Consider the following 57,671-nt stretch of genomic DNA (forward strand, 5'->3'; position numbering starts at 1 on the left):
GGAATTTACCGTCGGCAAGGGGATGGCCATCGGCGGGCTGGTGCTGGACGGCCACGATCAGGGGATACAGGCAGCCAGCCTCATCAACACCATACTGGCGGGCACCCTGCCCCGTACCATCTCCCCCCGCGCAGCCCTGCGCGGCGAATATGTCTTCAGCAAGAGCGAGCTGGCCCGCTGGCAGCTCACCGTGCCCGACAAATGGCGCCACAAGATCCTCTGGCGTGAGTAACCGCCGAAACAAAAAAGAGAACCCGGCCATGCCGGGTTCTCTTTTATCGGGTGCTGCGGTTAGCAGGCTTGGTGAGGGCTATCAGCCCTGCAACGCCTGTTGCAGCTCCTCTTCGGTCCAGATGGTGATACCGAGCTCTTGTGCTTTGGTCAGCTTGGAACCGGCCGCTTCCCCCGCGACCAGCACATCGGTCTTGGCAGATACCGAACCCGCCACCTTGGCCCCAAGCGCCTGCAGCGCCGCCTTGGCGTCGTTGCGCGACAAGGTGGTCAGGGTGCCGGTCAGCACGAAGGTCTTACCGGCAAAGGGTTGCTCCGCGGCCTCTTTCTTCTCGATGGCCGGCCAGTGGATGCCGGCAGCCAGCAAGGCCTCCAACACCTCCACGTTGTGGGGCTGACGCAGGAAGTAGTAGACATGCTTGGCCACCACATCGCCCACATCGGCCACGTCGAGCAGTTGCTCCACCGAGGCTGCGCGCAGGGCATCCAGGGTGAGGAAGTGGTTGGCAAGGTTGAGCGCAGTCGCCTCCCCCACTTCGCGGATCCCCAGGGCAAACAGGAAGCGCGGCAGGGTGGTACTGCGCGCCGCATCGATGGCGGCTACCAGATTGAGGGCCGATTTTTGCCCCATCCGCTCAAGACCGGCCAGCTGGATAGCATTGAGGCTGAAGAGATCGGCGGGGGTCTTCACCAGTCCCTTGTCCACCAACTGCTCGACTATCTTGTCGCCAAGGCCATCCACATCCATGGCACGACGGGCAGCGAAGTGCTTGATCGCCTCCTTGCGCTGCGCCTCGCAGAACAGGCCACCGGAGCAGCGGGCAACCGCTTCCCCTTCCAACCGCTCCACTGCCGAACCACACACAGGGCACTCGGTCGGGAAGAGAATTTCACGCGCATCAACAGGGCGCTGTGCCTCTACCACGGCCACGATCTGCGGGATCACGTCCCCTGCCCGGCGCACGATCACGGTATCGCCAATCATCACGCCGAGGCGCTCGATCTCGTCGGCGTTGTGCAAAGTGGCGTTGGAGACGGTCACGCCGCCGACAAACACAGGTTTAAGCTTGGCGACCGGGGTCACGGCGCCGGTGCGGCCGACCTGAAACTCGACGTTCTCAAGCTCTGTCATCTCTTCCTGCGCCGGGAACTTGTGGGCGGTCGCCCAGCGCGGGGCGCGGGCCACAAAGCCCAGCTCCTCTTGCAGGGGGATGGCATCCACTTTGTAGACCACGCCGTCGATCTCGTAAGGGAGCTCGCCACGGCGGGCCAGAATGTCGTCGTGGAACGCCTGACAACCGGCGGCCCCCTCTTTGAGCTTCACCTCGGGACTAAGCGGCAGCCCCCACTCCTTGAGCTGATTGAGGCGACCAAAGTGAGAGTCACCGAGCAGCTCGCCGCCAACACCGACACCGTAAGCGTAAAAGCTCAGGGGGCGGCTGGCGGTGATGCGTGAATCGAGTTGACGCAGGCTGCCGGCGGCGGCGTTGCGCGGGTTGACGAACACCTTCTCGCCCGCTGCCAGCGCCTTGGCGTTCATCGCCTCGAAACCGGCCTTGGGCATAAAGACTTCGCCACGCACCTCGAGCCGCTCTGGCCAGCCAGTGCCACGCAGCGCGAGCGGAATGGCCTTGATGGTGCGCACGTTCTCGGTGATCTCCTCACCGGTGGCGCCATCGCCCCGGGTGGCCGCCTGCACCAGCTGACCATTTACATAGAGCAGGCTCACAGCCAGACCATCGAGCTTGGGCTCGCAGCAGAAGGTGAAACGCACGTCACGCTTGAGGCGATCGCTCATCCGTTGTTCGAACGCCTGCAACTCTTCGCTGCTAAAGACGTTGTCCAGACTCAGCATGGGGATCTCGTGGCGCACCTGTTTGAAGGCCGTCAGCGGCTGACCGCCGACCCGCACGCTGGGTGACGCCGGTGTTTTCAGCTCGGGATGCTCGGCCTCCAGCGCAATCAGTTCGCGCATCAGGCGATCGTATTCGGCATCCGGCACTGTGGGGTTATCCAGCACATAGTACTGATGACCATATTCGGTAAGCAGTTCACACAATTGACGGTGGCGGGAGAGGGTGTCGCTCATGAAAAAGTCTCGAAGTGTGATTGAACATACGGCCGGGGTAGAAACAAAAATGCGGTACCTGGGTACCGCACTTTTTCTTCACTCGACCCGCATGGCGTATTAGTCGCGACTGGCCTCGTAGGCAGCCAGCTCGTGACGGTAACGGGCAATGGTCTCGTCGCTCAGCGGGCTGCGATCCATATCGGTCAGCATGGCATCGAGATCGCTGGCCAGCTGATCGGCAGCCTGCAGCATATCCTCGAAGGCAAACGCGGCATTGCTGCGCAGCGGCAGTTGCATGAACAGGGAGACACCCGGCGTGGTGAACTGCTCCATCCGGTACGGGTTGAAGGTACCCGGCTTGACCATGTTGATCATGGAGAAGAGCACTTCACCCTTGCCGTTGGGATCTTCGTGACGGTGGAAAATATCCATCTCGCCAAACTTGAAGCCCAGCGCCATCAGGGATGAGAGCAGGGTCGCACCTTGCAAGTCGTGACCCGGACGGCCCATCAGGTTGATGACATAGACATCCTGCCAGATCTTCTCGACCGGCTGGGGCGCCATGCGCGGCTCTTCCACCACAGGTGCAGGCGCCACATAGGCTGGCTCTTCATAAACAGGCTCGGGAGCCACATGACGGGGCTGCGGCTGATATTCCGGCTCGGGAGCACGCACCGGTTCGGCACGAACGGTGTCAGCGGTACGGACTGTCTCTGCACGGGCACCAAAAGTCGGGGCGGTCGCGTAAGCGGGCTCGACCAGCGGCTCGTCGTCCAGCGACTGCATCATGGGCTCGCGCTGGGGACGGGAACGGTAGACCGGGGTACGACGATTGACCTGAGCAGGTTTGCGCACCGGCGCGGCGGGCGCCTCGTCGATCTCCTCGGGCAGCGGTTCGTCGAACGCTTCCTCCTCTTCATAGACAGGAGGCGGCGGAACCGGGCGGGCAGCAGGCTTGCGCACTACGGGCGGCGGCAGATCGTCCTCGTCATCTTCATCATCAAAGGCGGGGACGGCAGGGCGACGACCGAGTTCCGGCTGGCGGCTCTCTTCACTGCGCAGCTTGGGCTCGGCACGACGGCCACCACTGACCACGCGTACCTGGCCGATGCCATCGCTGTCGAAGGCGTCATTATCACGATCCCGCGACTTGGAGTCCATCCGTCCAATCGGTTTCTCTTTGATCGGTGCCTGACGATTCTTTTTGTTGCTCCACAACCCGTGAATGAGCAATGCCGCAATAGCAATACCGCCCAGGGCAACCAAGATGTAACGCAATTCCTGCATTAGCTGCTTCTCTTTCTAGTTTTGCTCAGCCAAAGCGACGGCTTCACCGATATCGACCGACACAATGCGAGAAACCCCGGGCTCTTGCATCGTGACGCCAACCAGCTGCTCAGCCATCTCCATGGAGACCTTATTATGACTGATGTAAACGAACTGTACTGTGCTCGACATCTCTTTGACAAGAGAACAGAAGCGACCGACGTTCACTTCATCGAGCGGTGCATCCACCTCATCCAGCAGACAAAAAGGTGCTGGGTTGAGTCTGAAGATGGCAAAAACCAGCGCAAGCGCGGTTAACGCCTTCTCCCCCCCGGAAAGCAGGGCAATGGTAGCATTCTTCTTACCCGGAGGTCTCGCCATGATGCTCACTCCGGCCTCCAAAAGATCATCGGAGGTGAGCTCAAGCCAGGCACTGCCCCCACCGAACACTTTTGGAAACAGGGATTTTAAATCTTCGTTGACCTTATCGAAAGTGTCCCGGAACCGTATTTGTGTCTCTTTATCAATTCTTTTAATGGCTTGGCTCAAGGTTTCCAGTGCTTGCTCGAGATCCTGACACTGATTTTCGAGATAGGTTGCCCGGGTTTTCGCCTCTTCATACTCCTCCAGCGCCGCCAGGTTGATGGCGCCAAGCGCTTCCACTTGCGCCTCCAGGGTCTGGATCTCCTGCCGCAGCTTGCCGCGATCTGCGGCGATCAGCACCGCCTGATCGAGATCCACCAGCCTCACCCCAAGCTCTTCGAACTGCTCATGCAGCCCCTGTCGACGGGTGAGGTTGCGTTCGCGCTCAAGGCGCAGAGTTGCCAGCTTCTCCTGCAACGTCACCAGCTGCTTGTGATCGGCACTTCTGGCCTGCTCCAGCTCACCGAGCTGGCGCTCCAGCTCCGCAAGCCGTTGATGGCAGGCGAGCTGCTGCGCCTCCAGATTACGCTGCTCGGCCAGCAGGGGCGCCAGATCCGGCACTGCCTCGCTATCCGGCCCTTTCAGCCCGGCCAGCTCCAGCCCGAGCCTCGCCAACTCCTCTTCGCCCAGGGTAATGAGTTGGCGCAGATTGCCCAACTCCAGTTGCAAACGCTGGCAGGCCGCTTGTTGCTGCTCGCGGCGCACACGGGCCTCGTCGACCGCCCGCTCGCAGCGGGTCAGCAGCTCCTGAGCGAGCTGCAACCCTTGTGTCAGCGGCTCCCCCAGCTCCTGCAACTCGGCAAGGCGCGCCTCATCGAGTTCCAGTTGTTCACGGGCGCTGGCCAGTCGCTCTGCCTCTTCGGCCTGCTCCTGATCGAGCCGGATCAGCTCTTCGCCGAGCTGACCGAGCCGCTGCAACCGCTCCTGCCGCTGACCCTGTTGCAGGCTCCAGGCTTCGCGCAGTTGTTGCCATTTCTGCTCTTGTTCGCGCAAGGTTCGCTGCGACAACTCCTGCGCGCTGGCAAGCTGGGCGCGCCGGGCATCGGCAGCCACAAGTTGCTCACTCAGCTGTGCCAACCCCTCGGCAACCCTCTCCTGCTCGGTATGCAACCGCTCACGCTCACCGAGCAGCGCCATGGTGCCGAGCGCCGCGCCCTGCCCCAGATCTGCCCAGTTTGGCCCCAGCCAGTCGCCAGCAGGAGTCAGTACCGACTCACCGGCCGCTAGGCTTGGCTGGCGGGCCAATGCGGCCTCCCGGCTCTCCACCAACCAGATGGCGTTGAGGAAGGCAGGAATATGCTCACCACCCAGTTGCGCCGCCAGCGTACCGGCAACCGCCGGTTGCGCCGGGCCAATCCAGAGCCCCTCTTGCGCCAGATTGCACTCGTCCGCCGGCGTTGCGGTGAGCCAGCGCCCCAGCACCTTGTCGAGTGCCGGTGCCCACTCGGGGGCAACCAGCAACCGGTCGGCCAGGGTTGCACCCTCCATCTGCTCGCCGAGGATCTGATCCAGGGTCGCCAGCCGCGCCTCCAGCTCCCGCTGCAGGCTCAACTGCTGGCCATGCTGCTGCTTGAGTTGTTCATGGGCGTCGACCGCCTGCACCAGCTGCTCGGTCAGCTCACCATTGGCCGCCCTCGTCAGCTCCAGCTCACCACTCAGGGCATCGAGGGCCGGTTGCAGATCGTCGGCCTCTGTACCGAGAGGGCCTGCGCGTTCATCTTCCAGTTTGAGGCGGGCCAGCCGGGTCTTGGCTTGCAACTCCTGCAAACCACCCAACCGGGTACGGGTCTGGTTGAGCTGCCCCTGCAACCCGGCCAACTGTTGCTGCCACTGCTGCTGGCGCAAGCGAGCCTGTTCCAGCTGCTCGCTGGCCTGCTGGCGACCCTCCTGCTGCTCGGTGAGCAACTGCTCACACTGCTCCAGCCGGGCGCTCTCCTGCTCGGCGCGCAATACCCCTTCGGTCAGTTGATCCTGCTGGCTGGCCAGCTGCGCCTTGCGAGTGGCGATCCGCTCGCCCAGCGCCTCTGCACGGGCTTGCCAATCGCGCCCCAGTTCACTCTGGTGCAGTTGCTGTTGCTCGAGACGGGCGATAGCCTGCCCGCCGAGAAAAATCTGTTGTTGACGGCTCGCCTGCTCGGCTTGCGCCTCTTGTCTGGCGACCGACAGGGTGACGTGGCGCCCCTCATCGACGGTGCGCTTGGCATCGAGCGCCGCCAGCGCCTGCTCGGCCTGCGCCAGTTCGGTTTTGGCCTCGCCAAGGCGCGTCTCCAGCGCCCACAACTCGGAGCCAATCAACTCGGCACGAGCAGCGCGCGAACGACTCTTGAGCTGTTTGTAGCGCTCGGCTGTCTCAGCCTGGGCTTTGAGGTGCTCAAGGCGCGAACCCAGCTCGCCGCGAATATCGCCGAGGCGCTCCAGGTTCTCCTGAGTGTGGCGAATGCGCTGCTCGGTCTCGCGGCGCCGCTCCTTGTAGCGGGAAACCCCGGCGGCCTCTTCCATAAAGAGCTTGAGATCGGCCGGACGCGACTCCACCAGTCGGCTGACGGTGCCCTGCTCGATGATGGCGTAACTGCGGGGGCCAAGACCGGTGCCGAGGAAGAGGTCGGTCACATCCTTTCGGCGGCACTTCTGGCCGTTGATCTGATAGTGGTTGGAGCCGTCGCGCAGCACTTCGCGGCGCACCGAGATCTCGGTAAAGCGGCCAAACTCGCCGGGCACCCGGTTGTGGGGATTGTCGAACACCAGCTCGACCGAGGCGCGCCCGTGCGCACTGCGATTGATAGAGCCGTTGAAGATGACATCGGTCATGTTCTCGCCGCGCAGATGACGGGCGGAGCTCTCCCCCAGCACCCAGCGCACCGCGTCGATGACGTTGGATTTGCCACAGCCGTTAGGGCCCACCACGGCGGTCATGTCTGCCGACAGTTCGATGCGGGTCGGCTCGACGAACGACTTGAAGCCGGCGAGTTTGATCAGTTTCAGACGCATGGCGACCTGTATCAGTGGCTAAATAAAGAGGATGCGGGCAGGTGACTTTACCAAATCCAGACCCGGCTTTGTTTGTAATATGCAGGCATCATCCCCATTCATGCCCGATTTTTGGTCGCCACGGCACGAAATAAGGAATAGTCGGCGACTTTACCAAATCAAAGGCTTGTTTGTAATATGCTGGCAGTTCTCCCATGCATAGATGGAGCTCACATGAGCCAATCACCCCATATGGTCAAAGATTCAATCAGCGGTGCAGACTACTTTCTGCGCGGTTTTTCCCTCATTCGCCAACCGGGCATCCGCACCTTTGTGCTGATCCCCCTGCTGGTCAACTTCGTGCTGTTTGCCGGGGCCTTCTATGCCCTGCTGCTGCAACTGGACGGCCTGTTCGCCTGGCTCCATCAGCAGATCCCCGCCTGGCTCGACTGGCTGGACTATCTGCTGTGGCCCATCGCCCTCATCACCATACTGGTGGTCTTCTCCTTTATCTTCAGCTCGGTTGCCAACTGGGTAGCCGCCCCCTTTAACGGCCTGCTGGCGGAGAAGGTGGAGCAGATCCTCACCGGCCAGCACGCCAATGACAGCGGCATGCTGGATATCGTCAAGGATGTGCCACGCACCTTCGGCCGCGAATGGACCAAGCTGAAGTATTACCTGCCCAAGGCCATTGGCTGCCTGATCCTGTTTCTGATCCCTGTGGTGGGCCAGACCCTGGCGCCTGTGCTCTGGTTCCTGTTCAGCGCCTGGATGATGGCGATCCAGTATGTGGATTATCCGTTCGACAACCACAAGATCGACTTCATCACCATGCGTGACGCCTTGAAGCAACGCCGTGGCAAGTGTCTGAGCTTCGGCGCTCTGGTGACCCTCTTCTCCGCCATTCCGGTGGTAAACCTCTTCGTGATGCCGGTCGCCATCTGTGGTGCCACCGCCATGTGGGTCGATCACTACCGGCAAGAGCAGTTGGGGCGCTAACCCTTGAACATTGATCAGAAAAAGGCACCCGAAACGGTGCCTTGTTCGTATTTAGCATGAATTAAATTAATGCATGCATTCGATAGCTTGTCCCATATGACACGAGTTGGTAGGATTCTGGCCTTTCTCGTTCCCTGGGATATCTCATGTTACATGCACTCTTCTTGGTGGGCCTGGTGGCCGAAGGGATGACCGGCGCGCTGGCCGCGGGTCGGCGACGGATGGATCTGTTTGGTGTGGTGATCATCGCCTCGGCGACGGCCATCGGTGGTGGCACCATCCGCGATGTGCTGCTCGGCCACTATCCGCTGCTCTGGATTGAACATCCGGAATATGTGCTGCTGGTTGCGGCAGCTGCGATGGCGGGTGTGGTCTCCGCCCCCCTGATGCGCTACCTCGGCAAGCTGTTCATGGCCCTCGATGCCCTGGGACTGGTGGTCTTCTCCATCTTCGGTGCGGCCCGAGCGCTGGATATGGGCCACGGCGCCGGTATTGCCTGCATCATGGCGGTAGTGACCGGGGTCTTTGGCGGGGTGCTGCGGGATCTGCTCTGCCAGCGCATTCCACTGGTATTTCGTCGCGAGCTCTATGCAGCCATTTCGCTGATCACCGCAGCCCTCTACTGTCTGGCGCTGGATCAGGGCTTGCCGACCAACTGGGCCGCGTTCGGTTCCATCGGGATCGGCTTTGTACTGCGGCTGCTGGCGGTTCGCTTCAAGTGGGGTCTGCCCACCTTCAACTACCAGTACGCGACCCACTGAGTACGCCAGCTTCTGGCGAGGCGGGTTGGATTGCGAGCAACAAAAAAGCGCCCGAGCGGCGCTTTTTTCATGGACGGTCTGCGACTCAGTTAATCCCTTCCGAGCTGAAGAAGGTCGCCTTGTCGGCGATAAAGCGGATCTTGATATTCTTCCCTTCCCCGCCCCAGAGGCAGCTGGTGGTGCCTAAGGCGTCATCACAACGCTCCGCCTTGCCCAGAATGGTGCTGGCCTCGGAGTAACTCATCCCCATCTTCAACTGGTCGTAATTCTCACGGTTGAGCTTGCTGCAACCGGTCAACAACAGGGCGATCAGGCCGCCAATCACTATCTTTTTCATCGCTATCTCCTCTCTGGTGGGAAGAGCTTGGCAGCTTGCCATCCCCTTTACCAGCTGCGCACCGGGCCGGTATCGAGGTGAACGAAGTTATCACGAGGATAGTAACCAACCCCACCCACCTTGAGCTGGAGCGCCGCCTTGCGCAGATGGGCCAGCTGTACGCCGGGGATCCGCACATCCACCGCCTGTCCCAGGGTGTGGTAGCTGTGCTTGGCCACGCCACGGCTCTTGTGGCGCTTTTGGCGATTGGTGGCCGGGGCGCGATAGCCGGAGATCAGCTGGATTTCACTGCGCCGACCCAGCTTGTGCTGCAACAGAAACAGCTGATCAAACAACTTCTTGTCGATGTTGAACACTTCGTTGCGCCGGTAATCGCGGAAGATGTGGTTGAGCTCGGCCAACCCGTCGCTCAGATAGTGGCCGTTCTCCCAATAGCTGGCGCGCACCCGCTCGCCGGTATTGAGATTGAAGAAACTGAGTTCACGCCCGGTGGTACTGCGGCTGGCCAGTGCAGGGAAGGAGATCAGCGAGCTGCCCAGCAGGCAACCGGCTCCCAACAACAGGCGACGTCGACTTATCTCTTGTTCCAGCATAAGGGGTTCGTCCATCGCAGATTCAAGCGAAAATAGTTGAATAAGATCACTGATTGAATGTGATACAGGCGCTTGAAACTACCCTCCGGCGGGGGGCCCTGTCAAACCTCAATCGCCCATAGAAAAGCCCGGCACAGGCCGGGCTTTTCACTCTGTGGCAGGGATCACAGCAGGCGGCTCTGGAAGCTGACCCGATCAAATCCGTAGATATCGTTGCGCAGTTGCTGGCGACCATTTTCGTCGATCCAGCTGCTCCAGTAGACGGTAAAGACCGGGATCGGCGTGGTGAGCGGCAACCATTTGGTCTGGCTCTCCTTGAGGATATTGGCCACCTTGTCCGGCTGATAGCGGGAGTCCGCCAGCAACAGCTCGGCCAGATCGTCGGCATGCTCCACCCGGATGCAGCCCGAACTGAAGGCGCGCGCCCCCTGTTCGAACAGCGCCTTGCGCGGGGTGGAGTGCAGATAGATGGCGTCATTGTTGGGCAGGTAGAATTTGTAGCGCCCCAGGGCATTGTGATCCCCCGGCTTTTGCCGCAGGCGATAGGGGAAACCGGCGGCCAGCGCCTGATGCCACCCCTCTTCGGTGAACTGGACCGGATTGCCCTCGCTGTCGATCACCTCGAACTGCTCGCGACTCAGGTACGCGGGATCCCGACCCAGCTTGGGCAGGATGTCCTTGCTCAGGATGGAGCGCGGCACATGCCAGGAGGGATTGAGCACGATGGAGCGAATTTCGCTGGCGAGGATGGGCGTGGCTCGCTGCTCCTTGCCGACGATGACCCGGCTGGTGAATACCTCGTTGCCGGACTCCACCACGCTCAGACGGTAGTCGGGAATATTGACCAGCACGTAGCGGCCACCGGCGAGCTGATCCACCAGATCGCGACGCCACAGGTTACGCAGCAGCAGGCTGGCGCGCACTTGCGGGCCGGTATTGAGCCAGGAGCGGGTCTGACGGCCGATGATGCCGTCCGCGGTGAGACCGTGACGACGCTGGAACTGTTTGATGGCCTGCTCGGTATCACCATCGTAAATCTGATCACCATGGCTCGGGGCGCTGTCGCCCAGCTCGTTGAGCATGGCGCGGATTTGGCCGAGTTCGGCGGAGCTCTCTCCGGCACGCAGGGTCGGCATATCGAGGGTTGGCCACTTGCTGGCCATCGGCATCGCCAGCAGTTTGTGCACTTTGGCCCGCACCGCCTCGTATTCCGCCACCTGGGGGCGCAGGGATTTCACCTGGGTTAGCAGGTCATCATCGCTGGGTTGGGTCACCACAGGGCGGTTCAAATCGAGCTTGAGGGTCTTCATCTGCTCGCGCGAGACCAGATCCATCCCCCGCCAGGCGTGCTGGAAACGGCTCAGCTTGGTAAAAATGTCGTCATAGATGGCACCACGCTTGTCTGCAGGGGTGGCCTGCAGACGCTTCCACAGCGTGAAAAAATCGGGATGCAGCTGGGCAAGCACAGCCTCTTGCAACTGCTGCTCCAGCTCGACACGGGCCTGTTCGGCCTGACTGCCCTGATACCAGTCGTGTCCGGTTTCACTGGCCGCCACCACAACTTGTGCTTCGGTCGCATGTACCGCGCCAGCGGGCAAACATCCCAGCCACACCAGATTGGCAAGGGCCAGCCAATACTTCATCCCCATGGGTACCTCAAAACGGTTTGTTCACTCTGTCGGGCCTGACAAGCAGACCCGATGCTCAGGCCGCTCATGATGCGTGAACGGCCAATACTTTGCTAGCGCCCGGGGGCATAACGCTGCCAGATAATGTCATACGCATCTGTCTCCTTGAACCGCGCCAACGCCTGATTGAATTGTTGCAAGAACTGCGGCGAAAAGCTGCGCTTGCCCAACATAAAGAAGCTCGGCGATTCAGATACCACCATGGGGTGACTGGTGAACAGACCGCTCATCCCCTCCTTGTTAAGGGCGCTGGGGGTAGCCAGCATGTCACCAAGGAAACCGTCGATCCGCCCGCGGGCCAGCTTCTCATAATTTTGCTGGTCGCTCACCGCACTCACCTGTTTGGCATAGCGAGCGAGCAGCGACATCACTTCCTCACCATAGAAGTACTCTTTGGTGACGCCGAGGGAGTAACCACTGGCCAGCCAGCTCGCCAGATCCCGCTCGGGGTAGTGGCTGCCCTTGCGGATCCACAGCAAGGTGCGCCCCGGGTTATAGGAGTCGGAAAACCAGGCATAACGGGCGCGCTCATCATTGATATTCGCCTCCATCGCCATGTCTATCTCACCATATTCCATTTCGTGCAGTACCCGCTTCCAGGGCAGCTCCACATAGTTGACCTTGCAGTGCATGGAAGTGAGCACAGCCGTCAGCACCTCGGCGGCATAACCGCGCACCTCTTGCGGTGAGTCGGCTTCGTAATAATGGTAGGGGGGCCAGTTATCGTAACCGACCTCAATGGGCTCGGGACACAGGGCCCTGGCCAATGCCATTGGCGCCCATAATCCAAGCAACAGACAGCAAGAGATCCACTTCATATGTCATCCTTGACGAATAAGTGACTCATCATAAATCGCCCCCTGCAAAATGGCGATAGAGGCCAGATGACTATCGCATCCGCTAGAAAATGACGCAGCAAAGCACGTCTATTTGCCAAATACCTTGCCGGAGCGCCACTGGCAACCGGCGCCCCGCCAGACCTGTTTAACCGGGAAACAGCAACGTTTGGAACAGGGGTAAAAAGGGGTTAATATGTGACCAAATATTTTTTTGTGATCCACTATGCTTTTTTTGCAATTGGATTAGCATATGCGCGACATCGGCCTACCCATTCTGTCAGGCATAGAGAGTGATATGACGTACAAAAAGTTCGGTTTTTTGACTGCCATTCTGGCGTTAAGCGGTTTTTATCTTTACACCCTCTATCTGGCTGCTCACCCCAACGTGAGCTTGGCCTACAAACTCTATTATCTGGAAGGCAAGACCCGCTTCTGGGAACACAACTCCAGCATGACCTATCAGCCGGGTAACGAGCTCAATCTGACCAAACCGAGCCGCTTCCTCTCCAGCGAAGGCTGGGCCAAGAAGCCGAGCGACGAAGGTACCTTGCTCAGCGGTCAGGGCGGTCTCTACTTTGTGCTGCCCAAGCAGGCGGCCAATCCTGATCAGCTTACCGTGCAGGCCCGCATCAACAGCCCGGAAGCCGGCGCCCTGTTGAAAGTAGCGCTGGGTCACGACTTCACCACCACGGTGAAACTGGCCAAAGCGGGCATCAACGAAATCCGCCTCAGTCTGCCCGGTGACTCGCTCACGGCAGATCCCAAGCGCCCCAATTTTCTGGCGCTCTCGGCACCAACTCCCATCAATGTGCAGTCGGTACGTTTGACCGTAGCCCAGTGATCCTTGCCCCGAATACCATTTTATAAAAACAACTATCCCAAATAAGGACGTTCTTATGTCGCATCCAGATTTTCGACTCTCTCTGGTTGTTCCCGTTTACAACGAGGAAGAGAGCATCGATGCCTTCATCAACGCGATAGACAACGAACTGGCCCCGCTGAAAGACCAGCTTGAAATTGTATTCGTCAACGATGGCAGCCGTGACCGCACCCGTGAAGTGGTCGAGCAGGCCATCGCCCGCGATCCGCGCCTAACCTTGGTCAACCTGGCACGCAACTTCGGTAAAGAAGCGGCCCTGACCGCAGGTCTGCATCAGGCCAAAGGGGATGCCATCGTGCCAATGGACGTGGATCTGCAAGACCCGCCCGCCCTGATCCTGGAGTTCGTCAAACTGTGGCAGACCGGTGACTATGACACCGTCTACGGCATCCGCGTCGATCGCAGTGCCGATACCCCGATGAAGCGCCTGACTGCCGGTGGCTTCTACCGCTTCTTCAATGCGCTCTCCACCAGCACCAAGCTACCGGAAAACGCCGGTGACTTCCGCCTGATCGACCGTCGCGTGGTCGAGGCGATCAAGCTGCTGCCGGAGCGTAACCGCTTCATGAAGGGTCTGTTTGCCTGGGCCGGTTTCCGTGCCGTTGGCGTCCCCTACGAGCGCCCGGCCCGTCACGCCGGTGAAACCAAGTTCAACTACTGGAAACTGTGGAATTTCGCCCTCGACGGTCTGCTCAGCTTCTCCAGCTGGCCGCTGCGGGTCTGGAGCTATGTGGGTGTCAGCGTCTCGCTGGTGGCCTTCCTCTATATCCTGAAAATCATCACCCAGGTGATTTTCTTCGGCATCGACGTACCCGGCTATGCCTCACTGATGTCCGTAGTGCTGTTCCTCGGCGGTATCCAGCTGCTGTCGCTCGGCATCATCGGCGAATACATCGGCCGCATGTTTGTGGAAGTGAAACAGCGCCCGGTCTACCTCATTGAAGGGGTCTATGGCCAGTATGCCAAGCAGGATGCACGCAAACCGCAGAGCGCTGACAGCAACCCGCAAGAGCAGCAGGAGCAGGCGCCTCAATGATCTCCCGCGAGGAATTCTGGCGGCTGGTACGTTTCGGTTTTGTCGGCGGGGGGGCTACCCTCGTCGACCTTGGCACCTCCATCGCACTGTTTCATACCTGGCCCACCATCTCGGAGCACCTGGTTACCACGCTGGCTTTTGCCATAGCGTTCTGGTTCTCCTTCTTTGGTCACCGCTACATCACCTTCCAGAAGCAGGGAGCCGCCAGCAAGTTTCTGCTGGTCGCCCTCTTCTCGCTGGCGGTGCGTAACCTGATCCTGAGCGGCCTGCTGTTTGCGGGGCTCTCCGGTCTGCTGCCGGTGGTCATCGCCACCCTGACCGTTACCGTCCTCACTTACGTTCTCTCTCGCGTCTGGGTTTTTGCCTGATGAATGATATGACCAATACTGCCCCGCTAACCGGGGCTGCACTCCCCTATCGCCCGTCACTGCGCATCAGCGGCCGTGACTGGCTGATGATCATCGCCGCCTTCATGCTGAGCCGGGTGGCGCTGTATGGCATGGGCTACTTCGGTGTCCAGCTCTATGGTTCCCCCGACATCGGCCCGCTGCAGGCCTATTGCCAGTTCGACTGCGTCTGGTTCCAGCGCATTATCGAAAACGGCTACGACCTCTACCCGCGCTGGCTGAGCAAGGGCAATGCGGCCAACTGGGCCTTTATGCCGCTCTATCCGATGGTCTCCGGTGCCATCTCCAACCTGTTCAATGTCGAGAGCCTGATCGGCCTCATTATTGTTACCAATATCTCTTTCTTCGCCAGCCTGCCGCTGATGCTGCTGGTGTTGCGTCAGCTCAAGCTGGGGGACGATACCGCCCGCTTCGGCGTCTGGCTGCTCGCCTTCTCCCCCTTCTCAGCCTACTTCGTCTCCGGTTATACCGAGTCGACCTTTATGGCGCTGATGCTGGGGATGTTCCTGTTCGCCTATCGGGAGCAGTGGCTGATGGTGGCCGTGCTGGGGGTCTGTATCTCCGCCACCCGCAACCTGGGGGTGATGATGGTCTTCCCGGTGCTGATCCTGGCGCTGCAGGCCTACGGCTGGCGGGAATTTTTCCGCTTTACCGAGCGCGCCTTCAAGGTGGTCTTCACCCTCTGGATGATCCCGTTTGGCCTGTTTGCCTACATGGTCTACCTCTATCACCTGACCGGCGATGCCTTCGCCTTCAAGCACATTCAGGTGGCCTGGGGTCGCTACATGGACAGCCCGCTGGACTGGTGGCTGAGCGGTTTCGAGCTGGGCGGCCGCAAGGCTTACCTCTCCATCATGGTGATCTTCGGCTGGTGCCTGAACGGTTACCTGTTCAGCCAGAAGCGCTGGGCGGAAGCGACCCTGATGTTCATCTGCTGCACCATTCCGCTGATGACCGGCCTCAACGCCATGCCACGCTACATGTTCGGGCTCTACCCGACCCTGCTGGCCATCATTCTGCTGACCCATCGCTGGCCCGCCATCCGCCCGGCGGTGCTCTGCATCAGCGGCATGGTGGCCTCCTTCATCGCGGTGGCCTTCGTCAACTTCAAGTTCTTCACCGTCTGATGTGACGACGATGCCTGATACACCAAATGCCGGTCACCTGACCGGCATTTTTTTATGGCCGCTATTTTGATCGACAGAGCCTCCCATCTCCTCTCCGTCACACTTTCCTCGGCTTGAAAACGTAACCATTTGAACTGAAGTCACAAATCGGCATTTTGCCGATCCAAGGCGCGCTTTGCTGCTCCTAGAATGGGCCCTTGTCCGAACTGCCCTGCTCAAGGAATGGCTTATGCGTCGTGCTCATCACTTATCCCCTCTCTGGCTTGCCCTGCTGGCCGCCCCTCTGTTCATCCAACAGGCGATGGCCGCCCCCGAGGTTCGCCTCTATGTGGATGGTCAACCGGTAGCGGCCCCGATCGCGCTGGATAAGGGCATGGTGGAGCTGACCCATCCCCTTGCCAAGGGGAGCCACCAGATCCGCATCAGCGACGCGGGCAACAGTTGCGGTACCAGCTTTGGCCCGAGCGAGAGCAAGCCGCTCCCCTTCGGCACCGCCCAGCCCATGGACAAATGCAGCAAGGATCAGAGCTTTACCCTGCGGGTGATGCTGGCCGGGGAGTATCAGTTCACCTTCAACCCGGATACCCCCAGCCTCAAGGTGCTGCGGGCGACCAAGAAGAGCGAGTTCAAGCGCCAGCCACCAGAAGAGCCCTGCATCAGCTGGGATGGCGGCCCGGTCACTGTATCCCTGAAAGGGGTCTGGCCCGACGGCACCCGACTGAGGGATGCCTACTCAAAACAGGAGGCGGTGGTCAAACAGGGCAAGCTGACCCTGACCCCGAGCAAAGAGAGCGGTGGCCTGCTGCTGCTCGAACCGGTCAAGGCGGCCAAGCCAGCACCGTTCAGCTGGGATCAGGCGAGCGTCTATTTCCTGCTGACCGATCGCTTCCACAACGGCGACCCCGCCAACGACCACAGCTTCGGCCGCCAGAAGGATGGTCAGGATGAGGTAGCCACCTGGCACGGCGGTGACTTCAAGGGGCTGACCGAGAAGCTCGACTACATCAAGAGCCTCGGTATGAACGCCATCTGGATCACCCCCATGGTGGAGCAGGTGCACGGCTTTATCGGCGGTGGCGAGCAGGGCAACTTCCCCTTCTACGCCTACCACGGCTACTGGGCGCTCGATTTCACCAAGATTGACCCCAACTACGGCAATGAAGAGAGCCTGAAAACCCTGGTGGACGAGGCCCACAAGCGCGGCATGCGGATCATCCTCGACGTGGTGATGAACCACGCTGGTTACGCCACCCTCGCCGACTTGCAAGATCTGGGGCTCACCGAGCTAACTCAGAACAGCAGCAAACTGCCGACCGTCTGGAACCAGTGGCGCCCGAGCGGTGGCCTCAACTGGCATGGTTACAACCAGTTCATCGACTATCAATCACCCGCGTGGAACAAGTGGTGGAGTGGTGACTGGGTGCGCGCCGGTCTGCCCGGCTACCCGCAGCCAGGCACCGACGATGTCACCGGCTCGGTGGCGGGGCTGCCCGACTTTCTGACCGAATCGACCAAACCGGTAGGGCTGCCGCCGTTGCTGGCCGCGAAAAAGGATACCCTCGCCAAGGCGCTGCCCGACGCTACCGTGAGCGACTACCTGATCGCCTGGCACACCGACTGGGTGCGCCGCTTTGGCATCGACGGCTTCCGCGCCGACACCGTCAAGCATCTGGAGCCCGAGGTGTGGGCCAAGCTCAAGCAGGCGGGCACCGCTGCGCTCAAGGAGTGGAAGACTGCGAACCCGGGCAAGGCCCTCGACGATCTGCCCTTCTATATGGTGGGAGAGGTGTGGGATCACGGGGTCGCCAAGGATTTCTGGTATCAGAACGGTTTCGATTCCCTGATCAACTTCGACTATCAGCGCGAGTTCGCACTGTCACAGGCCCAGTGCATGGCCAGCGCCGAGCCCACCTATGCCAGCTACGCCAGCCGCATCAATCAGGATCTCGAGTTCAACGTGTTGAGCTACATCAGCTCCCACGACACCAAGCTGTTCTTTGGCGACTATCAGGATGTGCCGCTACAGCGCCGGGTCGCCAACAGCTTTATGCTGCTACCGGGCGGCATCCAGCTCTACTACGGCGACGAGTCCGGCCGCGGGCTGGCCAAGGATGGCGGGGTGTTCGATCAGGCGCTGCGCTCGGACATGAACTGGCAGGAGCTTGCCAGCGGCGACAAGGCTGAGCTGGTCAAGCACTGGCAGCAACTGGGCCAGTTCCGCGCCGCCCATCCGGCCATTGCGGCAGGCAGCCACCAGAAACTCTCGGATGCTCCCTACGCCTTCGTGCGGGAGAAGGGGGATGACAAGGTGGTGGTGGTCTTTGCCGGTCGGCAGAAGTAGCTCTTGAGCCACATTCACCAGCAACAGAGAGGGGAGCCACTGGATCCCCTCTTTCGTTTATCTATCTGCCACGGTTCACTGTGACTGGCGCGCTGCCACCGGCCACTGCAGGCGAGCTTTGACCAACATCTCTTGCCACAGGGGCCAGGCCAGCAGCGCCTGCTGATAGGCTCCGGCCTGACCGGGCAACAGGATGCCGTAGCTGGCCAGTCGATAGGCCATCACGGCATAGAAGGCATCGACAATGCCCGCCTCGCCAAAGTAGAAGGGGCCCCGCGCCTGCGACCAGATCTCCTGCAAACGGGCCAGCTCACCGACCGTCTCCACCGGGGGATCGATACGGGTTGGCGCCCCAAGAAAGAAGGGGAGCAGAGAACGGACCTGCCGAAATCCCGCGTGCAACTCGGCGCAGAGACTGCGAGCCAGTGCCCGCTCGGCCAGCGAAACCGGATAGAGCTGGCGGTCAGGACAGAGCTCGTGAACATATTCGGCGATGGCCAGCGAGTCGTGAACCCGCACGCCATCGTGTTCGAGCCAGGGCACCAGACCGGCCGGTGCCAGCCGCTTGAGCCGGGCCAGCGACTTGGCATCCTCCAGATCAAACACCTGCTCCTGCCACGTCAGCCCGCTCATGGCGAGCACCAGTGCCGCCCGCATCGCCCAGGTGGAGCCGGTGCCCACCGCCAATACCAAGGATCCCATCTGTTGCCTCCTGCATGAGTTGCCTGCGACCGGCCGATCTGCCCTGATGACAAAACATCCGATGGTCGCTTCACATTTGCGCACCGGCGGGTTTGACCCTCTTGGTGAGCGATGCTAGTTTGATTTTTCAAAACAATCAGTTAGCAACAATGTGAGCCATTAACCGAAATATGGACAGCCAATTTACCATCGTCATCGCAGATGACCACCCCCTGTTTCGGGGCGCCCTTTACCAAGCGGTGCATATGGCCATCAACGACGCTCAATTGCTGGAAGCGGACTCCATCGACAGCCTGACCAACCTGCTCGGCGAGCACCCCGAAGTTGACCTGTTGCTGCTCGATCTCAAGATGCCGGGCGCCAACGGCTTCGAGGGGCTGGCCCACCTGCGCGGCCAGTATCCCGACCTTCCCATCGTGGTGGTCTCCGCCTCGGAAGATGCGGCCATCATCCAGCAGGTGCTGCGGCTCGGAGCGCTCGGCTTTATTCCCAAGTCGGTGCCGATGAAGGAGCTGGTCAACGCCCTCAATACGGTGATCGGGGGGGATAACTGGGTGCCGGAAGGCATCTCGCTCCATCCCGAATCGGAAGATGGCCCTGATTTCGCCAGCAAGCTGGCCAGCCTCACCCCCCAGCAGTACAAGGTGCTGATCATGCTGCGTGACGGCAGCCTCAACAAACAGATCGCCTGGGAGCTCAACGTCTCCGAGGCCACCATCAAGGCCCATATCACCGCCATCTTCAGAAAACTGGGGGTCAAAAACCGCACTCAGGCGGTTATCGCTCTGCAACAGCTCGATATCAAGGAGAGCTGAACCCCGCGCGCAGTGACACGCGGGAGACGACATAGCCAGCCATGCTGGCTATTTGTTGCTCGACAATTAGCACGATCGTACTTTATGCTGCCAGCGCCAACGAGGAGAGAGTGATGAGCAAGGGGCGCCTGACCCGGGAAACCATTTTGCAGACTGCCTTTGAGCAGGCGAGCCAGCAAGGGCTGGAGAGCCTGACCATCGGCTCGCTGGCCAGCGCCTGCGAGATGTCGAAAAGCGGCCTGTTTGCCCACTTTCAATCCCGCGACAATCTGCAGATCGCCGTGCTGGAGTACGCCGCCGAGGTGTTCCGGCTGCGGGTGATCCAGCCGGTACGCCAGCAGGAGCACCAGAGCCAGCATGACAAGCTGATCGCCCTGCTGCGGGCCTGGCAGGCGTGGAACCACTGCTTCGCCGGACGCTGCATGTTCCTCGACGCCTGGACCTCGGCGCAGGATGGCCATGAGCAAAAGAGCCTGGTGCAGCAAGCTGCCCGGCAACTGGTGCGCTTCTGGCTCGACTATCTGGCCCGTCAGGTGGTGCAGGGTCAGGCCGCAGGCGAGTGGCGACAGGAGATGGATCCCTGGCGCGCCGTTTACCGTCTCTATGGCCTCTATCTGGCGGATCAGGTGTTCAACGATCTCGAACTGTGTCAGGATCCGGCCCGCCACTTCTGGCCCGAGGTGGACGCTCTGCTGAGCAGCTGGCGCTGATGTTTTGGCATCCGTTCAACACTAATTTTTAAAAACCGACAAAAAGCACGACCGTTCGCACACAAAAACCACAGGATGACCATGAGCAGCAAGATCTACTTCAACACCCGCCGCTTCAGCCCGAGCAAATGGCTGCTGGGGATCGGCACCCGGTTGCACCACAGACTCGCCCCCACCCATGCCAAGCGCACCGCCAGCAAGTTACTGCTCACCCCTCAGCGCAATCAGCGGGATGGCCACGAACCTGTCGGTCTGGTGAAGCAGGCCGTCCATACCAGCGAAGGGGTATTGATGAGCTATCGGCTCGGTCAGGGACCACTGTGGCTGCTGATGCACGGCTGGTCCGGCAGCGCCAGCCAGTTCTATCCGCTGATGAGCCATATCGCCGCGCAGGGTTTCACCGCCATTGCCTACGATCATCCGGCCCACGGCCAGAGCGCAGGCAACACAGGCCACCTGCCCCGCTTCGTACGCGCTTTCGACGAGCTGGCCAGCGAAGTAGGCCCACTGCACGGGGTCATCGCCCACAGCATGGGAGGCGCCGTCACCCTCTCCAGCCGTCAGGCGGGTATCGATACCCTGCCGCTGCTGTTGATTTCGCCGGTGCTCGACTACGTGCCCCAGCTCTACGGCATGGTGGCGCGCTCCGGCTACTCCATCCGGTTGTTCGATGCGGTGGTCAAGGAGATTGAGCAGGAGTACCAGCACCCCTTGAGCACGGTCGATCCGCTGGGACGCCTCGCCAGTCGCAGCGGCGCGGCGATGATAGTGCACGACGAGGAGGACAGATTTGCCCCCCACGGCGATTCCTTGCGGGCCAGTCAGGATGGTCATACCCGGCTGGTGAGCACCCGGGGTCTGGGCCACGGTCGCATCCTCGCCAGCGCCCCGGTATTCGCCGCCTTCGATCAGCTGGCGCGGCCGGAAAATCCTCACCGCGCCCTTTGACACGGGGCCATGAAAAAAACGGGCGAGCGCCCGTTTTTATATTTGATACAGCGCCTTATAGTTAACTTGTCAGTGGGAACATTCTTGTCAGAACACGATAAGGCGCCAGCATATGGCCAGACCCAATACAGCGTTGTTGCTCACCGGTGGCGGTGCTCGCGCCGCCTATCAGGTCGGCGCCCTCAAGGCGATTGCGGAGCTCTACCCGCGCAATCTCGGCATCCCTTTTCCCATCCTGTGTGGCACCTCGGCGGGGGCTATCAATGTCACTGCGCTCGCCTGCTACGCCTCCTGCTTCCATCTGGGGGTGCGCAAGCTGGAGTGGGTCTGGCGCCGTTTCGAGACTCACCACATCTTCGATTTTCACCCGGGGCGCCTGCTGTGGCGGTTGATGTACGAAGGGTCGGCAGGGCTGATCAATCCCCACACCAACCACGCCTTTCACCTCTTTGACAACGCGCCGCTGCACCGCCTGCTGGATCAACTCATCGACTATCACCGCATCGATGACAACATCCTCTACGGCAGTCTGGAGGCGCTGGCCATCACGGCATCGGATTACGATGACGGCCTCTCCACCACCTTCTTTCAGGGGCGGGCCGACCACCATCCTTGGGAGCGGGCTAGACGGCGCGGGGTACGCACCGTGCTTACATCTGAGCATCTGCTCGCCTCCTCGGCGTTGCCCTTCGTCTTTCCGGCCACCCGGATCGGCGAGAAGTTCTACGGCGACGGTTCCATCCACCAGTTGAGCCCGCTCAGCCCCGCCATCCATCTGGGGGCGGAGCGGATCCTGCTGATCACCCTGGATCCGCCAGCCCACTCGGCACCGACCCATCATCACGGCCATCTCACCAGCTCCAATATTGCCAGCCATCTGCTCGATACGGTCTTTACCGACACCCTCAACTCCGATCTGGAGCGGCTGTGGCGCATCAACCAGACTCTGGATCTTATCCCTGAGCGGGAGCGCAATCGCCTCAAGCTGAAGCGGGTGGAAACCTGCGTGCTGAAACCGAGTCAGGATCTCGATACCATCGCACTGGCCTACCTGCGCAAACTGCCGCTAAAGTTGCGCCGCCTGTTGCGGGTGCTGGGTGTGAAGGGGGATGAGACCAGCAGTCTGGCCAGCTTTTTGATGTTCTATCCGGGTTATTGTCAGCAGCTGATCAAGCTGGGCTATCAGGACACCCTGAGGGAGCGGGAGCGGGTCGTCGCCTTCCTCGATATCGAAGGGCTACCAAAAGAGCGGGAATAAAGGGCGCGGCCGATGAGAGCAAGGGGACTCAGCGCCCCTCGAGCAGACGCTGCTCCGCCTGCTCCATCGCCACCACGGTACCAAACAGGATCAGCCGATCCCCAGCCGCCAGCACCAGCTCGGGTCTGGGCTCCAGACTCTGATCCCCGCGCTGTACCTCCTTGATCCGCACCTCATCAAGCGGCAGCTCGCGCACTTCATGGCCCACCGCCCACGCCTGATCGTGCAGCAACAGCGGATGGAGGCGTTCGAGCAGCTGATCCGCTTCCAGATTGCTGGCACTCTGATCCCCCCAGTAGAAGCCGTGCAGGAAGCGATACTGACTGCTGCGCTCCAGCTCCATCCGGCGGATCACCCGACCGATGGGGATATCGCAGTTGAGCAGCAGGTGGGAGACCAGCATCAGGGCCCCTTCCTGGGATTCGGGGATCACCTCGAAGGCCCCCGCCTGCTTGTACTGCTCCAGAAAACTGTCATCCCGAGTACGCACCAGCACCTTGAGATCCCCCGCCAGTTCGCGGATCAGTGCCAGCATAGCCTCCACCCGCTTGCGATCATCGAAGGTGATGATCACCAGCCGCGCCCGCAACAGCCCGGCGGCCAGCAGAATATCGCGGCGGCTGGCATCGCCGAAGGCCACCTGCTCCCCCGCCAGCTTGGCCTCGCTCACCCGCTCTGGGTCAAGATCGAGGGCCAGAAAGGGGATCTCCTCGATCTTGAGAAAGCGGGCACAGGTCTGCCCGGCCCGGCCAAACCCGGCGATGATGACATGCTGGTTTTTGCTCAGGCCCGACTGGGCGACTTCGGAGCGGGTAAGCAGCGCCGGGTCGGTCAGGCTGCGGGCCAGCGAATGGGCCTGAGTCACCAGCCAGGGGGTCATGGCGATGGAGATGATCCCGATGCCGATGAGCAGGGAGACCAGTTGCTGATCCAGCAGGCCGTGGTGCAGTGCCAGTGCCAGCAGCACGAAGCCGAACTCCCCCACCTGACTCAGCATGATGCCGGCGGCCATGCTGTCGCGCTTTCGCTCCCCCATCAGCCGCCCGGCCAGCAGCACCAGTAGGGATTTGCACAGCACCAGCAACACCACGCAGATCAGCACATGCCACCAAGCCCGCGCCACCAGCTCCCACTCCATGGCCATGCCGATGGTGATAAAGAAGAGCCCCATCAGCACATCGCGAAAGGGCTTGATGTCTACCTCCAGCTGATGACGGTAGTGGGACTCCCCCAGCATCATCCCCGCCAGAAACGCCCCCAGCGCCATCGACAGCCCGAGTGAATGGGTCATGTAGGCAGCCAGCAGCGCAACAAGCAGGGCACTCAGCACGAACAACTCGTCGGAGCGGGCTCGCGCCACCTCGTGAAACAGCAGCGGCAGTAACCACTTGCCCACCGCCAGCAGAGTAAAGAGAGCAAACAACCCCTTGAGGGTGGCCCAGGCGATCTCGGCGGCCAGGGCGCTCCCCTGTACTTCCGGCTGAGCGAGAATAGGGATCATCACCAGCAGGGGCACCACCGCCAGATCCTGAAACAGCAGCACGCTCACCCCCAGCTGGGCGCGGCGGGTATGGAGCTGCTTCTGCTCGCCGAGCTGCTTGATCACCACCGCCGTCGAGGAGAGCGCCAGCGTCCCCGCCACCACCAGCGACTGGGCCAGACCCAGCCCCCACCACCAGCCGATGGCGAAGAAAAGCAGTGACGTGAGCAGCACCTGCAACATCCCGACCCCCAACACCAATCGCCGCATCGCCAGCAATTTCGGCAGGGAAAACTCCAGCCCCAGCGAGAACATCAGAAAGACGATCCCCAGCTCGGCAATGGTCTGCATGATCGACTGGCCGGTGATCACCGCCAGCCCGTGGGGGCCGAGCAAGACGCCGGCAATCAGGTAGGCAAGGATGACCGGCAAGCCAAGGCGCCGGAAAGTTGCCACCAGCAGAACGGCGGCGAACAGCAGGATCAACAGGTCGGTGTACAAATTTTCCTCTCCTTTTATCGACTTAAGCTTAGTCAGCCGATCTGGCGGGTAGGAAAGATATATTGGGCATGCCAATTGCAGGGAGGAGACAGTAGTCAGGTGTTACAGGTGGAAGACCATGGAAAATACGTCGTCACTTAATGGCTTTAGCCATGGCATCGAGCAGTGGGTTCGCCAGATGGAGCGGCTCACGCCGTTGCCCAGCGTTGAACGCAACCAGTTGCTCGAGCAGTTGTTGGGGCAGAGCGATCTCGGCGGTCTGCTGACAACTTTTGCCGATCGTGCGGCAAGAATTGTCAGGATCCACGGTCTCTACCTCGATTGTGGCCAGCCCCATGTGCTGATCCAGCACCCGCCGCTGGCCACCCTCAACCTGCACAACTATCCGTTCGAGCTGCGCGGCCAGCACGGCCAGCTGCTCGGCCAGCTTCACTACGAGCTGGAACATCCGCTGAGCGGCAGTCAGCAACGGGTACTGATGCAATACCATCAGCTGCTCTGCCTGCTGCTGCCCCTCTATCTGCGGCTGGAAAAACTGGATCAGCTGGTCCGGCTCGATCACCTGACCGGCCTTGGCAACCGCTCCTACTTTGACGAGGCTATCGGTCGCGCCATCGAGCAGCACAGCCGCGAGCCCCACGGTCTGGTGCTGGTGCTGCTGGATCTCGATCGCTTCAAGCAGATCAATGACACCTGGGGCCATCCGGTGGGGGATCTGGTGCTGAGTCGCTTCGCCCAGCTGCTCAAGGGGTGTATCCGCAGTACCGATCAAGCGTTCCGGCTCGGGGGAGATGAATTTGCCCTGCTGCTGCAACCGGCCGAACCCGAAGCGTGGCGCCCGGTCTGGCTGCGACTGCAGCATATGTTGATGACCAACAAGGAGCTCAGCACCTTCTCGGTCGGATGCAGCCTTGGCGCCGCCAGCTGGCAATCCGGGGTCGATGTGCCGAGCCTCTACGAGGCGGCCGACAGTCACCTCTACGCCCGCAAAAAAGCCGGCAAGGCCAGCCCTAACGAATAATCGCGAACTCTTCTTTGCTCCGGCACATGCGCGCCATGTGACCGGAGCTTCTTTTTTTGGGGCTAATCCCCCCTCACACCGAGATCACCTCAGGCAAGATCCTGCTCGGGCAAAACCGGAGCTGCACCGCCCTCCAGCCAGTGACAGACCAGCCCGGCACCCTGTGCCATAAAACCGTCGCAGACAAAGAGCCCCACCACCGCCGCCACCTGCTCGCCATAGTAGAGGATGGGGATGCGCCCCCGCTGCCACGAGGGAACACCATACTCTTGCAGCAGCTTCTTCATCCGCCGACTACCGCTTCGCCCCACCGGTTTGAGGGGGATCCCGGGCGCTACCTGAAAACGCACCGAGAGCGGCTCGTCCGCTCGGGGGGCACGCAGCAGCCCCTCGCCGTGCTCCGCCATGCGCACCACCAGCTCGCCCAAACCGTCCGGCAGGGTCAGCGGCTCATCCACGGTCAGCGGCAATACCTGATGACAGGGTTGCAAGTCAGGGCTCACCAGATAGAGCCGCTCCTGAAAACGACGGCAGCTCTGGCGCCCCCAGTTGAGCTGGGGATTGGCATCGCCGCGCGCCAGCGCCACCTCCTGCCAGAGCCGGACAAGCTGCTCACGAGATGGCATCTCCCGCCCCTGACGGCGGATCCAGTAGCGCAGAAGGTTGTTGCGCCGGGTGGGTGAAAGGGCGTGTAAGGGGCCGATATGGAGCGCCTCCCCCTCGCCCGCCAGCTGCCAGTCGCTCTCGGCCAGCTCATCCAGCAGCGCCTCCTGCTCGGCGCACAGGGCCATGCTGCGCGCCGCGGTCTGGGCCATGGCGGGCCAGCGCGCCTTGAGTTGGGGGATAAGCGTCTGGCGCAAAAAGTTGCGGTCATAACTCACGTCCAGATTGCTCTCATCCTCCACCCAGCCAAAGGGGAGGCTCGCCGCCGCCTCGGCCAGCTCGGCGCGACTCATATCGAGCAGCGGCCGCAGCAACAGGCCGCCGGCAAAGGGCTGGCTTGGCAAGATGCCGGCCAGACCGCGCAGACCGGCGCCGCGCTTGAGGGCCAGCAGCAGGGTCTCCAGCTGATCGTCCTGATGGTGGGCGGTGAGCAGCCACTCCCCCTCCCGCATCCGGGCGGTCAGCCGCTGGTAACGGGCGGTGCGCGCCTGCGCCTCCAGACTCTCGCCATTGCCGCGGGCCAGAGTTACCCGCTCGACCAGCAGCTCCACCGCCAATTGCTGACACACGGCTTCACAATGAGCGACCCACTCATCGGCATGGGGACTGAGGCCGTGGTGCACGTGCAGGGCGCGAAGTGGCAGGCCGTGCTCGCGAGCATACTGCGCTGCCAGCACCAGCAGCAGGGTGGAGTCGAGGCCGCCACTGAAGGCCACCAGCAGACCGGTGGAACCTTCCGGCGCTGGCATAGTCAGACAAAAGCGAGAATAAAGATGAGAAATCATAGGCTTCCCCAAAACGGACCGGCCGATCTTAGCAGAGTCGGGCTTATCAAGCTGCAACCCTGCTGCTAGAGTGAGGCTCGCCCGCCCTCTCCACCAGGCTAGCCGCAAGGCGGTCGCACAACCGGTTGGAGCAAGGAAGATGGGCAGGGAAGCAAACAATCGGAATTGGAATCAAACAAGATGAACAATAAGAAAAGCTTACTGGCCGGCCTGATTGGACTGGCCCTGCTGGCTGGCTGCAGTCAGGCACCGCAAGACTCCCCCAAACACTCCGGGCTGGCGCTGGCCAATATGGACACCCAGGTCAAACCCGGCGATGACTTCTTCCGCTACGTCAATGGCAAGTGGCTCGCCACCGCCAAGATCCCCGACGATCGCCCCGCCGATGGCGCCTTCTACATGCTGCGGGACAAATCCCTCGCCGATGTGCGGGTACTGGTCGAGGGGCTGGCCAAGCAGGAGGCCGCCACCGGCACGCCGACCCAGCAGATCCGCGATCTCTACGCCAGCTATCTGGATCAGGCAGGCCGTGACGCCAAGGGGCTCACCCCGCTGGCACCGGTGCTTGCCGATATCGACCGGATCGGTGATCAGGCCGCACTGGCCCGCGCCTTTGCCCAAAGTGGCCGCATGGGCGGCGGCGCGCCGTTTGGCATCTGGATCGACGCCGATGCCAAGTCCCCCGACCGCTATGCGGTCTACCTCTATCAAGGTGGACTGGGGCTGCCGGATCGGGACTACTACCTCAAGCAGGATCCCGACAGCCAGGCCCTGCGCCAGAAGTACCAGCAGCATATCGCCGCCATGCTGAGCCGCCTCGGTGAGTCTGACCCGAGCGGCAAGGCCAAGCGGATTCTGGCCCTCGAAACCCGGCTCGCCACCATCCAGTGGGACAACGTCGCCCTGCGGGATCGGGAGAAGAACTACAACAAGCGCCCCGCCAGCGAACTGGCACGGCTCGCCCCTCATCTCGACTGGCAGGCCTATCTGAACGCCGCGGGCATTGCGGCCCAGCCGGAGCTCATTATCGGTCAGCCAACCTATCTGAGCGCGCTGGATCAGGTGATGGCCCAGACCCCCATCGCCGACTGGCAGGCCTACCTCAAGTGGCAACTGCTGACCGACTACGCCCCCTATCTCGACAGCGAGACCGACCGGGCCAACTTCGCCTTCTACGGCACCACCCTGAGCGGCACGCCCAAGCAGCGCGCCAGCTGGGAGCGGGCGCTCGGGGTGCTGAACGATCATCTGGGTGAAGCGGTCGGCCAGCTCTATGTGGCCCGCTACTTCCCGCCAGCGGCCAAGGAGCGGATGGAGCAGCTGGTAGAGAACCTGCGCACCGCCTACGGCCAGAGCATCAAGGAACTCGACTGGATGTCGCCCGAGACCAAGGCGCAGGCACTCGAGAAGCTGGCCAAGTTCCGCCCCAAGATCGGCTACCCCGACAAGTGGAAGGATTACAGCGCCATCACCATCAAACCGGATGATCTGGTGGGCAACCTGCAACGCTCGCAAGCCTTTGAATACGCAGACAGTCTGGCGCGCCTCGGCAAACCGGTCGACCGGGACGAGTGGCACATGTCGCCGCAAACGGTGAACGCCTACTACAACCCGAGCAACAACGAGATCGTCTTCCCGGCGGCCATTTTGCAGCCCCCCTTCTTCGACATGACGGCAGATGATGCGGTCAACTACGGCGCCATCGGCGGGGTCATTGGCCACGAGATGGGCCACGGTTTTGATGATCAGGGGGCCAAATCCGACGGTGACGGCATGATGCGCGACTGGTGGACACCGCAAGATCTCAAGGAGTTCCGCTTCCGCACCAGCCGTCTGGTGGCCCAGTACAACCGCTTCGAGCCCATCAACGGCCAGTTCGTCAACGGCCAGTTCACTCTGGGTGAGAACATCGGCGATCTGGGCGGTCTCACCATCGCCCACAAAGCCTACGAGCTGTCACTGGATGGCAAGGAGGCGCCGGTGCTGGATGGCTTCACCGGCGAACAGCGCTTCTTCCTCGGTTGGGCACAGGTGTGGAAGGGGATGTATCGCCCCGAGCTGATGCAGATGCTGCTGCGCTCCGACCCCCACTCGCCCCCCGAGTACCGGGTCAACGGCGTGGTGCCGAACATTCCCGCCTTCTACGAGGCATTCAACATCCAGCCGGGTGACAAGCTCTATCTGCCGCCCCAGAAGCGGGTGAAGATCTGGTAACAGCATCACGGCGGGCTCCCCGGGAGCCCGCACTCAAGAGACAGCAAGAGGTTGCAAGATGAACAGAGCATTGATGATCGCAGGGCTGCTGACCCTGCCGCTGGCGGCACAAGCACAAGCCGAAGAGGGATTTAGCAAGCAACTGACCCTCCCCTCCGGGCAGGTGATCCGGGTAGCGCAGGGGACAGGTGAACCCGCCTCCATCGGCAGCTATGACGTGCGCCTCTATTCGGGCCAGAACGCCCAATTTCCACTGGATGAGTTTCAGGATGGCAAGGTGATGGCCCGCAACGGCTTTATCCGGGAGCTGAAACTGGTCGATTTGAATGGCGACAAGCAGCCCGAGCTGGTGGTCATCATCGAGAGCGCAGGCAACGGCAGCTATCAGGATGCCGATGCCTACACCGTCAGCCCGCAAGGGGAGCTGGAGATCTTCAACCAGGTCAAGGAGCTGGAGCCCAAAGAGGATGTGGTCAAGGCGCTCAAAAGCCCGCAGGACTAAGCCCTCTCCCGGAATCTGACATATAAAAAGCCCTGATGATCAGGGCTTTGTTGTTTCTTCTGTGCGCGTAATCAGCTCAGAGGCGGGTCGCCCGGATGGAGACCTGCGGCAGCGCCATCTCGTGCTGTGCCGCCACCAGTTGCAGCTCGTAAGCCCCCGCCAGCCAGGTCCGGGCCAGTACCGCATCCACGCTGGCATTGGTAAGCTCGAACGCCGCTACCGGGCTGCAACCGGCCAGCAGATTGGCCAGCATGGTGGCGCTTAGCAGATCCCCCACCCCGATGGGGTGGCGAGCAAAAGGGTAGAGCGGGCGGGATAGATGAAAATCCCCCTCCTCGCACACCAGCAGCATCTCGAAGCGGTCCATGGCAAAGCCGGCCTTGCCCAGATGCTTGACCATCACCAGCTTGACCCCTTGCGCGCGCAGTTGCTGGCACGCCTCGATGGCCTCCGGCACATTGCGAATATCGCGGCCGGTGAGCTGTTCCAGCTCCAGCAGATTGGGGGCCAGCATATCGGCGCAGGCCAGTGCCCGGTTTTTCAGAAAATCGGCGACGCCGGGTGCCACTATGCACCCCTTGTCGGGGTGACCCATCACGGGGTCGCAAAAATAGATCGCGGCCGGATTGAGCGCCTTGAGCCGGGCCACCGCCGCCAGGATCTCCTCCCCCTGTTCGGCCGAGCCGAGGTAGCCGCTCAGCAGCGCATCGCACTCGGCCAGCACGCCGATCTCCGCCAGGCCGTTTACCAGCTGACGGATATGACCGCCGGGCATCACCATCCCCTGCCAGCCTTCACGGTATTGGGTGTGGTTGGAGAACTGCACAGTGTTCATCGGCCACACCTCGCTCCCGAGGCGACGCATGGGAAAAACGGCGGCGCTGTTGCCGGCACAGCCAAAGACTACGTGGGATTGAATGGAGAGCACTCGCTTCATGGTTGGCGACTCACGCAATAAGAACAGGAATTCCGGAGGGAAAAACGGGCCTTGCGGCCCGTTGTTGTCACTTTCGATGGTTGTCGATATCGATTAACGCAGCACCTTGACGGTGTAGCTGCCATCGGCCTGACGATAGAGGCCGTGGATGTCGGTCTCGAAGCCCGGGTAGTGGGCACCGATCTCGCACAGCATCTCGAGGAACTCGAGCACCGGCAGAGAATCCTGGGTCACCATCTCGCCCGGCAGTACCAACGGAACTCCAGGCGGGTACGGCAGGATCATATTGGCGCTGATGCGGTCAACCATGTCACGCAACGGCACCTCTTCCAGATTGCCCGCCAGCTCTTGCTGCCATGCAGCGTGCGGGGTCATCTTCATCTCCGGCAGCACGTCGAACGCCTTGAACATCAGCTCCGGCAGACGATATTTGCAGGTCAGATCATGGATGCTCTGGGCCAGCTCCTGAATGCGCATCCCTTCGTAGAAGCTCGGATCTTCACGATAGAGGCTCGGCAGTATGTTCTTGATGGTCAGGTTCAGGTCATAGCCACGCTTGAACTCGGTCAGGGCACGCAGCAGCTGCATCGCCTTGGACTGATCGATACCGATGGAGAAGAGGAACAGCATGTTGTAGGGGCCGGTCTTCTCGACCACGATGCCGCGCTCGTCCAGGAACTTGGAGACCAGAGAGGCAGGAATGCCCTTCTCCAGCAGCTGGCCGTCACGACCCATACCCGGGGTCAGCAGGGTGACCTTGATCGGATCCAGGTACATGTGGTTGTCATCGATGTCCTTGAAACCGTGCCAGTCATCTTTCGGATCCAGCTTCCAGCACTCGACGGTGTCGATGTTGTCCGGCTGCCATACGTCGAAGAACCAGCCTTCGCTCTGATCACGCAGACGCTTGATCTCTTTGCGGAAGGAGATGGCGCGATCGATGGAGTCCTTGATCAGACGCTTGCCAGTGTTGCCACGCATCATGGCGGCAGAGATCTCGGTCGATGCCACGATGCCGTACTGCGGCGAGGTGGAGGTGTGCATCATGAAGGCTTCGTTGAAGGTCTCTTCCTCCACGTCACCCTTGATGTGGATCATCGAGGCCTGGGAGAAGGCCGCCAGCAGCTTGTGGGTGGACTGGGTTTCATAGAACACCTTGCCCGGCATCGCTTCGCCGCTCATGCCGCACTTGCCTTCATAGATCGGGCTGAAGTTGGTGTAAGGCACCCAGGCACTGTCGAAGTGGATGTAAGGGGTATCCAGACTCTCCTTGATGAAGCCGGTGTTGTAGAGCAGGCCATCATAGGTGGAGTTGGTGACGACGGCGTAACGGGGAGCCTGGGCACCCGGTGTCGCGGCAACCTTGGCTGCGATGGTGTCGCGGCTGAATTCGCTCTGCGGGATACCACCCAGAATGCCGTAGGCGTTGCGGGTCGGACGGAAGTAGATCGGGGTCACGTCGTTCATCATCATCAGGTGAGTGAGCGACTTGTGGCAGTTGCGGTCAACCAGCACTGTGCTGCCGGCAGGTGCGGAGAACATGCCGACGATCTTGTTGGCAGTGGAGGTGCCGTTGGTAACGATATAGGAGCGATCGGCGTTGAAGGTACGTGCGATGTACTCTTCGGCTTCCTTGTGCGGACCGGAGTGATCCAGCAGGGAGCCCAGCTCCGGCATGGAGATGGAGACGTCGGCCTTGAACGCGTTCGGGCCGTAGAAGTCATAGAAGATGCTGCCAGCCGGGCTCATCTGGAAGGCGGTACCGCCCATGTGACCCGGAGTACAGAAGGTGTATTTACCCTCTTCCACGTACTTGAACAGCGCCTTGGTGAACGGCGGCAGGATGGAGTCCTGATACTCCTGAGTGGCCTGACCCATCTTGAGGGCGATGTCGTCAGCCATGCCGAGACGGTACTCGAAGAAATGGACGTTCAGACGCAGGTCGGTCAGGTGAATGTCCAGGGTGGACTGGTCGTTGGCGAAGGCGAAGATCGGCAGCTTCTCATTGCGATCGTGGATCTCCTTGCACAGGCCCAGAGAGTATTTGTCCCAGTCGAAGATGGCGCCGCAAACGCGGGGGTTCTTCTCGATCAGTTTCAGCAGGTCGGCCACATCGACCGGATAAACAACCTCGAAACCCTTGCGCTCGAGGGAGGCTTGCAGCTGGCGAATGGGTTCTTCTTTAAAGAAAACGCCCAGGTGGTTGAGGATGGCAATGATATTCATCGTAATGCTCCACACGTAAAGGGACGCTCTCCATCAGGGATGGTGAGTGAAGAGCGCTCGGAAGATAAAAAGGGGAATTAGTTGCTGGGTTGTTCGCTCAGCAGGGCGTCGTGCTGACGCAGACCCTGTTTTTTGGCGTAGAACATCAGGATGATGAGCGACACCACGAAGGTAGCGGTGAGGTTGGAACCCTTGGCACCCATCAGGGCCACCAGACAGAAGACACAGGCCACACCGGAGAAGATCATCGCGCCGATGCTGCGGGAGGTCATGCCCTCGAAGCGGATCAGGTTAATGCTGGAGTAGAAGTAAGGCAGCATGGTCAGCAGCACAGCATCTGTGGTCAGCACGTTGAAGAGATCGGCAGCGTGAGCGGACTGGGAGGTGAAGGCTGTCAGGCCAATCATCAGGGCAGTCATCTTGAGGGAGCCCAGGATCAGACCCTTCTTGGCCACGCCGTTCTTGTCCACTTCGCCGTAGATTTTCGGGAAGTTGCCGTCGTTGGCGGCACGCTTGCCCGCCTCGCCCACCAGCATCATCCAGGAACCGAGCGAGGTGAAACAGGCCAGGGCGGTGAAGGCAGAAACAAACGGCGCAGACCAGCTACCGAAGATGGCGGAAGAGGCCATGGCAAACGGGGCGCCGGAAGCAGCCACTTCACCGGCCGGGAACATGCCGCTGATCACCTGGGTAGAGAGGATGTAGATAACACCCGCGATACCGGTACCCAGCATGGTCGCGAGCGGTACGGTGCGCTTGGGGTTCTTCACCATGCCGGAAGAGACGGCGGCAGATTCAACACCGACGAAGGACCAGAGGCAGATCAGCACGGCGCTGATGACCGCATGCAGGTCGCTGCCGCTGGTGGTGTTCCAGTTCTGGCTGTAGACGGTGGCATCAAAATGACCCCAACCCATCACCGCAGTACCGACAACCGGCAGCAGGATCAGCACCAGACCCAGGGTACAGAGTCGGCTCACCCAGCTACCGCCAAGCAGGTTGACGAAGGTGAAGATCCAGACGGCAGCGATGGTGGCTGCGGCGGCCGGAATTGGGCTGTTGAGAATGGGGAAGAAGACCGAGAGGTAGGAGACGCCGGTAATGGCGATGGCCAGGTTACCGATCCAGTTGGCGTGGTAATAAAGCACACCGGTCTGGAAACCGAACACCGGAGAGATCTCGCCAGCGTAAGCAATGGGGCCACCCTCTTGCGGGTTCTTGGTAGCAAGGCGGGCGAAGACAAAGGCGAGGCCCATGGCGCCTACCAGACAGATTGCCCAGCTAAAGACAGAGATGGAGCCGATGGTGGCCAGTGCCGAAGGCAGCAGCGCGATGCCACTCCCCATCATGTTGCCGGCCACCACACCTGTACAGGCGATAAGGCCAATCTTCTTGCTCGTATCTAGGGACATAAGATCTCCGGTTCTATAAAAGGTCGGGTCGTCACATACACATTTGGCGGAACGCCCCGCCAAAGAATGGGCACAGACTAGGCCTCTCATCCCCGGAAAACATAAAGACCAGCTAACGGATAAAAATATGAGGCAACTTTTTTCGCCGCCTCATTATTTTTGATAAAAACCATTCAAAAACAGTAGATTGGCATCATGGTGCACCGCCATCTTGATAAAACCTTGATATCCTTCTGCCCAATTTTTGCCCCTTGATAACCCCCTTATCTCGTCGTCTTGATATTTTTGGCCAGATAAACCCGGGATAGAGCAGATCCTATTGAACCCCCACCCTTGCGGCCATTTGGAAGCCCTGCGGATCATCACCCTGAGTGGCCGGTCACATCCTGTTCGGCCCTCCGCTCGGCTCATCACAATCCAGGCTCAGAGATAAAACTCAATGGCGATAACAGGTCAGCAATGAGAAATGAGTCGTGACGGACAGCTTATCCCGCCGCCAACCATGAGCAGATGTCACAAGCTGCGTGCGCGGCGTGAAGCCGAACAAACGCGAGTGCAGCGAATGACGCGGGCAAGACAAAGGCAGATGTAGATAGTGGGGAGCTGCGGGGGATAAATCATGACTCACCAGAGCGACTATCCCCGGTGGCAAACAAGCAGGATTGAAACAAGCAGAAACAGCACAGGCCGCCCGAAGGCAGCCTGTGGATGAGGTCGGCAACCGTGCCGACCGGGGGAAAACCAACACTGCGGCGCTAGAAGAGCTTCACCTTGCTCTGACCCAACGCATTGAACAGGGCTGGGGTGAGGCTCTCCATATTGCTGTAGAAACCGAGCTGCTGGCAGAGCAGATAGGTCTGCTCGGTCGCCTCCATCAGAAAGGCCTGACTGTAGGCATCCCCCGCCGCCTCGGGACGACCGTCCAGCTCCGCCAGCTTGCCCTGCAGTATGTAGTAGAGCACCGAGCGGCCGCGACTCGCCGCCTTCTCCAGCAGATAGTTGGCCTGCTGTTGCTGGCCGTTGAGGATCGCCTGTAGGGTCAACGCCTCCCACACCCGAGCAGGGAGAGCGCCGCTGTTTTGCACCACGCTGGCGAGATGAGTGCCAATTCCCTGCAGCCGCTCGCTCTCGGATTTGCCCGCCAGGGTGGCCAGCGCCTCGCCCGCCAGATAGCGCTCCGCCAACAGCAGCGGTTGATCCGGATGGGCAATCAGCGCCTGCTCCAGCAGATCGATGCCGCGCTTGAGGGCGACCGGATCCCGGCTGTTGATGTAGTACTGCGCCTCCATCATCGCCATCAGGGAGGCATCATCGGTGGGCCACCCCATCCCCGGCTCGGCATCGGGTTGGTCGAGGGCGCGCAGCAGATCCTGGCTGCTCGCCTGCAACACGCCGTGCACACTGTGGCGACTGAGCTGGTACTGATGGCTGAACAGCACCCGGTTGGTGTTGATATTGCGATACTCCAGATCGAGATAGGTGCCGCGGGGCTGGCGGGTGACCCGTACACTCAGCTCCTTGCCGGGCATGATGCCCCCCATCAGAGTGGTGGCGCCGTACTGCACCCGCAGCGGCGTAGCCACCGCCACCTCCCCCATCAGGGCGCGGGTAATGCCATCGGCGAGGCGAACGTTCTCGTTGTTGTCATCCATACCGGAGTGGAAGCGGAACACCAGCAGATTGGGATCCAGCATGGCATGCACCTGGGGGCTGGTGTGCTGGTAGCTGAGCATGCTGACAATGGCGATCAGCACGATGGCAACGAAGATATCGAAACTCACCATCTTCCAGCGGCTGCGAGCATCCTTGGCATGGGTGGAGATGGCGCGGGTCAGGGGCCCGGCGGGAAAAGGGGCGACATTGGGCTGTGCATCATCATCCTGATCAGCCACGGGCGGGCTCAGATCGGAGAGAGTCGGGTTGTCTGAGAGAGTGGTATTGACCGCGGGCTGCTCGTCCGCCATCACCACTGAAACCACCTGCAGCGGCCGCACCGGTGCCACCAGCTTGTAGCCGCGCTTGGGCACGGTGACGATATAGTCGGTCGCATCGGTGCGACCATCTTTGAGGATCTTGCGCAGTTCGAAGATGGACTGGGTCACCACCTGATCGGTCACCTCGGCGCCATCCCACACCTCGTTGATCAGGGCATCGCGGCCAAACACGGTGCCGGCATTGTGGGCCAGAAACCGCAACAGATTGACCAGTCTGGGTTCGAGGTAGACCTCGCGGTCGGGGCGACACAACATGTTGTCGTCAACGCTCAGGGTCCAGTCGTGGATCTCAAAAACCGATTCGCTCATGATTCACTCGCTGCAGATGGTGACAATGCACGATGAGAGAGACGCAAAACCCGGGCTGACTGAACGGAACAAGGCGCTATCACCAGAGGTGACAGATAAAAAGAGAACCGAAGCAATCACATCTCTGAGAGTCAGTCTGGCCAGGCCATCCTGTTTACGTCTAAAGGGCATCCTTGCAGGCATTCCGACCACCGCGATCGGAAGGGATCACTTTAAGCAAAACGGGAGCTGGATCCCACTTTTTTTGGCTATAAATCGCCGTTGAGTTGATCCGACACCGCACTTTTCGGCAAATAGCGTGCCAACTAGTATTCATATGAACATCCCATATGCCGGAATCAAAAAGCCCTGAACATCAGGGCTTTCTCATTTCTTCGACCATCGGGGAGACGTTACTTCGCTACCGGAAGCGCATCCTGCTGACGACTGCGGCGCAGATGACGCCGCCACAACGAGAAGCAGCCGTAGCCAAGACTCAGCACCACCGCATAGAGCACCTGAGTGGCGAGCGCCACCAGCACCAGAGCACAGAGCAGCACACTCACCCCCGCCAGCCCCTTGCCCACCCCGCCAAGCAAACGCCAACCCGCCGCCATGCAGAGCAGGTAGACCAGCACGAAGTTGCCGTTGGCGTAGCGGATCAGCTCATCGAGCGGCAGTCGCAGCCAGATGATCAGGGTGATGCAGAGCAGACAGATGGCGAGCACCAGACCGAGCGCCCGCAGCGGCGCGCCGCGCGCGGTGAGCACGGCCAGCGAGGGGGGCAACTTGCCTTCCCGCGCCATGCTCCAGATCAGCCGGGCAAAGCCCTGAATGTAGATGTTGATGCTGGCAAAGCAGGAGAGGTAGCCGAGCACCGCCACCAGCCACTTGGCGGTGGGGCCGAACAGCAGCGCCAGCAGGGAGGGGATGGCGGTAGCGTTTTTCGCCTCATCGCCGTAGAGGCCATATTTGAGCACCACCAGCGAGTGTATCCAGTAGATGAGCCCCGCCAGCAGTACCCCGCCGAGCAGGGCAATGGGGTAGTCCCGCTCCGGCCGCTTGAACTCCTCCCCCATATGAGCGAAGGCTTCCAGCCCGACGAAACACCAGAACATCACCGCCAGCGCAGTGGCCATAGGGGGCCACTCATCCGCGCTCGGTAGCGGCCGGGCCGCATCGCGCCAGCTCACCTCCCCCTTGAACCAGATAAGCAGGGTCAGCCCCAAAATGGCGAGCGCAATCAGCAGTTGCAGATTGCCGGAGGAGCGCGCCCCGCGCAGCCCCAGCAGGAATACCCCGAGCAGGGTCAGCAGCTGGATGGCCCAGAGGGTCCACTCCCCCATCTCGAACAGGGCATGCCAGAAGCCGGCGGCAATCATCAGGGCGGCAGGCAGCCCCACCGGCAGCACCGCCAGAAAGAGGAAGGCGGAGAAGCGCTCGGCGCCGTTGCCAAAGGCGAGGCCAATCAGGTGCGGGGCGCCGCCCGCATGGGGATAGCGGCGGCCGAGGCGGGCGAAGGTAAAGGCGATGGGCAGCACCAGCGCAATCAGCAGCAACCAGGCCCAGAGCGAGGCCCCACCCGCCAGCGAGGCGGCAGTCGCCGGTACCACGAAGATCCCGGTGCCGAGCAGCGAGGTGGCGAGCAGCCCCATCCCCTGCCAGAGCCCGAGATCCTTTTTCAACCCAGACATATCCTTTTGTCCTGACTAAAAAAACATCCCGCCATGTTAGGCCTGCCCCGCCCCTTTGTTAAGCTCGATGGTTAAGCGTGGGGGCGAAAATATGCAGCCTGTTATTCAGGCTCGGACTCAGCTTGCAGGGATTCGGCCAGAAAATCCCCCAGCAGGGTGATCTTGAGCACCTGCCGCCGCGCCGCCGGATAGATGAAGTAGAGGGTCTTGGCCGGGCTCTGATAGTTGCCAAGCAGCGGCAGCAGACGCCCCGCAGCGATATGGTCACGCACCTGTCCGGCGGGCTGCAAGGTGATGCCAGCCCCCGAGAGCGCCGCCGTCAGCAGCGCTGGCCAGTGGTTGATGCGCAGGCGCGAGGCGACCCGCACCTCCTCGCTCTGGCCATCCTCCCCGACAAACTGCCAACGCTCGTGCACCCCCCAGTTGCCGTGCAGACACTGGTGGCGAACTAGATCGGCCGGATGACGGGGTACGCCGTGGCGATTGAGGTAGTCGGGGGCCGCGCAGAGCCGGTAGTGCTGGGTCAGCAGCGGACGGGCAATAAGTGCCTCATCCTGCGGGCGCAGGGTGCGGATGGCGGCATCGAATCCCTCCTCCACCAGATCGACCCAGCGCGGGGTGAGCTGCAGATCCAGATCCAGCTTGGGGTAGCGGTCGAGAAAAGCGGGCAGCAGCGGCACCAGCCGGTGGTGGCCAAAGCTGAGGGGAGCGGCGATGCGCAGCCGTCCGGCCGGCTCGGCCAGCAGGTTCTGGGTGAGCGACTCGGTCAGTGCCAGCTCCTCCAGTACCCGCTGGCAGCGAGCCAAAAACAGCTGGCCCAGTTCGGTGAGGGTCTGCTGGCGGGTGGTCTTGTGAAACAGCTTGCCCCCCAGCCACTGCTCCAGCCCCAGCACATGCTTGCCCACCATCTGGGCGCTGATCCCCTCTTCGCTCGCCACCGCGCTGTAGGAGCCGAGATCCACCACCCGGGTGAAGATACGCATGCTGGTCAATCGGTCCACAACCCCTCCTTTTTGCCCGTTTCAAGGCCGTTTGGCCCGCGACCAGGGCCCTGATTCAAAACCAAAAGTTTAGTAAGAAATGGATTTTAGCCAATTTATTCAACTTTTAGTTACCAATACAGTGATGCCGTCCCTTCCCCACAGGATAAATTCCCATGAAAAGTACCTATCTGGCCGCATTACTGGTCGGTCTGCTGGCCAGCGGCGCCAGTCAGGCTGCCGAGAGCAGCTTTATCAGCAACCACGCCCCTGCCTCAGCAACTCAAGCCCGGCCCGATATCTTTCGGGTCAGCCTGCTCGGCACCGGCACTCCGGTACCCCAGATCAGCCGGGGCGGTTACAGCACCCTGGTCGAAGCGGGCAACCAGAAGCTGGTGTTCGATTTTGGCCGCAACTCCGCCACTCGCCTGTGGCAGTTGCATATCCCCATCGGCCGGGTCAACGCCTTCTTCCTCACCCACTTTCACTCGGACCACACCAACGGGCTGGCGGATCTCTGGCTGACCGGCTGGCTGCAACCGGCCTATGGCCAGCGCCACGCGCCGATGGAACTCTACGGCCCCAAAGGCACCACAGCTCTCGCCCGTGGCTTGCAGCAGGCCTACGCCACCGACATCGCCACCCGGGTCAAGGATGAGGGAACGCCGCTGGACGGGGTGGAGATCAACAGCCACGAGGTCACCGCCGGGGTGGTCTACAACCATGACGGGGTCAAGGTGACTGCCTTTGACAACGACCACGGGGTCAACATCAAGCCGTCATTCGGCTATCGCATCGACTACCACGGCCACAGCGTGGTGCTCTCCGGCGATACCCGCTACAGCCCCGAAGTGGTGAAGCAGGCCAAAGGGGCCGACCTGCTGGTGCACTGCGTCTCCATGACCTCTGCCGAACAGATGAAGGCCAACCCCGGCTACAAGGCGATCGCCGGTCACCTCGCCTCCCCCGAGCAGGCGGCCCGGGTAATGAACGAAGCCAAACCGGCCCTGACGGTGTTCAGCCATATCGGCCTCAACGGCAAGATCAGGGTCAAAGATCTGGCGCAGGATCTGCGTGCCCGCTACACCGGCCCCTTCGTCATCGGCAACGACCTGATGCAGATTGATCTGCCCACCACGGCCTCCGGCAAGGGCTATGCCCTCTGGCAGTCGGAGAATATCGACAACAAATAGATGGCACCGATGCCGGTCAGCCATGGCCGGCATCCGCAATCGACACCGGGGGCTATCTTTAAGGGGTGTTTGACCACAAGGAGTTATCTCTATGAGCCTGAAATGGAAGCACCTCGCCCTGGCCACTCTTCCCTTGTTCGGCATGTCGGCCGCTCAGGCGGCGGTGTTGACCAGCCTTGAATGGCCCCCTTACACCAGCGCCAGCCTCCCTGAACAGGGCAAGAGCAGTCAGGTGGTGACCGCAGCCTTTGCCTTGGCTGGCGATCCGCTGACTATCAAGTTCTATCCCTGGCAACGGGCAGTGGACGAGGCGACCAACAACCCCGAGGTACTGGGTTATTTCCCCGAGTATCTCGACCCCAAGAGCAGTTGCCTCTTCTCCGACCCCATAGGTAACGGCCCCCTCGGCTTTGCCCAGCGAGCCGATCAGCCGGTCACCTGGCAGACCCTTGATGACCTCAAGGGCAAGAAAATTGGTGTCGTCACCGGCTATGTGAATACCACCGAGTTTGACGAAAAAGTGGCCAGCAAGGCGCTCTCGGCCGACGCCACCAGCTCGGACAGCCAGAACCTGCTCAAGCTCGGCAACGGTCGACTCGATCTGGCGGTCATCGACCAGAATGTGATGACCTATCTGCTGGAGAGCGATCCCCAACTCAAGGACGTTGCCGCCAACCTCGGCTTCAACGGCAAGATCCTCGAGGACAAGTCCCTCCACGTCTGCTTTACCAACTCCGCCAAGGGGAAAGAGGCGCGGGACAAATTCAACAAGGCGCTGGCCAGCGACGAGGTGAAGAAGCTGATGAAGTAGCGATACCGCATCCGCTCACCACCCCAAACAGCCATAAAAAAAGCCGCCTCTTGCGAGGCGGCTTCTTCATTCAACTTGGTAACCGGCGTTATCAGGCAATCAGCTTGTAGATGATACCGGACATGGCGATCAGGCCGATGATGGTCACGAAGCCGTTGCTGATGTTGCCAGCGTATTTGCGCATGGCCGGAACCTTGGTGATGGCGTACATCGGCATCAGGAACAGCAGCATTGCGATGATCGGGCCGCCCAGGTCTTCAATCATGCCGAGGATGCTCGGGTTGATGGTAGCGATGGCCCAGGTGGTCAGGATCATGAACACGGCAGTGACTTTGTTCAGTTGCTTGGTGTCAACGTTCTTGCCCTTCTCGCGCAGCGCCTTGGCCATCAGGCCGTTCATGCCTTCTTGCGCACCCAGGTAGTGACCCAGGAAGGATTTGCTGATGGCAACCATGGCGATCAGCGGAGCCACAGTACCGATAACCGGGTTATCGAAGTGGTTGGCCAGGTAGGACAGGATGGAGATGTTCTGTTCTTTGGCAGCAGCCAGGTCAGCCGGGGAGAGGCTCAGTACGCAGCTGAATACGAAGAACATAACGGTCATTACCATCATGACGTGGGCGCCCAGCAGGATGTTGCTGCACTTCTTCTCGGCACCTTCACCGTAACGACCTTTGTTGTCCACCGCGAAGGAGGAGATGATCGGGGAGTGGTTGAAGGAGAACACCATTACCGGGATAGCCAGCCACAGGGTCTTGATGAAGTCACCGTTGAAGGCGTCGGACAGAGCCGGAGCTTCAGTGATGATGGCACCGTTCCAGTGCGGGATCAGGTAGAACGCCAGACCCATCAGGGTGAGTACGAACGGGAATACCAGCACGCTCATCGCTTTGACGATAACCTGGCCGCCCAGACGAACAACCGCCATCAGACCGAGGATCAGGGCCAGTGACAGAACGGCACGGGGAGGTGCAGACATGCCCAGCTGGTGAACAATCACGCTCTCGACGGTGTTGGTGATGGCGACTGAATACATCAGCACGATCGGGTAGATGGCAAAGAAGTAGAGCAGGGTGATGAATTTGCCTGCGGTCTTGCCGAAGTGCTCTTCTACTACTTCAGTGATGTCGCCATCACGGGTAGAGCCGGACAGCACGAAGCGGGTCAGACCACGGTGAGCAAAGAAAGTCAGCGGCAGCGCCAGGATCAACATGGCAACCAGCGGCCACAGGCCACCTACACCGGCGTTGATTGGCAGGAAGAGCACACCGGCACCGATCGCGGTACCGTACAGACCCAGCATCCAGACCACATCGGCCTTGTTGACGCCGCGGGAGGTGTTGCTGGCTAAACGACCATCAGCTGCAATATTCATGTCAGACATACGTTGTTCCTGTCATCTAGGAAAATGGGATTCTTGTTTGGTCGGGCCTTGGCCCGGTTCCATCTCCCTGGAACGCCTGCTGTCCGTCCTTGATATTAACCTCTCGCCCCCCGGCAACCTGGCCATCACTCCTTGTGACAACAGGATTGCAACAAACAACAGTGCGAGATTTTGACCCTGAGGGTCGGCGCCCGTCTCACTTAACAACCGATTAACGTGCGCCACTCTTGATGGGCTGACTTTAATTAAATGCCCTTATTAATCACAGCGTTTTTTTGAATTAATCAACCAAAGTTTGATTTTGGTCGCCTTTCGGACGACCAAGATCACACTCAAAGCGCCTTATTGTGAGTTTTTTTTAACAATTCAACTTAGTTTCACTGGAATCAATGGCCTGCGAGCAGCTACATATTTGCAACAAGCCACCCGTTTAGCGCGGATTGTGTGCAGCACGGCCTTGGCGTACCCTTGTGACTCACGCCTTTTTGTTGATTGATGATGACCATTACCCGTACCGATCTCGCCGAACTGGCAGTGTTTGCCGCCGTCGCCCGTCACCGCAGTTTCAGCAAGGCCGCCCTCGAACTCGGGGTCTCCGCCTCCGCCCTCAGCCATAGCCTGAAGGGGCTGGAAGCCCGTCTGGGGGTGCGGCTGCTCAACCGCAGCACCCGCGCCGTGGTGCCGACCGAAGCGGGCCAGCGGCTGCTCAAGCAGCTGCTCCCCACCCTCAATACCCTGGAAGAGGCGCTTTGCGAGCTGGCCCGCAACAGCGATGAACCGGTGGGGCGACTCAAACTCTGCGCCCCCCGCGGCGCCATCGACAGCCTGCTGGCACCGGTACTCATCGACTATCTGGCCCGCTATCCGCGGATGCAGGTGGAGGTAGTGGAGCAGGAGCTGATGCCCCGGCTGATTGAAGATGGTTACGATGCCGCGCTCTTTTATGGCGATCTGCTGCCCAAGGAGATGATCGGCATCCCCCTCGGCCCGCCCCAACGTTATCTGGTGGTGGGCTCCCCGGCCTATCTGGCGGAGCACGGTACGCCGGAGCACCCGAGCGAGCTGAGCCGCCACGCCTGCATCGGCTATCGCCTCACTCCGCACCATCACTATCGCTGGGCCTTTGCCGCCGACGGCACCATGCTGGAGATCGAAGTAACCGGGCCGCTCACCACCAGCACCCCGGCCCTCTATCTGGGCGCCGCCGAGGCGGGGCTGGGGCTCGCCTACTGTCTGGAAGAGGAGGTGAGCCAGAAGGTCGCGGAGGGGAAACTGCTCACCGTGCTGGAGCCCTGGTGCCCCACCTTTGCCGGCTTCTATCTCTTCTATCCCAGTCGGCATCAGCTGGGCAGCGGGCTGCGCATCCTGATCGACATGCTCAAGGCGCACTACCAAAACCCCGGATTAATGAGTAATACTCAGCAATTCATCAAGTGAAACCCTGATTATCACCAAATAAGTATTAATCTAGACTAGCTGTTCGATAATCGAACTCCCCGAGAGAACAGATATGTCTGCCTATTTAACACTGCGGCAACGGGCCATGACCCGTCGCTTCTGGGCTTACGCCCTCCCCTCCATTCTTGCCATGCTGGTCTCGGGGGCCTACTACCTCATCGACGGCATCTTCGTCGGCCACTATGTCGGCGCCGCTGGCCTCGCCGGGATCAACCTGGTCTATCCGGTCATCATGGTGCTGATCGGCCTGGCCGCCATGATCAGCATGGGGGCGGCCACCGCCATCTCCTTCCAGCAAGGGGCGAAAAACGACAAGCTGGCCCGTCAGGCGCTGGTCAACGCCCTCTGGTTGCTGGCCGGTCTTGGGGTAGTTGCGCCGGTGCTGCTCTATTACACCCACACCGATATCCTGCTGGGGCTGGGGATTGAACAGGGCACCGAGACCTGGAAACAGGCGAGTGACTACCTCACCTGGATTGGCGGCGGTACCCTGCTGCTGGCCAGCAATCTGGCGGTTCCCTATCTGCTGCGCAACGATGGCCGCCCGAAACTGGCCATGGTGCTGGTGAGCAGCGGCGCCGTGCTCAATATCATCCTCAACTACATCATGGTGGGTCGGTTGGGGCTGGGACTGATCGGTACTGCGCAAGCCACCCTGATGGCAGAGGGTGCGGTGAGCCTGATCGGTCTTGGCTACTTCTTTACCCCCTGGGCGCGGCTTCGCCTCAGCTGGCGGGATCTGGTACCCAACCTCCCCGCCATGCCGCACCTGCTCTTTACCGGTCTGCCGAGCCTGATTGCCCAGTTCAACCTCGGCCTGCTGCTGATGCTGCACAACAGCCAGCTGATGGTGTATGGCAATGTGAAGGATCTGGCGGGTTTTACCGTGGCCGGTTACACCGAGGCGGTCTTCATCGTCATTCTGCAGGGGCTCGCCTTCGGCATTCAGCCGCTCATCAGCAAGGCGGCGGGGGCCAAGCGCCATCGCAACCTCAAGTACCTGATGGAGATGGGGCTCAAGTTCACTTTTATCTACGGCATGCTGGTGTGGCTCACCATCCAACTGCTGCCGGGACAGGTCGCCATGCTCTATACCGGCGACAAGGATCCCGAACTGCTGGCCGCCGCCATCAGCAGCCTGACCCTCAACCTCGGCGCCATTCCGCTGGAGGGGATCATCATGTTCGGCATCGTGCTGCTGCAATCCATGGCACGTACCCGTCAGGCGCTGGTCATCTCCATCGCCAAAACCGTGTTGCTGCTGCCGCTCATCTTCCTGCTGCCGCAACTGTGGGGGCGTGATGGGGTGCTGATGGCCCAGCCCGCCACCGTGCTGCTGCTCACCCTGCCGCTCTGCTGGCTGCTGTGGCGCGAGTGGCTGCGCCTGAAGATGGCCTGCGCGCCAAAAGCCAAACAGCGCCCACAACCGGCCCGCGCACGCGCCGCCGTCCAGCTGGCCCGTTAAGGCCACCCATCCCGCAAAACAATAAAAAACCGGCATCCATTGATGCCGGTTTTTGCTATATGGGCGGGTCTGCCTGCCCTTACACGAGGATTCAGGCCAGCACCGCTGCCCACACTATGCCAATACTTCTGGCCTGAGCTGGGCCATCAGCCCCGGGTTGTCGGAGTAATCCACCGGGATCGCCACCACCGCAGGCCCCTCCACCGCCAGCGCGGCCCGCAGGGTGGCACGCAGCTCGTCGGCCGAGCGCACCGCAAACCCGGCCGCCCCGAACGATTCGGCATAGCGTTTGAAGTCGATGGGACCAAAAGAGACGCCTGAGGTGCGGCAATACTTCTGCTGCTCCTGCATCGCGACCATGTTGTAGCCGTTATCGACCCAGATGATGTGAACGATATTGCTCTTGAGCCGCACCGCCGTCTCCAGCTCCATGCTCGACTGCATGAAGCTGCCATCCCCCGATACCGAGATCACCTTCTCCCCCGGCCGCACCAGCGCCGCACCGATGGCCCACGGCAGTGCCACCCCCATGGTCTGCTGACCATTGGAGATCAGCACCTGACGGGCGCGGAAGCTGTAGAGGTAGCGGGCAATCCAGATATGGAAGCTGCCCATGTCGACGCAGAGGGTCATGTCGTCGCGCACCAGATCCTGCAGCTCGCGCACGATACGCAAGGGGTGAACCGGATTGCCGTGCAGATCGTCGGCCCGCATCGCCAGTCGCAGTCGCTGCTGGCGAACCCCTTGCAGCAGCCGATCCACCTCGGGGGGACGGATTTTCGGATTGCCCATGATGCGGGTCAGCTGCAACAGGTTGGCGCGGATCGACCCCACCAGCTCGGCGGTCGGGCAGTAGCTGCTGTCGATATCGGCAGGCAGCACGTCGATATGGAGGATGCGCCGCTCCCGGTCGCCATTCCACAGCACGGGGTCGTACTCGATGGGGCTGTAGCCGATACAGATCACCAGATCGGCCCCCGCCAGCAGCTGATCCCCCGGCTGGTTGTTAAAGAGCCCCACCCGTCCGGCAAAGTCATCGAAGTGGCAGCTGTCCACCACCCCGGCGGCCTGATAGGTACCTGTCACCGGCAGCCGCGCCTTGTCGAGGAAGGCGCGTACCGCTTCGGCATTCTCCGGCCGGCTCGCCATCAGGCCGAGCAGCACCACCGGATTCTGGGCGTTGCGCAGCAGGGTCAATGCCTGCTCCATATTCTGTTCGTCGGCGCAGCCCGGCTCCGGCACTTCACGGGGCACCAGCACATTGCCCTGCACCGGCTTGTTGATGATATCCATCGGCAGGCTGACAAACGCCGCCCCCGGCCGTCCCAGCTCGGCGGCGCGAAAAGCGTTGGCCATCACTTCCGAGATCGCCGCCCCGCTGTTGACCTGAGCGCTGAACTTGGTGACCGGACGGCAGAGGTTTACCGTATCCATGCTCTGGTGGGTGAGCTTGAGGCCATCGGCACGGCGCACCGCACCGCCCAGCGCCACCATGGGGTCCCCTTCCGAGGTGGCAGTCGCCAACCCGGTAATAAGGTTGGAGCAGCCGGGGCCCGAGGTGACCAGCGCCACCCCCGCCTTGCCGGTGAGACGCCCCACGGCAGCCGCCATAAAGGCGGCGTTCGCCTCGTGGCGCACCACTATGGTCTCGATGGGGGAGTCCTCCAGCGCATCGAACACCCGGTCAATCTTGGCACCCGGGATCCCGAACACCTGCTTGACCCCTTGCGCCTCCAAATGACGAACCACCAGCTCGGCACCGCACTTCCACTGTCTGTTTTCCATGATATTGCTCCTTGTCTATCAGCCTTCGGCGGCCTGAATGGCGCGATCGAGATCGGCAGGGTTGAGGTCGGCCTGCCGGAAAGCGGGGTCCGATGGCAGGGCCAGATTGAGGTGACGCACCACTGAAAGTCGCAGGGTGCCGTGGGCCATGGTGTAGTCGAGCAGATGGCCACCCCCCTTGCGATCGGCGGTGATCATGTGCTCGTGAAAGCCCGCTACATTAACCCCCTGCACGAACGGCGGGCAGCGAAAACCCACCAGAGTTCCCGCCACCGCGGCAAAGCGGAACAGCGGTTGCTGTTCGATGGCTTCCAGCATGGGGCGATAGGGGGGCTCCTGACGCGGCACGGTACGGACCTTGGCCGTTTCAAACTGGCCGTCGAGGCGCAGGGCGACGAAGACGTTGTCGGAGCCCACCAGCCGATCCACCCACTGGTGGATCTCGTCACGGCTGAGGGGATGGTCGAAGCGACGCTCCAGACAGGGGCGAAAATGGGTCATCACCGCAAAGGGGGTCTTCTGATCGGCGCGGGCGGGACGGGCCGAGCCATCGGAGCGCAACTGGTGGATCTGCCGCTCGAAGGCGATTAGCTCGCCATCGAGGTGGTTGAAGGTGCCGAGGCCAAAATCGCCGTGGCGCAGCAGCTCGCTCATGGTGGTCTCCCCTTCGTAGACCCCCGCCAGCAGGGCGCTCATCAGGGAACTCTGGTAGATCTCGCCACCGTCATGCTGCCTGCGCCAGCGGGAAAACTGCTGGCTCACTTCGAGGGCACAGCTGCACCCGGCACTGTCAGATGTTGCAATATGTTCCATTCGGGTTTCACCTCCACCGTGAATCCTGTTAGCGTTCGGATCCAATGGTGACTTGGTTCACATTTCAACACCAATACGCTGATCCCATGACTTTGAGACTCAATCGATATGGAACTTCGTACGCTCCGCTACTTCATGGCCGTTGTTGAAAAGCAGAATTTCACCCGCGCAGCCGAATCACTCAACATGGCCCAGCCGCCGCTGAGCCAGCAGATCCGCAAACTGGAAGAGACCCTGGGCACCCCGCTGCTGCGCCGTTTGACCCGCAGTGTCGAGCTGACCGAGGCGGGCGAGAGCCTCTATCGGGATGCGGCGCAGATCCTGGCGCTGGCCGATGCGGCAAAACTGAAGGTAAAGCGGATTGCCCGGGGCGAGCAGGGGGCACTGCGGATCGGCTTTGCCGGTTCCACCGTGCTCCACCCCGCGGTGCTGACCCTGCTGCACGACTATCGGGAGCGCTACCCCGAGGTAGCCCTCAGCCCGCAGGAGGGCACCATGCCGGCACTGGTGGAGGCGCTGCGCAACGATCGGCTGGACGCCGCCATCTTGCGGCTCCCCTGCCGCGGTAGCGAGGGCTTTGCCCATCACCTTATCGAGCAGGAGCCGCTGCTGATCGCCCTGCCCACCAGCCACCCCAAAGCCAAGCCGGGCCCCTTGCCACTGGCCTGCCTGAAGGACGAGAGTTTTATTCTGTTTCCCCACGCCATCGGGCCCGGGCTCTATGACGGCATCGTGGGCCTCTGTCGGGAGGCTGGCTTCGAGCCGATATTGGGGCCCGAATGCCCGCAGGTGATCTCCACCGTCGGCATGGTACAGGCGGGCTTTGGCGTGACCCTGGTGCCCAGCTCGGTGGCGGCGCTGCGCCCGCTCGGGGTCAGTTATCACCCCATTGAGGGCAACGGCATGATGACCAGTATCAGTCTGGCGACACGGCCACACCCAAGCAGTGCCGTGCTGCGGCACTTTATCGCCCAGATCCGTGCCGCCCAGATACGACAAGGCCTCCCGAAGGAGGCCCTGTTGAACAAGCTTGAACCGGCCTGATGACCAGCTTGCCTGATGCGACGGCTTATTTGACGGTACTGCTTATTTGACAGTCACGCGGGCAAACTTGCGCTTGCCGACCTGATAGACGGCGGTACCGGCACCGATGAGTGCCTTGCCATCTTCCAGCTTCTCGCCATCCACCTTGACCGCGCCCTGCTTGATCATCCGCAGCGCTTCGGAGGTGGTGGCCACCAGATCGGCCTCTTTCAGCAGGTTGGCAATGGCCAGACCTTCGCCTTCCAGAGCCAGCTCGATTTCCGGCATCTCGTCCGGAATGGCGTTCTTGGAGAAGCGCTGGGTGAAATCTTCGTGAGCCGCTTCGGCGGCCGCTTCGTCGTGATAACGGGCGATGATCTCTTTGGCCAGCCAGATCTTCACATCACGCGGGTTGAGGGTACCGGCAGCGATGCCCGCCTTGAACCCTTCAATTTCAGCCAGCGGACGGAAGGAGAGCAGCTCGTAGTAGTTCCACATCAGATCGTCGGTGATGGACATGATCTTGCCGAACATCTCGCCCGGAGCGTCGTGGACGCCGATGTAGTTGCCTGCGGACTTGGACATCTTCTTGACGCCATCCAGACCCACCAGCAGCGGCATCATCAGCACACACTGGGTCGCCATACCGGCATCTTTTTGCAGCTCGCGGCCCATCAGCAGGTTGAACTTCTGGTCGGTACCGCCGAGCTCAACGTCCGCCTTCAGCGCGACCGAGTCATAGCCTTGCAGCAGCGGATAGAGGAATTCGTGAATCGCGATGGATTGGCCGCCGGTGTAGCGCTTTTTGAAGTCGTCACGCTCCATCATGCGGGCCACGGTCTGCTTGGCCGCCAGCTTGATCATGCCGGTCGCACCCAGCTCGCTCAGCCAGGTCGAGTTGTACTCGATGCGGGTCTTGGCGGGGTCGAGGATCTTGAACGCCTGCTCGGCATAGGTGAGGGCGTTATGCTTGATAGCCTCTTCGGAGAGCGGCGGACGGGTGGCGTTCTTGCCGGAGGGGTCACCCACCATGGCAGTGAAGTCACCGATCAGCAGGATCACTTCATGGCCCAGATCCTGGAAGGTCTTCAGCTTGTTGAGGATCACGGTATGACCCAGGTGAATGTCGGGGGCGGTCGGGTCCATGCCCAACTTGATGCGCAGCGGGCGCCCTTCCTTCAACTTGGCGACAAGTTCTTCTTCAACCAGAATTTCTTCCGCTCCGCGCTTGATCTCGGCTAGCGCCACCTCGAGCTGGGACATTTTTTGACTCTCCATCACGATTCCACAGGGCCAAACATATTACTGGAATGGCGGGCCAATTGGAAAGGCTGTAAAATCCGTCCATTCTGCCCGACTTCATCTGCTTCTCATGGTTATTTGGCACGCCTTCAACGCACTCCCCCACTGGCACCGCAAGATGGTGCTGATCTTGAGCATCATGATCATGATGCTGGCTGCCTGGCCAAGCGAACAGGCAGTAGCAACACGGGTCGATGAAAACGGCAACGAAATTGCCCTGCGGGAACCGGCCAACGACAACGCGCTAAACGACGAGCTGCCGGCCGAGGCCGCCCCGTCTGTCACCCCGCCCAAGCCGCGCTATATCACCAAGCAGGTGAAGGTGCGCCGTGGCGACAACATGGGAGTCATCTTCCAGCGCATTGGCCTGAGCACCACGGATCTGCACCTGATCGATCAGCTCGAGGGCAGCGATCCCCTGCGGATGCTGCAACCGGGGCAGGAACTCACCTTCAAGCTCACCGAGAACGGCGAGCTGCACAGCCTTTATTACCCCCACAGTCTGGAGCAGGCGCTCAAGGTGAGCCGCAAGGAGGAGACCTTTGTTGCCCGCAACGTCAAGATCGCCCTCGACACCCGCGAACAGGTGAGCAAAGGGGAGATCCGCTCCAGCTTCTGGGGCGCCGCGGTGGATGCTGGGATGACCGAAGATCAGATCATGGACTTGGCCGCCATCTTCGGCTGGGACATCGACTTTGCCCAGGACTTGCAACCGGGAGACAGCTTCCGGGTGGTCTATGAAGACAAGTTCCGCGACGACGAACGGGTCGCCTCTGGCGATATTCTGGCGGCGGAGTTCGTCAACCAGGGCACTGCCTACCGCGCCGTGCTCAATGAGGATGGCAACTACTACACTCCGGAAGGCAAAGCGATGCGCAAGAGCTTCCTGCGCGCGCCGGTTAACTTCAAATACATCAGCTCCAACTTCAACCCGCGCCGCCTCCATCCGGTGACCGGCAAGATCCGCCCCCATAACGGCATCGACTATGTGGCGCCGGTGGGCACCCCCATCATGGCGGCGGGCTCCGGCAGCGTGGTGGCCGCCGGTTACAACCAGTTCAACGGCAACTACGTCTTTATCAAGCATGCCGGCAACTATGTGACCAAGTACCTGCACCTCTCCAAGCGCACCGTCAACAAGGGGCAGCGGGTGAAGCAGGGGCAGACCATCGGCACTCTGGGTGGCACCGGCCGCGTCACCGGCCCGCACCTGCACTACGAATTCGTGGTGGGCGGCATTCACAAGAACCCGCGCACCCTCACCCTGCCGCAGGCAGAGACCCTGAGCGGACGCGAGCTGGCCAACTTCAAAAAGCTGGCGATGCCGCAACTGGCCAAGCTCGACAACCCCGAGCTGCAGCTGGCCCAGAACAAGCGGGATAGTCGCGGCAACTAAGCCATCAGGGCTGGCAGGGTGAAGGCCCTGCCAGCCCCTTTTATTGAGCTCGCGCCAGGCAACCAGATTGAAATGAGTCCACTTTCGGACATAAGATGAGATGGAACACCGGGAGCGGCATGTGGCACGGAAGCAAGGGCTTATCTATCCTGTCTCTCTCACTCTTTTTCCGGTCCGCATTGAGGATGCAACATGGTTGAGCGTTATATCGGTCTGATGTCAAAGACCACGCCATGTGGCATGGGATGAAAGCCGTTCCCCTCTTCACCCTCTCTGCACACCGCATTTTCAAGCAGCAATGTAAGGAGACATATGGCTGAACGCTATATCGGTCTGATGTCGGGAACCAGCATGGACGGCATTGATGCCGTGCTGGTGATGATCGCCGGGGATGAACTGCGGGTCGAAGCGGCGCTTTGTCACCCCTGGCCGGAAGAGACCGCCCGCGAACTGCACGAACTCTGCACCCCGGGCGACAACGAAATCGACCGCATGGGGGTGGCCGATAATCTGGTGGCTCGAGTGTTTGCCGCCGCCACCCACGCGCTGCTGGCCAAGGCGAAGCTCGAGCCCAAAGATATTCGCGCCATCGGCAGCCACGGCCAGACGATCCGCCATCGCCCCCAGCTCGGGTTTACCCTGCAGATCGGCAACGCCGCCCTGCTGGCCGCCTTGACCGGCATCGACGTTATCGCCGATTTTCGCACCATGGATATGGCCCTCGGCGGTCAGGGGGCGCCGCTGGTGCCCGCCTTCCATCAGGCGCTGTTTGCCAAACCCGGCGCCCTGCGAGTGGTACTGAACCTCGGCGGCATCGCCAATATCTCGGTGCTGCCGGGCAATCCGGGCGGGGTATATGGTTTTGATACCGGCCCGGCCAACACCCTGCTCGATGGCTGGTATCGCCGCCATCAGCCCCACGGCGGCAGCTATGACGCCGGTGGCAAATGGGCCGCCAGTGGCAAGCCAATCCCGGCCCTGCTGGAGAAGCTGCTGGCTCACCCCTACTTCGCCGCACCCCATCCCAAGAGCACCGGACGTGAGATGTTTACCCTCGATTGGCTCGATGGGGAGCTGGCAGGGACTTCATACGCCCCCGTGGATGTGCAGCGCACCCTGCAGGCGCTCACCAGCCACAGCATCGCCCGCCAACTGCCCGCCCGGCCCGAATCAGTCGGTACCAGCCAACCGAAAGCCGAGCTGTTTGTCTGCGGCGGCGGTGCCCATAACGCCCCCTTGCTGAAGGAGCTGGCCAGCCTGCTGCCTGCATGGCGCATCGCCAGCACTGCCGAGCTGGGCCTTGCCCCCGACTGGGTGGAAGGCGCTGCCTTTGCCTGGCTGGCCATGTGCTTTGTCCACCACAAGCCGGGTAACCTGCCCGCCGTCACCGGTGCCAGCCGTCCGGCTGTGCTGGGTGCGCTTTATCCCGCCTGAGTGATGACGAGGGGGCTGCGGATCAGTGTGCCCCCTTGAACAGACGCACAACCTGTTGCCGGATCGGTGCAAACAGCGGGGGCTTTGGCGGCTCCAGATTGATATGGCGCCGCCCGGCACGGGTTTCACAGCGAAGCAGATTCTGGATGTAGTGGTGGTGGGAGCGATGGATCAGCTGTGAGGCTTGATACGCCCACTGTCTGGGCACGCCCCACAGGGTGCTGGCAATCGCCCCGACGATGCAGAAGAAAGCGGGCTCCTGAATTCCCATCCGGCTGGCGTTCTCCAGCGCCTCCTTGAGCGAATTGGAGTGAGCAATACAGGTCATGATATTGACCATGAAGGCGTCGTAATCATCCTCCCCACCCTTGCCAACGCGCACCGTCAGGGTCGCCGCGGGCTGATAACCAAACTGATGGCCGATATTTTCCAACACCGTATTCCGCTGGCGGATCACCTTGCCATAAAACATCAGCATCACCATGCAGTCGATCGCCTTGCACAGCACCTCGTAGTGGGGATGGCTCTTCTTGGGACGCGGCGCCGTAGCGAGGGCCAGCTCTTCAGAGATAGCCAGCAGGCCCACAGGTACGGCGGTGCTGACAAACGAGAGGTCAATCGACAGTTCCAGCCCCTCCTCCCCTTCCATGCGGGCCACAATCACATGTTCGCCAAACAGCCGACGCTGGCGCTCGATAAAGGCGCCAAAGACCAGATCACGAAACTGCTTTTGCGGATAAGGGGTATCGAGCAGGCTCTCGATGGTCATGATGGCGGCGGATACCCGGCCGCGCAGTCGGTAATCGGCAGGAATGGGAAAGCTCTTTCCCAAGCGAGGAGGTAACCGCTGCCCAGATGTTTGACAATACATATCGCCCAGAACGAAACCCAGCATAAAACCTCCACAGTCAGGTAATGATGATCGCGACGCGATCTCGCTTGCCAATCCTGGGCAATGGCCTGCCGGTGCATCGATGCTCTCCGTCAGGGCTCCTTGATTACCTTATTAATCATACGATTAATAGCGATTGAAAAAAGCGACCTGACTCGCAATCACACCACTAATTAACAGTTTCATCAAGAAACCATAAAAAGCGGTCGATAAATCCATTTTTTGACGAATTTCCCTTTAAAAACAGCATATTGAACTTTATTCCTGCGAAATCACCTGAGCTGTTCCCAAGCCCTGAAAACCATCCCAATCACCACAACCAGCCACAGATAAGAGGGAGATCAGACAAAGCCGCAAAAAGTGGAAAAAGCGATGACGCGGGGCAACCCCACCCATCGGGGGATGCAACCGGCGTGAAGATAAGCGAATTGCCACCACCTCCCCTTCCTCATCCAGCGCCACATTTCATCCATCGCCATCTCTTATCGAGCGCCCCCACTCCTGTGAGCAGGAGCAGATCCGCCGTGCAAATTCATGGCATAGAATTTTATGGCGTTAATAACAGATCCAGGCTGCCAGCAAGGCGTCATCGAGTATGCTGGAATAATCATTAACAGAGAGGAATGCAAAAGCTGTGAATTATATTCCAGAGGTATCTTTAATAAGGTGGATATGCATATTCACGGGAATTTTCATAGCCCCTTAAAAGAGCTGAAAACAGATATCCATGCACCATAATATGCATTATTTGCACATCGGCGCATAATATTAACCCTTTATTCACATGCCAATATCCCGAAGAGGGAAAGAGCAAACCCAGTCAGGGCAAGGCTGTCCGCCGGTTCGGCACCATTTGCGCACGAATTGGCTGCAATTTCGGGTGAATTGAATAGCAATATGATTAAATTTGCACCCATTGAGCCATCTCATAGAAATGCAATCAGCGGTTTGCAACCCCTGATAGCCACTCATAGAATCGCAGCGTCTGAAATATCTACCCTGTCCTCTTCTCCCTTATTCCTCTCAGTAATTGAGTGGATCACAAATAATAACCGGGGATGCCGCCGCTGGCGCAGTGGCCGTGGCGTACAACAAGATGGGGTAAACCTGTACCTGAATGAACAACAAATATTAAAAAGAGGCATATCTATGAGTGGCACCATCATCAAGTCGGCAAGAAATACCCCCCATGCCCCCCAGGATCTGGGCCCCAGCACCCAAACGGTGGCGTTTTCTCATTACAACAATATCTCGGCCCAGCTGCCGGTCGATCCCGCCACCGGCAAGATGGTGAGTGGCGATGTCACTGCGCAGGCCAGACAGTGCCTGAGCAACCTCAAGGCGATCATCGAGAGCATCGGCCATGTGATGGACGATATGGTCAAAGCCACCATCTTCCTCAAAGACATTTCGGATCTGGAGGCGGTCAACGCCGTCTATCGCGAATTCTTCCCGGGCTATCTGCCGACCCGCACCACCCTCGCCGTCGCCGCGCTGCCGCTGGGCGCGCTGGTGCAGATCGATGCCATCATCTCCAACGGCGAAGGTACCTTCCCGCAAGATCCTTGCCCGCTGGTTAAACTCGCCCGCAATAGCGACAAGGCGCCGCACAACCCGCTCTCCACCCATACCGTGGCCTTCTCCCACTACAACAATATCGGCGCCCAGCTGCCGGTCGATGCGGCCTCTGGCCAACTGGTTGCCGGTGGCATCAAGGAACAGGCGGGCCAGTGCCTGCGCAATATCAAGGCGGTGCTGGAGAGCATCGACGTGCCGTTTGACGATATCGTCAAGGTCACCGTCTATCTGACCGATCTGGCCGATCTGGAAGCCGTCAACGAGGTCTACACCACCTTCTTCCCCGACTCCGCCATCGCTCGCGCCATCGCCTATCTGCCTGCCCGCTCTGTAGTCAGTGCCGCCGCTCTGCCCATGGGGGCACGGGTGCAGATGGATGCGGTCATCTCCCACGGTGACGGCACCCCGCCGCAACTGGTGGAAGATCGTCACAATCTGGTGATCCGTGCCCGCAATACCGACAAGGCACCGCGCAGCCAGCTCCATTGCCAGACCGTCGCCTTCTCCCACTACAACCATCTCTCTGCCCAACTGCCGATTGACCCCGCCACCGGCAAGATCCTGGCTGGCTGCATCAAGGAGCAGACCGCCCAGTGCCTGAGCAATATCAAGGCGATTGTGGAGAGCATCGGCCATGTGATGGACGATATCGTCAAGGTCAATATCCAGCTCGCCAATATCGCGGATCTGGATGCGGTCAACGCCGTCTACACCAAATATTTCCCGGGTTATCTGCCTACCCGCACCGTATTCGGGGTAAGCGAACTGCCCGCCGGTGCCCTGGTGCAAATTGATGCTGTGATGTCCAATGCCGAAAGTACCGCGCCACAGGCGTAAGGGTTACGCTCAATAAAAAATGAGACCGGCTGATGGCCGGTCTCTTTTTACATGCCTGACAAAGGGATGACCCCTCAACCCTCGATATCGCGGTTCCTGATCGCCACTCTGACCGCCTCTGCCGTGGTGGCCACACCGAGTCGACGGCGGGCACTGCGCAGATGGTTCTCGACCGTGCGCACCGAAAGCTTCAGGGTGGTGGCGATATCGGCATGGCGCCAACCCCGGGAGACCCACTCCAGCACTTCGCGCTCGCGCCCAGTGAGGCCACGCTCGTGACCCGCTACCGGCATCTCCATCAGGCGACGAGCTGCATGAAAAGCCGCCGCCGCGATCAGCGCAAGGCCAACCCGAGTGTGGGCACTGGCATCGATCTGATCGCCACCAAAGCTCATCGCCCCTTCCAGCCCCAGCGGCCCATAGACGGGTACCTGCAAGCCATGTCGGCCCGGCCCCTCAGGCTGGCGAACGATACGGTACTGCTCGCCAACGGCGCCAACCTTTTTGCTCCAGAAGAAGGGCTGGTCTCGCTCCCTGATATGCATCGCCATCGGGCACTCGCGCATATAGGTATGCAGGTCGACCGCCTCGCCGCTCTCCAGCCACTCCCCCTCCAGCCAGTAGAGGTGCTCGACCACCCCCTCCTCGCTGGCGCTGATGGAGAAGAGCGCAAAGCGGTGATACCCCAGCGGAGCGGCAAAGGTGCGCACCAGTTGCTGGATCTCCTCCAGCCGCTGGCACCCTTCCAGCGCCACCGCGACCTGCAGCGCATTCGCTGGCGATGACGACAACCTCATCGCTTGGCAACCGCCTCCAGCAAGGTGGTAGCGGCCAGCTTGCCGAGGTTATTGCCCGCCAGCGGGCTGTCACCGGTCAGCAGATTGCGATCTCGGCACACCTCTCCCGAGATGCCGTTGTTGACGATCTCAAAGCCAATCTCTTTAAGCTTCTCGCCAAACTTCCAGGTGAGGTGGCCCGGCATATAGCCAATTGCCGGGGTCTGGGCATCCAGCTCGTCGGGGAAGGCGCAGATCTTGTAGCCCGCGAAGGTCTCTGGATTGGCCACCGCCAGCAACGCAGCAGGCCCGTGACAGAGGGAGATGATGAAGCGATCGTTGGCCATCGCCCACTCCAGCAGCGCTTTCACCTCGGCACTCTGCGGCAACCCCATCAGGGCGCCGTGGCCGCCGGGAATAAAGACGCC

At 60.8% G+C, this 57,671-nt stretch carries 46 protein-coding genes (2 of these 46 only partly in view); 23 read left to right on the plus strand and 23 right to left on the minus strand.

All coding sequences use genetic code 11. The annotated features are described in order from the left end of the window. Positions 1-232: the end of an ABC transporter substrate-binding protein gene (locus tag ACB042_RS07840; RefSeq protein WP_005338444.1), read on the plus strand. 743 nt of this gene lie to the left of the window's left edge; the window shows 232 of its 975 coding nt (coding positions 744-975); its start codon lies off the left edge, out of view; its stop codon occupies positions 230-232. A gap of 81 nt (positions 233-313) precedes the next feature. Here the strand turns inward: ACB042_RS07840 and ligA are convergent, their stop codons facing one another. The 3 genes from ligA to ACB042_RS07855 all read right to left on the minus strand — a co-directional run bounded on the left by ligA (position 314) and on the right by ACB042_RS07855 (position 6,979). After that, entirely contained in the window at positions 314-2,320 is a 2,007-nt protein-coding gene (ligA, locus tag ACB042_RS07845) for an NAD-dependent DNA ligase LigA (RefSeq protein ID WP_371178195.1), read from the minus strand. Between the two features lie 99 nt (positions 2,321-2,419). Beyond that, positions 2,420-3,589 carry a cell division protein ZipA gene (gene zipA / locus ACB042_RS07850; RefSeq protein WP_040066671.1) on the minus strand — a complete coding sequence of 390 codons (1,170 nt, stop codon included), beginning with the start codon at positions 3,587-3,589 and terminating at the stop codon, positions 2,420-2,422. A gap of 15 nt (positions 3,590-3,604) precedes the next feature. Continuing rightward, positions 3,605-6,979 carry an AAA family ATPase gene (locus ACB042_RS07855; protein WP_371178196.1) on the minus strand — a complete coding sequence of 1,125 codons (3,375 nt, stop codon included), beginning with the start codon at positions 6,977-6,979 and terminating at the stop codon, positions 3,605-3,607. A 213-nt stretch (positions 6,980-7,192) separates the two neighbouring features. Here ACB042_RS07855 and cysZ point away from each other — a divergent pair, with 213 nt between their 5' ends. Next, complete coding sequence (cysZ, locus tag ACB042_RS07860) at positions 7,193-7,957, plus strand: sulfate transporter CysZ (RefSeq protein ID WP_164537491.1); 765 nt, start codon at positions 7,193-7,195, stop codon at positions 7,955-7,957. Positions 7,958-8,103: 146 nt separating this feature from the next. Then, positions 8,104-8,718, plus strand: a complete 615-nt coding sequence (locus tag ACB042_RS07865; protein WP_005338456.1) for a trimeric intracellular cation channel family protein — start codon at positions 8,104-8,106, stop codon at positions 8,716-8,718. Between the two features lie 85 nt (positions 8,719-8,803). Here ACB042_RS07865 and ACB042_RS07870 read toward each other — a convergent pair whose 3' ends face one another. From ACB042_RS07870 to ACB042_RS07885, 4 genes are all read right to left on the minus strand, one after another. Continuing rightward, the gene (locus ACB042_RS07870) at positions 8,804-9,055 is read right to left on the minus strand and encodes a lipoprotein (RefSeq protein WP_236295648.1); all 252 of its coding nucleotides are present in this window, start codon (positions 9,053-9,055) and stop codon (positions 8,804-8,806) included. A gap of 47 nt (positions 9,056-9,102) precedes the next feature. After that, complete coding sequence (locus ACB042_RS07875; protein WP_005338458.1) at positions 9,103-9,648, minus strand: DUF882 domain-containing protein; 546 nt, start codon at positions 9,646-9,648, stop codon at positions 9,103-9,105. 164 nt (positions 9,649-9,812) lie between these two features. After that, entirely contained in the window at positions 9,813-11,297 is a 1,485-nt protein-coding gene (locus ACB042_RS07880) for a murein L,D-transpeptidase (RefSeq protein ID WP_005358830.1), read from the minus strand. Between the two features lie 92 nt (positions 11,298-11,389). Further along, entirely contained in the window at positions 11,390-12,154 is a 765-nt protein-coding gene (locus tag ACB042_RS07885; RefSeq protein ID WP_144714684.1) for an ABC transporter substrate-binding protein, read from the minus strand. A 316-nt stretch (positions 12,155-12,470) separates the two neighbouring features. Here ACB042_RS07885 and ACB042_RS07890 point away from each other — a divergent pair, with 316 nt between their 5' ends. From ACB042_RS07890 to ACB042_RS07910, 5 genes are all read left to right on the plus strand, one after another. Continuing rightward, complete coding sequence (locus ACB042_RS07890) at positions 12,471-13,016, plus strand: hypothetical protein (protein WP_041202288.1); 546 nt, start codon at positions 12,471-12,473, stop codon at positions 13,014-13,016. Between the two features lie 55 nt (positions 13,017-13,071). After that, positions 13,072-14,091: a glycosyltransferase family 2 protein gene (locus ACB042_RS07895; protein ID WP_371178197.1), complete on the plus strand. Its 1,020-nt coding sequence runs from the start codon at positions 13,072-13,074 to the stop codon at positions 14,089-14,091. Beyond that, positions 14,088-14,459, plus strand: a complete 372-nt coding sequence (locus ACB042_RS07900; protein WP_005338463.1) for a GtrA family protein — start codon at positions 14,088-14,090, stop codon at positions 14,457-14,459. The genes ACB042_RS07895 and ACB042_RS07900 overlap by 4 nt, the downstream gene beginning before the upstream one ends. Next, positions 14,459-15,625 (plus strand): hypothetical protein, encoded by a 1,167-nt coding sequence (locus ACB042_RS07905; protein WP_005338464.1) that lies wholly within the window; start codon positions 14,459-14,461, stop codon positions 15,623-15,625. Before ACB042_RS07900 ends, ACB042_RS07905 begins: the two co-directional genes overlap by 1 nt. A 229-nt stretch (positions 15,626-15,854) precedes the next feature. Then, positions 15,855-17,966, plus strand: a complete 2,112-nt coding sequence (locus ACB042_RS07910) for an alpha-amylase (RefSeq protein ID WP_371178198.1) — start codon at positions 15,855-15,857, stop codon at positions 17,964-17,966. A gap of 75 nt (positions 17,967-18,041) precedes the next feature. On the opposite strand, the gene ACB042_RS07915 is transcribed toward ACB042_RS07910, so the two are convergent. Continuing rightward, positions 18,042-18,668, minus strand: coding sequence for a glutathione S-transferase (locus ACB042_RS07915; protein WP_201986954.1), 627 nt, complete (start codon positions 18,666-18,668; stop codon positions 18,042-18,044). Positions 18,669-18,838: 170 nt separating this feature from the next. Here ACB042_RS07915 and ACB042_RS07920 point away from each other — a divergent pair, with 170 nt between their 5' ends. The 4 genes from ACB042_RS07920 to ACB042_RS07935 all read left to right on the plus strand — a co-directional run bounded on the left by ACB042_RS07920 (position 18,839) and on the right by ACB042_RS07935 (position 22,399). Continuing rightward, a complete protein-coding gene (locus ACB042_RS07920) occupies positions 18,839-19,483 on the plus strand; it encodes a response regulator transcription factor (protein WP_076492859.1) in 645 nt (214 codons plus the stop codon). A 113-nt stretch (positions 19,484-19,596) separates the two neighbouring features. Beyond that, the gene (locus ACB042_RS07925; RefSeq protein ID WP_201986956.1) at positions 19,597-20,193 is read left to right on the plus strand and encodes a TetR/AcrR family transcriptional regulator; all 597 of its coding nucleotides are present in this window, start codon (positions 19,597-19,599) and stop codon (positions 20,191-20,193) included. Between the two features lie 81 nt (positions 20,194-20,274). After that, positions 20,275-21,141, plus strand: coding sequence for an alpha/beta hydrolase (locus ACB042_RS07930; RefSeq protein WP_371178199.1), 867 nt, complete (start codon positions 20,275-20,277; stop codon positions 21,139-21,141). Between the two features lie 112 nt (positions 21,142-21,253). After that, entirely contained in the window at positions 21,254-22,399 is a 1,146-nt protein-coding gene (locus ACB042_RS07935; protein ID WP_005347843.1) for a patatin-like phospholipase family protein, read from the plus strand. Between the two features lie 28 nt (positions 22,400-22,427). On the opposite strand, the gene ACB042_RS07940 is transcribed toward ACB042_RS07935, so the two are convergent. Beyond that, positions 22,428-24,380, minus strand: coding sequence for a cation:proton antiporter (locus ACB042_RS07940; RefSeq protein WP_371178200.1), 1,953 nt, complete (start codon positions 24,378-24,380; stop codon positions 22,428-22,430). Between the two features lie 118 nt (positions 24,381-24,498). Here ACB042_RS07940 and ACB042_RS07945 point away from each other — a divergent pair, with 118 nt between their 5' ends. Then, on the plus strand, positions 24,499-25,401 hold the full coding sequence (locus ACB042_RS07945) for a GGDEF domain-containing protein (protein ID WP_005347848.1): 903 nt from the start codon (positions 24,499-24,501) through the stop codon (positions 25,399-25,401). Between the two features lie 89 nt (positions 25,402-25,490). On the opposite strand, the gene tilS is transcribed toward ACB042_RS07945, so the two are convergent. Beyond that, positions 25,491-26,849 carry a tRNA lysidine(34) synthetase TilS gene (gene tilS / locus ACB042_RS07950; RefSeq protein ID WP_371178201.1) on the minus strand — a complete coding sequence of 453 codons (1,359 nt, stop codon included), beginning with the start codon at positions 26,847-26,849 and terminating at the stop codon, positions 25,491-25,493. 180 nt (positions 26,850-27,029) lie between these two features. Between tilS and ACB042_RS07955 the strand changes: the two genes are divergently transcribed. Then, positions 27,030-29,063 (plus strand): M13-type metalloendopeptidase, encoded by a 2,034-nt coding sequence (locus ACB042_RS07955; protein WP_335848034.1) that lies wholly within the window; start codon positions 27,030-27,032, stop codon positions 29,061-29,063. Positions 29,064-29,121: 58 nt separating this feature from the next. Beyond that, positions 29,122-29,565 carry a PliI family lysozyme inhibitor of I-type lysozyme gene (locus ACB042_RS07960; RefSeq protein ID WP_335848035.1) on the plus strand — a complete coding sequence of 148 codons (444 nt, stop codon included), beginning with the start codon at positions 29,122-29,124 and terminating at the stop codon, positions 29,563-29,565. A gap of 76 nt (positions 29,566-29,641) precedes the next feature. Here ACB042_RS07960 and pdxY read toward each other — a convergent pair whose 3' ends face one another. From pdxY to ACB042_RS07990, 6 genes are all read right to left on the minus strand, one after another. After that, a complete protein-coding gene (gene pdxY / locus ACB042_RS07965; RefSeq protein ID WP_371178202.1) occupies positions 29,642-30,502 on the minus strand; it encodes a pyridoxal kinase PdxY in 861 nt (286 codons plus the stop codon). A 93-nt stretch (positions 30,503-30,595) separates the two neighbouring features. Continuing rightward, positions 30,596-32,728: a lysine decarboxylase CadA gene (locus tag ACB042_RS07970; RefSeq protein WP_371178203.1), complete on the minus strand. Its 2,133-nt coding sequence runs from the start codon at positions 32,726-32,728 to the stop codon at positions 30,596-30,598. A 77-nt stretch (positions 32,729-32,805) separates the two neighbouring features. Continuing rightward, positions 32,806-34,140, minus strand: a complete 1,335-nt coding sequence (gene cadB / locus ACB042_RS07975) for a cadaverine/lysine antiporter (RefSeq protein WP_042079861.1) — start codon at positions 34,138-34,140, stop codon at positions 32,806-32,808. Between the two features lie 755 nt (positions 34,141-34,895). Next, entirely contained in the window at positions 34,896-36,443 is a 1,548-nt protein-coding gene (gene cadC / locus ACB042_RS07980; RefSeq protein WP_043818924.1) for a lysine decarboxylation/transport transcriptional activator CadC, read from the minus strand. Between the two features lie 392 nt (positions 36,444-36,835). After that, positions 36,836-38,116, minus strand: coding sequence for an L-methionine/branched-chain amino acid transporter (gene yjeH, locus ACB042_RS07985; protein ID WP_371178204.1), 1,281 nt, complete (start codon positions 38,114-38,116; stop codon positions 36,836-36,838). Positions 38,117-38,217: 101 nt separating this feature from the next. Continuing rightward, positions 38,218-39,117, minus strand: a complete 900-nt coding sequence (locus tag ACB042_RS07990) for a LysR family transcriptional regulator (protein ID WP_371178205.1) — start codon at positions 39,115-39,117, stop codon at positions 38,218-38,220. Between the two features lie 155 nt (positions 39,118-39,272). Between ACB042_RS07990 and ACB042_RS07995 the strand changes: the two genes are divergently transcribed. Then, a complete protein-coding gene (locus ACB042_RS07995) occupies positions 39,273-40,289 on the plus strand; it encodes an MBL fold metallo-hydrolase (RefSeq protein WP_201932654.1) in 1,017 nt (338 codons plus the stop codon). 91 nt (positions 40,290-40,380) lie between these two features. Then, positions 40,381-41,100 carry an ABC transporter substrate-binding protein gene (locus ACB042_RS08000; protein WP_088869933.1) on the plus strand — a complete coding sequence of 240 codons (720 nt, stop codon included), beginning with the start codon at positions 40,381-40,383 and terminating at the stop codon, positions 41,098-41,100. A gap of 91 nt (positions 41,101-41,191) precedes the next feature. On the opposite strand, the gene ACB042_RS08005 is transcribed toward ACB042_RS08000, so the two are convergent. Further along, the gene (locus ACB042_RS08005; protein ID WP_005338498.1) at positions 41,192-42,484 is read right to left on the minus strand and encodes an HAAAP family serine/threonine permease; all 1,293 of its coding nucleotides are present in this window, start codon (positions 42,482-42,484) and stop codon (positions 41,192-41,194) included. A gap of 498 nt (positions 42,485-42,982) precedes the next feature. Here ACB042_RS08005 and ACB042_RS08010 point away from each other — a divergent pair, with 498 nt between their 5' ends. Both ACB042_RS08010 and ACB042_RS08015 read left to right on the plus strand, forming a co-directional pair. Then, positions 42,983-43,921, plus strand: coding sequence for a LysR family transcriptional regulator (locus ACB042_RS08010; RefSeq protein WP_064338523.1), 939 nt, complete (start codon positions 42,983-42,985; stop codon positions 43,919-43,921). Positions 43,922-43,994: 73 nt separating this feature from the next. Continuing rightward, positions 43,995-45,407 (plus strand): MATE family efflux transporter, encoded by a 1,413-nt coding sequence (locus ACB042_RS08015; protein ID WP_139464143.1) that lies wholly within the window; start codon positions 43,995-43,997, stop codon positions 45,405-45,407. A gap of 114 nt (positions 45,408-45,521) precedes the next feature. Here the strand turns inward: ACB042_RS08015 and alsS are convergent, their stop codons facing one another. After that, complete coding sequence (gene alsS, locus ACB042_RS08020; protein WP_005338504.1) at positions 45,522-47,192, minus strand: acetolactate synthase AlsS; 1,671 nt, start codon at positions 47,190-47,192, stop codon at positions 45,522-45,524. Between the two features lie 18 nt (positions 47,193-47,210). Then, positions 47,211-48,005 carry an acetolactate decarboxylase gene (budA, locus tag ACB042_RS08025; protein WP_005338506.1) on the minus strand — a complete coding sequence of 265 codons (795 nt, stop codon included), beginning with the start codon at positions 48,003-48,005 and terminating at the stop codon, positions 47,211-47,213. Positions 48,006-48,113: 108 nt separating this feature from the next. Between budA and ACB042_RS08030 the strand changes: the two genes are divergently transcribed. After that, positions 48,114-49,049 (plus strand): LysR family transcriptional regulator, encoded by a 936-nt coding sequence (locus ACB042_RS08030; RefSeq protein WP_047435676.1) that lies wholly within the window; start codon positions 48,114-48,116, stop codon positions 49,047-49,049. Positions 49,050-49,091: 42 nt separating this feature from the next. On the opposite strand, the gene tyrS is transcribed toward ACB042_RS08030, so the two are convergent. Then, a complete protein-coding gene (tyrS, locus tag ACB042_RS08035; protein WP_042058620.1) occupies positions 49,092-50,291 on the minus strand; it encodes a tyrosine--tRNA ligase in 1,200 nt (399 codons plus the stop codon). A 109-nt stretch (positions 50,292-50,400) separates the two neighbouring features. Here tyrS and ACB042_RS08040 point away from each other — a divergent pair, with 109 nt between their 5' ends. Continuing rightward, positions 50,401-51,726 carry a peptidoglycan DD-metalloendopeptidase family protein gene (locus tag ACB042_RS08040; protein ID WP_139741831.1) on the plus strand — a complete coding sequence of 442 codons (1,326 nt, stop codon included), beginning with the start codon at positions 50,401-50,403 and terminating at the stop codon, positions 51,724-51,726. Positions 51,727-52,038: 312 nt separating this feature from the next. Beyond that, complete coding sequence (locus tag ACB042_RS08045; protein WP_371178206.1) at positions 52,039-53,160, plus strand: anhydro-N-acetylmuramic acid kinase; 1,122 nt, start codon at positions 52,039-52,041, stop codon at positions 53,158-53,160. A gap of 22 nt (positions 53,161-53,182) precedes the next feature. On the opposite strand, the gene ACB042_RS08050 is transcribed toward ACB042_RS08045, so the two are convergent. Next, positions 53,183-53,992 (minus strand): hypothetical protein, encoded by an 810-nt coding sequence (locus ACB042_RS08050; protein WP_371178207.1) that lies wholly within the window; start codon positions 53,990-53,992, stop codon positions 53,183-53,185. Positions 53,993-55,201: 1,209 nt separating this feature from the next. Between ACB042_RS08050 and ACB042_RS08055 the strand changes: the two genes are divergently transcribed. Beyond that, positions 55,202-56,467, plus strand: coding sequence for a RidA family protein (locus ACB042_RS08055; protein ID WP_371178208.1), 1,266 nt, complete (start codon positions 55,202-55,204; stop codon positions 56,465-56,467). Between the two features lie 74 nt (positions 56,468-56,541). On the opposite strand, the gene ACB042_RS08060 is transcribed toward ACB042_RS08055, so the two are convergent. Together ACB042_RS08060 and hchA are read right to left on the minus strand one after the other, a co-directional pair. Continuing rightward, the gene (locus tag ACB042_RS08060; RefSeq protein ID WP_371178209.1) at positions 56,542-57,264 is read right to left on the minus strand and encodes a PA1136 family autoinducer-binding transcriptional regulator; all 723 of its coding nucleotides are present in this window, start codon (positions 57,262-57,264) and stop codon (positions 56,542-56,544) included. Then, positions 57,261-57,671: the 3' end of a glyoxalase III HchA gene (gene hchA, locus ACB042_RS08065; RefSeq protein ID WP_058057895.1), read on the minus strand. 453 nt of this gene lie beyond the right edge of the window; 411 of the gene's 864 nt are visible here — the last part of the coding sequence; its start codon lies beyond the right edge, outside the window — the gene reads right to left on this strand; its stop codon occupies positions 57,261-57,263. The genes ACB042_RS08060 and hchA overlap by 4 nt, the downstream gene beginning before the upstream one ends.

Origin of the sequence: Aeromonas sp. S13(2024), assembly GCF_041402405.1 — a bacterium.
GTDB classification, from domain to species: Bacteria; Pseudomonadota; Gammaproteobacteria; order Enterobacterales; family Aeromonadaceae; genus Aeromonas; species Aeromonas veronii.

Excerpts from the sequence above, each read along its gene's own strand:
- ligA (WP_371178195.1), bottom strand. The coding sequence starts at position 2,320 with ATGAGCGACACCCTCTCCCGCCACCGTCAATTGTGTGAACTGCTTACC.
- zipA (WP_040066671.1), bottom strand. The coding sequence starts at position 3,589 with ATGCAGGAATTGCGTTACATCTTGGTTGCCCTGGGCGGTATTGCTATT.
- ACB042_RS07855 (WP_371178196.1), bottom strand. The coding sequence starts at position 6,979 with ATGCGTCTGAAACTGATCAAACTCGCCGGCTTCAAGTCGTTCGTCGAG.
- cysZ (WP_164537491.1), top strand. The coding sequence starts at position 7,193 with ATGAGCCAATCACCCCATATGGTCAAAGATTCAATCAGCGGTGCAGAC.
- ACB042_RS07865 (WP_005338456.1), top strand. The coding sequence starts at position 8,104 with ATGTTACATGCACTCTTCTTGGTGGGCCTGGTGGCCGAAGGGATGACC.
- ACB042_RS07870 (WP_236295648.1), bottom strand. The coding sequence starts at position 9,055 with ATGAAAAAGATAGTGATTGGCGGCCTGATCGCCCTGTTGTTGACCGGT.
- ACB042_RS07875 (WP_005338458.1), bottom strand. The coding sequence starts at position 9,648 with ATGCTGGAACAAGAGATAAGTCGACGTCGCCTGTTGTTGGGAGCCGGT.
- ACB042_RS07880 (WP_005358830.1), bottom strand. The coding sequence starts at position 11,297 with ATGGGGATGAAGTATTGGCTGGCCCTTGCCAATCTGGTGTGGCTGGGA.
- ACB042_RS07885 (WP_144714684.1), bottom strand. The coding sequence starts at position 12,154 with ATGAAGTGGATCTCTTGCTGTCTGTTGCTTGGATTATGGGCGCCAATG.
- ACB042_RS07890 (WP_041202288.1), top strand. The coding sequence starts at position 12,471 with ATGACGTACAAAAAGTTCGGTTTTTTGACTGCCATTCTGGCGTTAAGC.
- ACB042_RS07895 (WP_371178197.1), top strand. The coding sequence starts at position 13,072 with ATGTCGCATCCAGATTTTCGACTCTCTCTGGTTGTTCCCGTTTACAAC.
- ACB042_RS07900 (WP_005338463.1), top strand. The coding sequence starts at position 14,088 with ATGATCTCCCGCGAGGAATTCTGGCGGCTGGTACGTTTCGGTTTTGTC.
- ACB042_RS07905 (WP_005338464.1), top strand. The coding sequence starts at position 14,459 with ATGAATGATATGACCAATACTGCCCCGCTAACCGGGGCTGCACTCCCC.
- ACB042_RS07910 (WP_371178198.1), top strand. The coding sequence starts at position 15,855 with ATGCGTCGTGCTCATCACTTATCCCCTCTCTGGCTTGCCCTGCTGGCC.
- ACB042_RS07915 (WP_201986954.1), bottom strand. The coding sequence starts at position 18,668 with ATGGGATCCTTGGTATTGGCGGTGGGCACCGGCTCCACCTGGGCGATG.
- ACB042_RS07920 (WP_076492859.1), top strand. The coding sequence starts at position 18,839 with ATGGACAGCCAATTTACCATCGTCATCGCAGATGACCACCCCCTGTTT.
- ACB042_RS07925 (WP_201986956.1), top strand. The coding sequence starts at position 19,597 with ATGAGCAAGGGGCGCCTGACCCGGGAAACCATTTTGCAGACTGCCTTT.
- ACB042_RS07930 (WP_371178199.1), top strand. The coding sequence starts at position 20,275 with ATGAGCAGCAAGATCTACTTCAACACCCGCCGCTTCAGCCCGAGCAAA.
- ACB042_RS07935 (WP_005347843.1), top strand. The coding sequence starts at position 21,254 with ATGGCCAGACCCAATACAGCGTTGTTGCTCACCGGTGGCGGTGCTCGC.
- ACB042_RS07945 (WP_005347848.1), top strand. The coding sequence starts at position 24,499 with ATGGAAAATACGTCGTCACTTAATGGCTTTAGCCATGGCATCGAGCAG.
- tilS (WP_371178201.1), bottom strand. The coding sequence starts at position 26,849 with ATGATTTCTCATCTTTATTCTCGCTTTTGTCTGACTATGCCAGCGCCG.
- ACB042_RS07955 (WP_335848034.1), top strand. The coding sequence starts at position 27,030 with ATGAACAATAAGAAAAGCTTACTGGCCGGCCTGATTGGACTGGCCCTG.
- ACB042_RS07960 (WP_335848035.1), top strand. The coding sequence starts at position 29,122 with ATGAACAGAGCATTGATGATCGCAGGGCTGCTGACCCTGCCGCTGGCG.
- pdxY (WP_371178202.1), bottom strand. The coding sequence starts at position 30,502 with ATGAAGCGAGTGCTCTCCATTCAATCCCACGTAGTCTTTGGCTGTGCC.
- ACB042_RS07970 (WP_371178203.1), bottom strand. The coding sequence starts at position 32,728 with ATGAATATCATTGCCATCCTCAACCACCTGGGCGTTTTCTTTAAAGAA.
- cadB (WP_042079861.1), bottom strand. The coding sequence starts at position 34,140 with ATGTCCCTAGATACGAGCAAGAAGATTGGCCTTATCGCCTGTACAGGT.
- cadC (WP_043818924.1), bottom strand. The coding sequence starts at position 36,443 with ATGAGCGAATCGGTTTTTGAGATCCACGACTGGACCCTGAGCGTTGAC.
- yjeH (WP_371178204.1), bottom strand. The coding sequence starts at position 38,116 with ATGTCTGGGTTGAAAAAGGATCTCGGGCTCTGGCAGGGGATGGGGCTG.
- ACB042_RS07995 (WP_201932654.1), top strand. The coding sequence starts at position 39,273 with ATGAAAAGTACCTATCTGGCCGCATTACTGGTCGGTCTGCTGGCCAGC.
- ACB042_RS08000 (WP_088869933.1), top strand. The coding sequence starts at position 40,381 with ATGAGCCTGAAATGGAAGCACCTCGCCCTGGCCACTCTTCCCTTGTTC.
- ACB042_RS08005 (WP_005338498.1), bottom strand. The coding sequence starts at position 42,484 with ATGTCTGACATGAATATTGCAGCTGATGGTCGTTTAGCCAGCAACACC.
- ACB042_RS08010 (WP_064338523.1), top strand. The coding sequence starts at position 42,983 with ATGACCATTACCCGTACCGATCTCGCCGAACTGGCAGTGTTTGCCGCC.
- ACB042_RS08015 (WP_139464143.1), top strand. The coding sequence starts at position 43,995 with ATGTCTGCCTATTTAACACTGCGGCAACGGGCCATGACCCGTCGCTTC.
- alsS (WP_005338504.1), bottom strand. The coding sequence starts at position 47,192 with ATGGAAAACAGACAGTGGAAGTGCGGTGCCGAGCTGGTGGTTCGTCAT.
- budA (WP_005338506.1), bottom strand. The coding sequence starts at position 48,005 with ATGGAACATATTGCAACATCTGACAGTGCCGGGTGCAGCTGTGCCCTC.
- ACB042_RS08030 (WP_047435676.1), top strand. The coding sequence starts at position 48,114 with ATGGAACTTCGTACGCTCCGCTACTTCATGGCCGTTGTTGAAAAGCAG.
- tyrS (WP_042058620.1), bottom strand. The coding sequence starts at position 50,291 with ATGTCCCAGCTCGAGGTGGCGCTAGCCGAGATCAAGCGCGGAGCGGAA.
- ACB042_RS08040 (WP_139741831.1), top strand. The coding sequence starts at position 50,401 with ATGGTTATTTGGCACGCCTTCAACGCACTCCCCCACTGGCACCGCAAG.
- ACB042_RS08045 (WP_371178206.1), top strand. The coding sequence starts at position 52,039 with ATGGCTGAACGCTATATCGGTCTGATGTCGGGAACCAGCATGGACGGC.
- ACB042_RS08055 (WP_371178208.1), top strand. The coding sequence starts at position 55,202 with ATGAGTGGCACCATCATCAAGTCGGCAAGAAATACCCCCCATGCCCCC.
- ACB042_RS08060 (WP_371178209.1), bottom strand. The coding sequence starts at position 57,264 with ATGAGGTTGTCGTCATCGCCAGCGAATGCGCTGCAGGTCGCGGTGGCG.